A 57,671-nucleotide genomic window follows, 5' to 3' on the forward strand; every position below is an offset into this window, starting at 1 on the left:
TGCCTCGGAATACGGGATAAGCGGGCGATTGCGTAATTCGGCCACGAACTCGTTGAACAGTGCACGCGCAGGTAGCGGGGCATCATGAGACGTGTCATCGATTCGAATGTCCTGATAACCCATCCGGGCCAGCGCGACCTCGTGTACCCCCAGCGCAATCTCTTCCCGCGCAAAGGCATGGGTTTCCTCAACGGCCGGCGTCCCCCCCAATATTGCCAATACGTTGACAGGCGCTGTGTCCGCGTCGATTCCGATGTCGGCGTCGAGCAGCGATCGAATCAATTGCTGAGCGCGCGCCTCGTCACTTTCCAGCAGATTCGTGATGAGTTGGGTGGCTGCACGATAAAGTGGCGTTTTATCTAAAGCCGTCTCGCTCGTCCGATCATACTCGGCCTGCTCGCGCCATGACGGGCGAAGGTTCATGACGGGCGCCCGGAGGCTGGACGTCAGATCGATAAAGAATACAGTCGGACTGAACGCTTTAAGACAGAGATAGCGCGCGCTTGGCTCGTCGCCGACGACTACCGTCGCCACCGGGCAGTGACCCGCCAGGGCATTGGTGATCGCCTTAAGATAAAAATCTCTCGCATGCGATGTAATGGACGTGTCGTGGGGGAGTTTCTCCTGCAGCAGCGTGAGATGCGCGACCAGGATTCGATACATCCGCTCGTTCAATGCGTCACGTTCAATGGCCTGTTTGCCGGGCTTCCCGGCCTGGTCACGCAGCCAGTGATATTGCTGCTCGACCGGCATGTCCAATTTTTCGCGTAATGCGTCGGGTAGCCCCTCGACCTGAATATCCCGATAGTCTTTGCCGAAGCGACCGACACGATCGATCAGGTCCGCCAGCCCGTATTGGCCAAGTGCCTGTCGTGCATTCGATGAATCATCGCGCCGAATACCCGTCACCTTGAACAGGTGTGCTTCGGTGAGAGCCGTCACTTCGTCGGCAGGGCGCGAGGCGATGTAGGCCTCGAGTGCGGTCCTGGCCCGAGCCTGCTTCTCTTTCTCCCAGGCAGATGGAGCAGGCGCGTCGCGCTTGCTTCGAATGGCCATCCCATAGGCACCGGAAACCAGGCTGCCCGATGCAATCAGGGCAGCCAGGCCTGCAATCAGGTGATTGCCGCGTCGCCACGCGTGATACCCCATATACCCTGCGCCGAGCGCGCTTGCCAGCGGCCCCATCCACTCGCCGGCATGCGATAACGATGACCAGTCGGCCAAGGGATCCGCAGACTCGACCCAGTTGGCGATCGACGGACTGACTCGCTCAAACAGTTCCGCCACGGCCTCACCGATGCGCTGCTCACTCCAGTGCGCCACCTGGACACGCAGATGCTTCAAGGCAGGCGCCTCGCTCGCGCGCACAATCTCGACCACCCTCGCGAGCCATGCCGTCCAGCTCAATTGCGCCGCATCCGGTGGCAACGCACGGTACAGCGCAATCCCCGCCGGAGCGAGCGTCACCAGCGCTTCAGCAAGGCCCGTGCCGTGCGCCCCGACGACCCGCTTGCTCAGCTCACGCAGTTTCTGCGCCACACGCTCGGGATCGTCGGTGCCCAGCCCATGAACCACCTGGACCACCATCCACAGTTTGACGATCGTGCCGGCGAGCCCGCCCTCCTCATGGGCCGTCTGTGTCAGGGTATCGAGCCATCCGGTGCGGGCGGGCGCCGAGAGCGTCACGCGCGTCCAGGTGGCCAGAAACCGCAGCGGCTGCGCCACGTAGCCTGGAATCTGCTCGGGCAGACTGGGCATGATCAGCGACGCGTATGCCGCGCTTTTTTGCGCCAGGCTCGCGTTCTCGGGCAATAATGCCTGGGCCTGCCGATAGACATCGCGTGACACGTTGAGCGCGGAGAGCGTGGCCGCCGCATACGGCGCGCCCCAATATCCGGCCACCCAGGGCGCGGACTTCAGTGCACTGTCCCACGTCAGATAGCGTCCCAGCACATCCCGTGACACGGACAGGCTCGCCATCCCCCCCTGTCCGAATTCGCTTGCGGCCATGAGCAAGCGCAGACCATGCTGAAGCTGCTCGCGGTACGCTTTGAGCGGGCCGAACCACGCGTGCCCTTGCTCGCCAAGCGGCATCTGATCGACGATCCGGATTGCCACATCCAGCTGACGATGGATCGGCGCGTCCAACGGAAAGGCCCAGAGCTGCACACTCCATTCAAGCCAGCGTTGCGCCCATTGCACCGTTTGGCCGTGCCCTGCCCAGTCCGACACGTAACGGGCGGCAGGATCGCGCAGCAAGTCGGTCGCCAGGCGCTTGGCGTGGACGAGTCGAACCGACCAATCCGAGGCGCGCCGCATCTCGTCGACCCGACTCAGGTAGGCGCCTGCCCGCGTGACACCACCCAGCAGCGTCTGCAGATCCGTCAAACGCTCGGCAAGCGACTCCCACTGCTGCCCCTGCGCCAGCTGTTGACCGTGCTGGACGGTGCGCGATAGCCACTCGAGTACCGCGTGCGCCCTCGTCAGCGCCCCCTGCACGCCCTCGGATTCCGCCGATTCCGCCGATTCGCGCCATATCTGGGGCAGCTCGGTGGCACGCATCAGGGTATCCAGCGTGGCAAACGTTTGTGGCAGATGCGCTCGCAGCCACGCGTTCTTGTGCATCACGCCCAGCATCGCCAAAGCCGCCCCGCCACGGCCGCCGCCATCGTCTGCCTGGGTCGTCAGCACGCGCGTCATTTCGCCGAGCATCGACGCGAGCTCGGGTACCAGGGTGCCGCTGTCGTCGGCAGGCACTACACGGGTTAGCGCCTCGCCCCATGCGCGCGCATCCGTGCCGGATTCGATCAGGCCAAGCGCGCGACGCAAGGTCGCCAACACCCGCCATTCCGCGTCGCCTCCCGGCACCGCCGTGGTGAGCGACGCGGCGAGCTCCGACACCACGAGCAACATCTTCACGATCCCCGTCATCAACGAACGGGGATTCGAGCGGTCCTGCCATTCGGCGGCGGCTTGCTCGAACTCAGCCCGACGCACACTCAGTGCTGCCATACCCGGCAATTGCTGCTGCACCCATGTGTCGCGGGCAAGCTCGAACAGCATGTCCATCCATGTTCCGTCCGGATCACGCGAGTGCTGCACCAGCCGCTGGGCCAGGCGCAAGATCGCCGGCACATCCGCCAGTCCACGTACGCCCAGGGACGCCAGCCCCCCGCCTGATACACCCATGGCCTGCCAGTGCTCGATCACGCGCGCGGCAATCTCAAACGCATCATCTTGCGCTTGCAGCAGCTCCAGCGTCCCCGGCAGCGCGGCCAGCAGCTCGCGTGCCGTGGCGAGCGCCTCGTGATCGGCACCGCTCACGTGTGCCAGATAATCGACGATGGCCTGGGCGCCGACCAGGCCGGCTTGAGTACGCGCCATCGCATCCGATGACGCCCCATCCGAGGCGCCCGTCAGCGCAGGAAACACCTCCATCAGACGCGCCACGAGTTCGGCCGTCGCGCGCATCGGCTCTGGCACATCGTCCCACTGCGCCACGTCCCGCAATCGCGCTTCCCATGACTGGTCCCAAAGGTGATGCATGCGCTGCACCGTCAAGGCGAGCGGATTCAATCCCTGCTCAAGACGCTGGTACTGATCGGCTGGCAACGCATCGCGAACCGCCTCATGGCTCAACAGGGTTTGCGTGGTGTGTATCACCGCGAGCACCTGATCGAGTGTGTCACTGGCCTCGGACACGCGCCCCAGTCCGTCAACGGCGTCTGCCATCACGCGAAGCCAGTTCGCGACGGGGCCGACCACCGTCATGACCGTCGAGCGCGTCCCGGCGCTCGTCTCGTCGAGCGCCTGGCCAACCGTGCGCAATCGCGCGGCCAGCGCGACATCGCGATCCTGATAGACCTGCATGATGGCCGGCGTGAGCGGAAGCGTCTTGGTGATCGCCGACACCAGTTGTTCCGCCACGCCTCGGATCAGCCCTTCCAGACACTGTCGCAAGACTTGCTGCAAGGACAGCGGTGTCGCCTCGACAGCCTCCGACGATCCCGTTGATTGGGGCGCGGCATCCGGCCGTGCGGTCGCATGACCGGAAGACCAGTCGGTCATCGCCCCCACTCGGGCATGAAGGGTGTCCAGCCAGTCAATGAACCGATCGCGCGGGGTGGGCGCACGTTGCGTGACCGTAATGCCCTCGAACGGCGCATCGACTGCGGCGGCTATTGCGTGCATGGCCTCGCGGGGGACGCGACGCGTTGCGTCCCCGCCAGGCCGCGAACGATTTTTCGACCGCCTTTTTCGTTGCCGCCGGCGCTCGTGGCTTTCATCACTCGCACGCTCGGTCGATGGATCCAGTTCGTAGTCACTCATGGTCGCTCCCGTCCCCACATGCTTGAATATTCATTGGTCAACTGGTTGACAACGACGTGTTGCCTCGGCCCGTGGCCTCATTCGCGCGGCTGCGTCAGCATGCCTTCGCCCCGTCTAGCCTCCACAAACCATTCGCGGGAATGGTGCCGTGTGAAGACTGACCTCATCCGCTGAGTGGCGAGACGACGACTGCAAAAAATCCCCCAGAGGCCGCTTACTTGCGTGAGGGGTCATCCATCTCAGGGATCGGAACAGCCACCGTGTATGGTCGATACCGATCGCGTGACGGCGTCAAGCGACATCGCCGCACGGATAACCCTCTTTTTTTGAACGCCTTGTTCGTAGCCCCAATGGGCACAATCGCCACTTTCATCTCCCTGACTGTTCGAACCCGAGCTAATGTCAAATGTGGTGTACGACAGTCGAGCAGCATGATCAAGCGGCAAGCGGTTGAGCAGGAGCCGGTGTGCTCTCGGTCACCGGTGTTCCGTCCTTGAAGGGCACGCCGTTCAAGATCTGTTCGATTTTGTCGACACCGCGAATGCGGCGCCATGATTCCTCTGCTGCTTCGATGAGCTTGAAGGCCATGCCGAGGAAGGTCGCGCGCGACAGACAGTTTCGCGTGCGGGTCGTGCGGTGGCGGACCGTCGCGAAGGTCGACTCGATCGGATTCGTCGTGCGCACATGCTGCCAGTGCTCGGCCGGGAAGTCGTAAAACGCGAGCAGCTCGTCGCGATCCTTCGTGACCTTCTCGACAGCTTTCGGATATTTGGCCGTATAGGTCGCGACGAACTGATCGTAGGCGACGATCGCATCGGCGCGCGTCGCGGCGTTCCAGATCTCCGCGAGCGCGGCCTTGGCCTTGCCCTGCTGCGACTTCGGCAACGCGTTGAGCACGTTGCCGATCTTGTGAAACCAGCAGCGCTGGTGCCGCGTCTGCGGGAACACTTCCTCGAGTGCCGCCCACAAGCCCATCGCGCCGTCGCCGACGGCTAGCAGTGGGCCGGCTTGTAGACCGCGAGCCTTCAGATCGAGCAGTAGCTCGACCCACGAATCCTTCGACTCGCGGTAGCCGTCGGCGAGCGCGACGCGTTCCTTGCTGCCGTCTGGCTTCACGCCGATGATCACCAGCAGACATTGCCCGTCGGAATCCTCGCTGCGCGCCCCAGTATGAATGCCGTCGGCCCACCAGTAGACCCAGCGGGCCGCCGACAAGTCCCGATTGTTCCATTGCGCGAATTCGTCCGCCCAGATCGCTTTGAGACGAATGACGGTATTTGCCGACAGGCCTTTCGCCTGGTCGCCGAGCAATACGCTGAGCGCTTCGCTCATGTCGCCGGTCGAGACGCCGCGCAGATACAGCCACGGCAGCGCCGACGACACACGCGGCGACTTGCGCACGTAGGGCGGCACGATCTCCGAGTTGAACTTTACCCCCGAGCCCGAGCGATCGCGGACCTTCGGCACCTGGACCGTTACCGGTCCGATTGCCGTGACAACGTCTCGCTCAGGCAGATAGCCGTTGCGCACGATCGCCCGCCGGCCGTCCAGCGTCTTCACGTTCGAATATTGCTCGAGCAATGCCTTCAATTCCGCCTCGATCGCTTGCTGGATAATCTGCCGCGCGCCTTGCTGGATCAACTCGTCCAGGCCGACGGGCCCCTTGAATTCTGTTTCCGTTGCTTGACTGTCGTTCGCTTCCCGATTACGTTTCGCCATGGTGGTGGATTGGTTGCTGGGTTCGTTACCTTGGAAAGCAACATTCTCCTGCAATCGCCACCGCCTCCCGCCGATTCCGCTCCACACCGCCGTACACCACTTCCGACATTAGCTCTCGAACCCACGTTGCCATGGTATTGATGTTGCGCTCCCATAGACCACTACCTACTTCCGGTTACCCGGCACCGCGATTCCCCCCATCACACACACCACTGTCCAACGCTAAAGGGCGGGTCGATGGCTCGCATACGACCTCGCCCCATACTGATGGTCGTGACCTCGCGGGCGACGGATCTCCACCGTCCGTCACCCGCGCTCAATCTCACTCCACCGCGCCCGCCTTCGGTGTCAACGTGACATCCACCTGGGTGGTGCTGTTCACAACGAGCGGGACCGATTCCTGGTGATAGGTTCGTACCGTGCCGCCTTCCTCGACCTGCCAGGTCACGGAATATTGGGTGCTGGCGTGTTCATCCCACCAATACAGACCCAACGTCACGGCCGTGCCACGCGGGTACCAATAACCCGGCGCCGCATCCTGCGGCTTCGTCGGCGTCACATTCACCATCGCCGGACCATGTGGTCGCGGCGGTTGAATGGTCGTGCTCACCTCGACCAGCGGTTCGCCGGAACTGAAGCAGGCCATGACCGATCCGGATCGCTCGATGCGCACATCCACAAACGATGAATCGCCGGACTGATATTCGCGCACGATTGTGCCCGCATCGATTTGCCAGCGCTCGAAAGGCGCATCCTCATAGGCATCGGCGCGGAAAGTCAGGATTCGCCCAGCCGGCACACCGTAGTGAAAAAACGGCATGAAATCGTCCGGCATCGTCTTGTCGGGAATCAACGATACCGTACCCAGCGTGGCCGGTGAACCGGAAATATCGACCAGACAATCCCGCTTGGCCACCTTGCCTACGATATGGTGAGACTGCTCAACGCGCAAAAACAGTTTGGCCTTTTCCCCCGCATTCAGGGCGTTCCACTCGGCATGACCATCGATCTCCCATCCGGTGAACGCAACCTCGTCCGACGCCACACTCAGATCGACCTCGATGTCCGTGCCCGACAAGTAACGCGGTTGCCAGGGCGTAATCGTCAGCGTTGCCTGGTTCGGTTGGCCGTCCGCTGACTTGACCTCGGTCGTCACCGGAAACTCATTCGCGCCGACGTCGAATTCAGCCACAATCGTTGTGTTGTCCGTGATCGTCACTTCCGAATCGGCTGTCTCCAATACCTGTCCGTTGACCAATACACGCTGGAAGGTAAAACCCCCACGCGGTACGACGCGCACGCGCACCCGCGCGCCCGGCTCATGCAAGCCACCGGGTTCAACGATGACATACCCCCCCAGTTCCGGAACGACCTTGCTCTCGACGGCATAGCGTGCCGCGCCATCCCGGTGACTGCGGTAACGTGACACGGCAGCTGTCGTCACCTGCAGCAATGTCACGGCGTCGGCCTCGTCAGCGCTACCGATCGGCGCCCCCACCGCGACGCCCTTCCATTGACGCTCGGGTGTCGAAAAATACGGGATATGCGGCCCCACGCCCGCACGGTCATATCCCATCGTCGTGACAAACGACCGGTCGTGCGGAATGTACCCCCGCGCATAATCGAATTGCGCGTCCTGATCGACATCCCGCCCCTCGGTTGACGCCGCATCATGCTGCAGCCCCATCAGGTGGCCCAGTTCGTGAATCAACGCGTAATCCGGCACCGGAACCCGTTTGATCGGGTTCGTCAGTGCAACCGTACAAACCGCATACGGCAGCGTGGACCGATCGTCACGCGGGGTTCGGGCGACCATATTTGAAACGCCCAGAATCACGCCGCTCGCCCCGTCGGACTCCGCCTGTTCGGCGAGCCCAACCACCAGGTCGGCCTTGAACTGATCACGCAACGCGGACACTTGCAGGGCGGCGGCCCCCGACGGCTGATAGGGATGCCCGCTGCCCTCGGTTTTCCCGATCTCGTTGCGCAACAAACGGCGAACCTTCTGTTCCGTCAGCAGATTCGCCTCCGCCATATCGAAGCTGAGGACGGCGCGCACACCGCTATTGGCCAAGGTGGTATTACCCACTTCCACCCAATGCGCGACCTTGGCCGTCAGCGCCGCCAGGCCACCCGGGTAGCGCTCGGCCAAGGCCGTCCCATAGACGGCCAGAAGGTGAATGGCAGCCGGCGCCGTACCCTCACCGGCCGCGGCCCTCTCTGCCAGTCGAGCCGAAGGCGTGTGAGGCGCCGTCAGGGGCGCGCCCAAGGCATGAACGAGCTCGCATGCCGCGGGCTCGAGCAAGCCCATCGCAGCGATGCTGACCTCTGCACCCGTGCCCGTGCTCTCAAATACGTAAGCGCGCTCTTCGACGTGCACACTGCCCGAAATAGCCATCTCGCCTTCGCCGCCGTCCAGCCCGGTCACGGCCAGATGACCATAGATGGCCGGGTTGCCGGCAAGTTGCCCGTGCCACGCCCAGCTGCCCGATTGCGGCCCCGGGCGAATCCGGACGGTGGATAGATACACCGTCACCTCATCGTCAAGGTTCAATTGCAGTCCGCTGGAAACAGGCGTGCGATTCGCCCCCGGGAAGGCCGCACCCAATCGCTCCAGATTGATCCGTGCCCGTCGCCCAGGTACGCGGGGTGTTTCATTGGTATCCGTAAAAACGAACAGATCCTGGTTTGCATTATTCATGATGAACTCGTGACAAGCGCGGCTGATGAGAAAAGTACGATCGAGCTTTGATCGGCGTTCGCAAAGAAATCCACCGAATCTCGATCGCCACCGCTGTTAAAAAATTCGATGACCGGGTCGACCGAAAAGACGGAGTGCAGCCGGTCCAACAGGCAAGCGCCCAGTCAATTGATGTGTCCGCACCGGTCCTGCTACAGGCTCTTGAGCACCTCTGCTTCGATCGGATGCCCTCTTTCTGATTCCTCCAGTTTGCATGACGCCGCAGCACGTTTGACAGGATCACCATGGTCGCGACGCGAAAGTTGCACCTGGTGATCTTGTACTGCTTTCGGCGAACGCCTTTCGCGATGAAACCTTTGCCACCGAGTCTCACGCATGCGTCGGACGGTCGGCACGAACAGATCGATGCGCTGCGTTACCCGTCCTTCGCAGTCGCGATGCACGAACGAGCGGCACCCCACGCTGCGTCCACGGCGCCCGCGTCGCGAATCCTCCGCGCGGGCAACGTGGGTCGCTCCTTGTGGCAAGGCATTTGCGATCAACGCCCATATCCGCAAACCACACACTGCATTCATACTGTGAACGACGGTACGAACGAACCGAGGCAGATATGTCTCAGTTTGAGTGGAGTAGAAAGAATCAATCGACCTTCCGACTCCCATTCGCCCCACGACAGTGCCGCACTGCGGGCGACTGCACCCGCCGGTGACGTCACGCCGTGACAGTCATTGATCCATCGCAAGCTCCCCTCGGATTCCATTATTATTAGGAATCCGATCAATATCAACCGGTATCACACGATGATGATACCGAGCCCATGTCACCTGTCGCCGCCCGGGCGCACTCGCGCCTGCGTGCAAGTCATCCGTGCATCGAGCAAATCGCCTCCCATCGGCAGGCCGATCACCACAGCGCTGGACACCTTTGCATGCACGACACGGCGGGTTACGTTGCATGGTTCACCTCTGATGCGCTCGAAATTGGCGCAGGCCTCCGGTACCCGATCCCGCCTACGTCAGCTTTGGTTTCGCTCACTTCGCCCGATCTGCTCGACAGCGCAAAGCAGATCGGGCGCGCACGTAGTCAGGCCTGCAGAATTCGTCATCGCGGCCAGACGCGCGCAATAGCGGACCATGATTGACTTCGATGTCCAATGATCCACTTCCGGGAACACGACGCGATGTGCGTCCGAAGCCACGCCCCGCCGGTTGCAACCGCAACAGCAAAGGAGATAACCGCACAGATCTGGTTTCGGACGCAGAGAGCCCAGCGTCGCAAGAAGGGTTTGATGCCCAGCCGGGCAATCGCGCGCAGCAGCCATCGCAGGTTGAAGCCCGTCGCGCACAGCACCACGTGCAACGCATCGCCGGTCGCCCCCTGCAGCCAGCAGCGCCGCAGCCCGTGATCCTGTTTGACGTGCCCGATCACCGGCTCGACCGCTTGTCGGCGCTTGAGCCACTTGCGTTGCTGCGCGCTCAGCGTCTTGTACTTGCCACGGTGGATCAGCTGCGTCGGCACGATGGCTGCATCAACACCGCGATAGCCCAAGTCGGCGAGCACGGTCGTCGGCTTCGGTTCGCCCGGCACGTTTTCCAGCAGGATTCGCGTCTGCTCGAGCTGCTCGGCCAGCGTATGGCCGTCGTACGGGTTGCCGGGGAACGTGCGCGCGCCCACGATCAGTCCGCTCTTTTCGGTGATCGCCAGGCTGGCCTTTACGCCGAACTCGTACGGCTGCCGGGCTTTGCCCTTGGCGACGCACTCGACCTCCGGTGCATGAAGGGCGTACAGCTTGCCCTTGTCCTTCGGCCGTTGTCGGCAGACCCGCCAGGCCCGCCCAAGCCAGACCGTCAGCGTCGCTCGATACGAGTCGGCCGCCGCGGCCAGCTTGCGCTCAATGTCGCGCAGCAGTCGACCGAGCACCGTGCGTTGCCGCTTGAGGACACGGCGCAGTCGCCTGTACTGCTTCGCGTGGGCGTAGCCGCCGGCGCGGCGGCGCAGTTGCTTGCCTTCGCGTTCGTAGGTCTGCTTCAGCGTCAGTCCGGCGCGCTGAGCGAGCTTCACCAGCTTCGCGCGCGCGAGCTCGAGCAGTCGACTGTCGGTCGGGAACGCAATCGCCTTCTCCTGGACCGTCGTGTCGACGATCACGCGCTTGAACTCGTCCGAGCTCACCGCCTTCATGTCCACCACAACTGCGATCGTCGTCGCCAGCAGCTCCTCGACGCCCGATTCGCCGAGCGCCTGCCGGAACCGCACCAGATTGGTCGGATCGCACGGCAGGCGCGGCTGGAAATAGTCCTCGCCGCAGAAGTACTGCCAGTAGTTGTTCTCGGCCCAGCGCTCACATACCGACTCGTCGCTCTCGTTGAACGCGTGCTTCAGGTAGAGCAACCCCGCCATCAACCGGATCGACAGCCGGGGGCGGCCCGCCCCACTGACTCCCGCACCCGCGAGCTTCGGTGTCGGTCCGAACAGATCGATCACTTCCGTCGCGATGCCTTCCCGCTCACGTCGCGCAAACAGCGGCGTGAGCGTGGCTTCAATCTGCGCCCAGGGCAGTCGCGTCGCAAGTACCGCGAGCGGGTGACGCAAATCGATCATCGCATCCAGGCGACTACGGAAGAAATCGTCGGTCATCTCGGCGTCCTCAAACTCCCAGGTTTCGATTCAGATCGATATTCGTTCTGGGAGTTCTGCAGCTCCCAAATTCCGCTCAACCCTTTGCTACATCAGCCTCGGCAGTGTTTTGCAGGCCTGACCACGTATGCGCCGCCCCGCCAAACCGAGCAGGCGTGTCATGTTGCATCTCCTGATGCGGGCGTGTCGTTCGCAGGATCGCGTTCTTGCCAGAAAAATACATCCTGCACTTGCCGCATCAAGTTCTGGACTTGCCCGTTCTCGCCTATCTCCCCTTGAATGCCGATCACGGCAAGATAACGCACGCGACCCGAAGTCGAACGCTTGGGGCGGTGCATGACGACCGGTTGAGTTTTATGTTCATGCACCTTGAGCTGTTGCCCGAGCTCCTGCAATGACAGATTTTCTAAATAGCTCGCACGACAGGTATGCAATTCAAACGTCTTGTACCGTAGCCCCGATCGCGCCACATCGTTCAGGATATCGGAGGTGAGCGGATACCCCTGCGACACCAGGGTCCAATGACGTTGCAACACCTGCCATGCCTGCTCCCGATCCAGGCCCTGTACGACCGGCGGCCCGAGAACGGGACGATCGAATTTCGGTACCACGAGATCCGTGGGGGGACGATCGGCATGGCTGAACCTGGCCCTTACGCGATTCTCGTCAAGCAAGTCGTCGAGCAGATCGTCCGTGTCCTTTTCGTACTTTGTGTGGCGATAGTCGGCCACCTTTCCCGGTTCATGAGACCCGGTGTGGATGTAATCGCCAAATGCCGCCCTCATGGCGTCGTAGTTCTCGAGCGCCCGGCCTTTCAGGCTTCTGGCCAGATTGACGTGCTCCTTTTCCAGCGCATCCAGTTCCGCCTGTGTGGTAGGCGTGGGACGGAAGTCGAGCAGCCATCCTGCGCCCCAAGTGTCTCCTATATCCTCGCCTTGCAACGGAAGGTGCGGTCTGCCTGTGATGCGCACGCCCTGCGTGCTCGCCTCGATGAAGGGCTTGTATTTGTTCCGGAAAATTTCCCTCGTTCCTTCGGCCAGAATCGCCTCATGGGCAGCTGGAAAGGCATGAATCATCCCTTGCGTGACGTCCATGGTTTCGAGTTCGGTGTAGAACCCGTGCGCGCTCAGCAGCAACGTCGAGGCGCCTCCCCCCTTGGACGAGGTCCACAAATACGAGTGCCCCAGGTCGATACGAATCGATTGGAACAATTTCGTATAGGTGTTGAATGCCTGTTGGGAGTCGGATACGCGCACGGCTTTCTTATGCGTCGCCGCGGGCGGGGGTACCTTGCGCGAATTATCCGCACGATTAAGAAGCGAATCAGCGGCCGGCTCTCCGGCTCGGGGCTGACTCAGGTCCTTGAGCAGCTTCGACTGCCCCGGCAATGGGATCTCGCCCGCGCGCTCGACATCCACCATATATAGCTGGATCGGCGTACTTGCGCTGAGATTGCGTTTTTGGCTACGCAATATTTTCCGCTTCGGCTGCATGATGCGCGCCCATGCCGTCTCAAATGCCTCGGCTGACGTGAAGACCGCGAGACCCACTGCCGGATCGTAGAGATAGTACGTGCGCGTACCGAGCACCGTCGCGGTGGACGGCGTGGGCTGCACACCCACCAGGACCGTGGAATCCTGATGGCGGGCGAGGAAAAATGCCGGAACCCGCCATTGCGTGAGATGGCGCGTCGCCGTATGCAACGACATCGGAACCCTTGGAATCTGCGGAATCAGATGCCGACGAATCTCCAACGGTATCTTCTGGAAGGCAACAAAGGTGAACCCCAAAGTCTTCAACTGGTCGGTCAGCTCATTCGTACTCCCCGCCGACGGCAGGCGATTGATCAGATTGAGCCCATGTCCCGCTTGCAATGCGACGGCCATCGCCAACGCCGCGGGCTCGGTGTAGATCTGACCGCTGGCATCGAGCGGGACCGCAGACGGATGCCAGCCCGCACTGCCTTTGGACAGGACCTCACGAGCCGATGCCAATTGACGCTCGCGTTGCTCGACGAGCTTCGTGTAGAGCGCCCCTAACTGATCCGCTGGCACCAACGAACCCGCTTGGCTCTTCAACACATACAAATTCATGATTTCCAGTTCCGACATCTTGGGCTGCCAGCCGGGCACCGGCACCGTCGCGCTGGTCATGCCACGCTGATAGTCGGCCTGCTGGGCACGGCTCGCGTGAATCGTGCTGACCTGGAACACCAGTTTTTCGAAAAGACGCCGCGAATCCGGATAGCGCATGATTTCCTGCACGCTCCAGAAGGTGGTGGGATTGGCTTGCGATGACCCCCGAAAACTCGACGCATCCGGCGGCGCCTCGCGTTGCGCCAGACGGACTTCGACCTCGATTTTCCACTTGACCAGCCCGTCGATATACGATCGCGGGCAAATCCATGCCTGCCCGGCCGCCTGTAGCGCCCGCTCAATGGACTCCGACAGATCGGCAAGATAGCCGCGCTGCATGGCCGGCGTCAGTTGCGAGGCACGCGCGAGGTTGGCCTCGGACAGTTTCTCGAGGATCGGCTCCACGCGCCAGGCCCACACGCCCAGATCGCGCCGCACCTCGGCGGGCTTGCGCAGCCCGAGCGCACCCCGTTGTGCTTCGGGCACGGGTGACTCGAACAGGCTCTGCAGCGGGGTCGGCCCCGGTCCCGGCGTATCCGTATGCACGCGCGAAAACGCGGCCTGCAGCCGCGCATTGCGACTGATCTCCGGAATCCGGGCGAGTGCATCCCATGCCTGCTGCGCCCATTGCCAAGGCGTGAGGCTCGATACCCGTTCGGTGTCCGGCAGCGGCCGGTTCGCCGCGCCCGGATCCGCGTCGACACGTGTAATGGGCACCTGGGTCAATCCCAGTTTTCGGGCCACTTCGTAGCGACGGCGCCCGGCGATCAGTTTGAGCTTGCCGTCGCGGCCATACCGCACCTTGAGCGGATCCATAAAGTCGCCGCCCTTGATCCCCAGCTCGATCGGCGTCAGCTGCTCGTCTGGCGAGTGGCCTGCGCCGTCGACGTCGATGTCATCGATGTCGACAAACTCGTCGCCGTCAGGCTTGGATTTCCAATGCCCGAGCGCCGCATAGTCATACTCATGCTGGTAGCCATAGAGGAGGGCATTGCCTTGATCCACCCGATAGGCTTGCCCCCCTTCCTTGTAATACACGACGCGCTCGACCTCGCCACGCGCGTTCGCGATCGTGGCGACATACAGGTCCCCGATCGACGCCAGTACCTCATCGTCCCAAGCGTTTTCCTGAGCCAGTTGACGCACCTCGTCGCGCGCAAGACGCTTGGGCTTACACAGGCTGGTTCCGCCCGGTTCGCGCTTGCGTCGCGCCTGCGCGCAGGTCGCAAGCAGACGTTGCAGCACCGTGCCATCCTGTTTCAGCGGCGAGAGCGGCTTGAACGGTTTGCGCACGGGCGATGTGTCTGACGCCGCCACAGGCTGGGCCTGATTGGCGTCAGGCGTGAGCCATTGCCGGATCGCGTCATCGTTTGCCGGGCGCTGCTGGGTGAGCAACTCCCGGGCCTTGAGCGCAAAACGCGAATGCATTGACGCACGCGCATACGCCCCCAGACCCATCGCCGAGGCGCGCCCCATCAGATACGCGGCCAGGACATTCTCGTCTTCTTCCGAACGCTCGGCACTGACATGCTGCACGCCGATCATCGAGAGTTCGGCCAGATCCAGCAACCAGTCGATGGCTCTCACCAGCTTCGAGCCGGAATACGACGCCGCCTGACCGACACGGTCAATGGCGTCCAGACCCATGTCCAGCAATTGTTCCTGACGTGAATAGCTGGCTGCGTCCAGATCCGACATGCGATGACCGTGCAGGTCCTGCATCAGCGTGGGCACGATGTCGGACTGCGCAACGAACTTGAACACGTCGGCCTCATAGTGCAGATGCCGTGTGGCCTCGGTCGGCAACGCCTGGCCGGCGTCATAGGCGTTCAGCGCATCGAGTCCATGCTGGTGGTCAAGCGCGGCCTGGCCCGCTTTTCCTGACCAATTCGACGGCTCGGCTTCAAGCGCCGAGCGATCGGACGACGTGAGCGCCGAGCGCACGAGTTCATCCAGTTGCCGGGTATCGGCAATGTTGGCCAACGCACCGCTCCAGTCCAGCGGGAAGCGCAGCACACGCGAGTCGAACAGCGAAAAAATCAATCGATGCGCGCCGGATCGAACCGCGAACACGCCGGCCAGGGTTTTGCCGCGATACTGGACTTGCTCGGCCGACACGGTCGCCCCGCTGGGCGAAAGCCCCTGCTGGGCAAGCCGGCCCCGCACCACGCTGTTCAAAGCACCATTGATTTTCGTGCCCAGACGCGTCCAGTCGGCCGAGAGCTTCTCGCTCACATCCGTCATCATGCGCCCCGAGGTCAGCGCCTCGATCAGGCCTGCACTGAATTCGGACGGCCATTCCCGCTCGATCGACAACGTGGCCAACGCGCCGTCATCACGCTTGGTATCGCGCTTGTCGAGCCCCTGCGCAACCTCCTTGATGCTGTAGGCTTTCCGGGTCCAAAGCAACTCCGGCTTGAACTTGCGCACCAGGTAATTCACCGCCGCCTTGAGGTTGCCGAGCGTTGCGAACAAACGGGTCGCCCCCGCCGTCACATTGACCGGCCGGTCCTGATAATCGGCGTAGCGCAAGCCGAAGCGCTCGAACGCGGCATGCAACCACGTGTTGAAGCTCTCGTCGGGAGACTGCCGCAGCTGCACTTGCTGCGCCAGATTGGGCAACGCCACGGGGGTCGGCTCACTGCGTGCCTGCTGGACCTTCTGCACGACGCGATAGAGGCGATAGTTATCAAATGGCCCCTGGTCGTCGTCTCGCGTGAAAAACGAACTGTCCCACAGTCGGTCGATCCAGGTGGCAAGGGACTCGCCGGTCGCGATATTTCGACCGCCCAGACGTTGCCAGGCGAGGAAATAATGGCCGGCTGCCAGCGTTTGCATGGTTTGTGTGTTGGCCTGGACTTCGGGCTGCGTGACGGGCTGCGTGTGGGGCTGCGTGGTCGCCGTCGCGTGAGCGGCCTCGACCAGCACATCCAGTTGTTCGTTTGACAAGCGATCAACGGCCAGCCCCATCGCGCGCAGCATCTGCCGCACCGCACGGCGTTGCGCACGCGGAACATCGATCGTCGTCAGCGCGGTAGGATTGAGCGTGTGCTGCTCTTGCGCGACACTGAGCACCATCGCATGTAACTCGCGGCTCTCCTCCCATCGCTGCTGCGTGGCGGCCAACTCCAACGTCAACCACGGCAAGTCAGGCGCGCTGGTGGGTGCGGAGGCCCCTGCCTGCTGCTTCAGCGCCCTGATCCTGACAAGCAGATCCTCGCATCGCGCACGATAGGCACTATTCAGATGCGCGGGCGAGCGATGCCCCCTTCTGAACGTATTCTTTTCCCAGGTTCTGACACGCTCAAAGATCATGCTGTCAGTGGTGGGTTCAGGCCTGTTCGAATCCGTCGCGCGCTTGCCAAACGCGTCGGCATAGCCGATGAGAAAATCCGGTGACGTCCGCAATGCGTGAATCTGCGCCCCGAGGTCCTTGTCGTCCAGCGTAAAATCCGCCCCCGCGGGCACGTAGGGTTGTGCCGCGAACTGCGACCATGCGGTCCTGGCGATCTGCGCCTGCCAGTGCTGCTGCGCGCTGGCCGAGCCCCATGCATTAACCAGCAGACTGCGGGCGAACAGCTGCATTTTGTCCAGATGAGCGGCTTGATCGGGTGTCAGATTCGCGGTTTGGGCAGTCGGCATGGTGGCCCGTTCGGCGGATTCAAACGACAGCCGATGGTACGTGCCATGCATCAGATCGACCTCGTAAAACGCCGGCTCGCTCGTCTCGACGATCAGCCGATCATCGAGCCAACCGGATTGCGCGCTGACCAGCCGTGGGAAAGCCGATCCACGGAGGATCTGATCAATCGCCTGCGCAAAATCGGTTTCGTCGGGCTTGAGCTGTTCGCGTACGTGCGCGAGCAACCGATACGTGAGCATCGCCGTGAGCCCCGTCAGCGACTCCAGCGACACCAGCGACTCGGAGGACATGGAGCCGGTGTGTGCCAGCGCATGCCGCAGTTCGCTCAAGAGCAGGGTCGAATTCATGGCGCTCGTGCCGCTCGAGGGCGCCTGCGCGTGGTATCCCGCCCGCTCGAGTTCGACTTGCGGCCAACCCAGCTGGATGTCTTCTCGCGCAAAACTCAACGCGTCGTTGCGGCCGTCGCCCGAGGACACCGTCATCTGCACCGCGTCCTCGTCGCGCGCGACCGACTCGGGTGCGCTGAGCCAATGCCGAATCAAGCGTTGCGCCTCGATGGCATCGCTTGCCAGCAGATGGGTCGCCAGTTGCCTTGCGACGGCCCCCAGATAAGACGAGGCTGCCCCACTGTTGGATACGGGCGTGAACTGCCAACCATGACGCGCTTCGCCCGCGGCCGCCTCTTCACAATCGCCACTGGCCAGATCAATGATCAGCCAATGCGTTGACGACAGCACGCTGCGCACGCGCGGCGCCTGGACAGCCACCTTCTGTATCAGGCGGTGTCCATCCCGGGTCACGGTCGCAATCGGTTCCTGACCGGCCAGCGTGCGATCGAGCAGCGTCTTGTAGCGCGGCTTGCTCGGGTCGCTGATCACACTGGCGAAGGTGTAGCTCCCCCCCCATCGCAACGGACCGCGGTCCATCGCACGCCGCACCGTGTACAAGCGGCCCACCAGCATGGGCGTCAAACGGGCACACAGCTCGTCGCCGAGCGTGGCCTTGTCGAGGCCGGGATCTCCGGCGAGATGATGCAACCACGCATACTGGGTTGAACCCGGCACCGCGAAGTGTTCGAGCATCGTGGAAGAAAATTCGCGGACCTGGATGTCATCGTACCGGTCGCCGTAACCCAGATGGCGTCCAATCGCCAACTCTTCCAGCGACAACCGTGCGATGTCCTGGCGTGTGCCCCCTGTCTGCCCCCGTGGGATGCCGGTTACCGTAAAACCCGCGTCCTGATACGCCGCCAGGGTTGCCGGCAAATTGGTGTTTGACTGCGTCGCTGTCTGATTGGCAATGGCCTCGCTCACCCAGTCATTCAAGCGCTGATGCCAGACAGACAAGGGGTCCCTCGGTGCCGATTGCGATTCGTCGGAGTCCGATTGTGATGTGCCTTGATCGGAACGCGCCACATGGCTCGGCCCTTTGCCAAGTCGAGCAATCGGCGTCTCCTCTGGATTGACCTGCAAATTGCTGACAAAGTCGACGCCTCGTGCCCCATGGACGGGTGCGCCGCTGACCCCCCATGTGGGCGCCGGCATGCCACTGGACTGCGCGCTCGTTTGATTTTCGGGGAGGGATACCAGGCCGTAAAGCGTGCGATCAATGGCCGACGTTGCGTCGTCGAGATGCGCTGTCATGGCCGAATACCATTCGGCAGCCAGACGCGCAACGTCCGCTCCGGCGGCTGGGGCGGCATGCCCCAATGCGGTCCATGCGTGCTCGGCCAACCTGAGCATCCGCTCCATCGGCACGGGCCGACTGGCCCATTGTTCTGTATTCCAACGGCGCGCTCTCACGATACCAGGCCCGCCTACTCGATCACTGTAGGCCTCTTCCAACAGGGTCCCCGGCATCTGGAAGTCGAACCAACCCGGTGGAAATGGCGCAAGGCATCGCGGCACACCCCCCCGCGGTTGACCAAGCGCCACCGCCGTTCCGGGCACCTGCGCCTCGTCTTCCGGACACGCCACATGCCACGACGGATTCTGCACGCTCGGAAACACACGTGGCACGTGGACGAACTCGTTCAACAGTCTGTCGATCGCCGTCACCCAAACCGACGGGCGTGGCTTGAATTGAAACGGCAAAACCAACTGGCCGATCGCATGAATCAGCCCATAGCACGCTTCGTTGATATCGGCCCCATGATGCACCGCCTCCATCAGGCGGATTAACGCGTTGTAGGGGGCATCCGGCAACTCCCATGCGCCATCGTCGTCGCCCAGGTCTGGCTGTGCCGGTTCGGCGTCATCCACGATCGCGTCTTCTTTGGCTCGCTCACGCTCCAACCACGCCTGGACTTGTTGCATCTCGGCCGTCAAGCGTCGGCGCTCATCTTTGAGCTGTTGCCATTGGAGCCTGAGTGCATTGAGATCCAGATTGCCCGGCGTCGATTGCCGAGAAACTGCCATCATGCGTGCCGTCAGTTCCGACAGGCGCTGCTCGACCGGGCTCAAAGCATCCAGATAGTCGTCAATCAGCGCTTCGGCTTGACTCAGGCTCCGTGCGTGCGGCCATAAATCGACATTGATTGCTTCGATCAGCTCATCCAGCCTCATCATGATTTGCGGTGAGGGCGTCAGCGCCTCCTGGACGGGTCCAGGGTCGAATTGGGCACCGATGGTATGGATCAGTGCATCCAGTTTGTCCTGGACCGCCTCCGGCAAACTGATCGGTTCGCTATGCTTTCGGGATCCCAGGAAACTGACGGCATATCGCATCCCTCCCCACATCGAGTTGGACACCGCACCCAGCCCGCTACGCCCTATTCGATACCACCGCCGAATGAATGCCAGTGCATCGCCGCGAATATGACTTCCCGGGGCAGCCTGATCACCCTGTCCGATCCGTTGCGCATGCCAAATCGTCCTCACCGGATGTCGTAAAAAGATATACACCAGCTCCGACGCAAGAAATGCTTTTACTGCCTCCCAATGCTCGGCGAGCGTGCGCTCGTCCATATCCTGGATGCCGTCTTGCAGCCACGACCGTGCATACTCGCGCACCATCGCCCGCCCCGCCCTCGCGCGCGCGGGGGTGGTCTGCATCGCCACCTGCCACTGATCAACTGCAGCCGGATCGGCGATCGACAACTGATGCTCGGCCGCGGCCAGGATCGGATCCAACCGTTGGCCCGCATCGTCCTCACTTGCCGCCTGATCCACCCGCATCGTCCTGGCCGGATGTCGCAAAAAGAAATACACCAGCTCCGACGCAATAAACGCTTTGACCGCCTCCCAGTGTTCGTCGACCGTACGCTCGCCCATATCCTGGATAGCCTCTCGCAGCCACGACCGTGCATACTCGCGCACCACCGCACGCCCCGCCTCCACGCGCTCGGGCGCACGCTGCACGGCTTCCAGCCAGTCATCGGCGGCAGCCGGATCGTCGCGCGACAGTTGTTGCTCGGCCGCAGCCAGGATGGCGTTCAATCGTCGCCCACGACGCCGGCTGTCCCGACGCGCCCGGGCGCGTCGTCGACCTGCTTCATGGGCCCGTGCCCCGCCCGCCAGATGACCACGGCGATGGATCGCATTGAGTGCCGCCCGCGGCAATGAACGCTCATCCGGCGGTGGGCCCGCCTCATCCGCCTCGCCCGAATTGCGCCCCGATGCACGCGTACCGGCCCGCTCCCGTTCATGCTCTTGTTGAGCACTGTCTAGTTCGGTGACTCTAGCCATAGCCTTCTTGTTCAATTGATTGTTGTCGGGACGGTGGTCGCCCCAGTGCGCTTCTTCTAGGACGTGGTTGTCCGCCTGCACAGCCGCCAAGCGATCCATGTCATGGGCGAGAACCTCAGCAGTCACAAGACCGATCGGGTGCAAGAATTTCCGAGCGAGCATCGTCGCGTTCATCTCCATGACACCCCAACGTATTCGCCATGGCTCAACCCGGTCGATAACGGGTTCGCCCGCACCCGGCACGACGTGATCAGCCGTGGCGCATTCGCGTCGATCAAAGACCTCGACACCCAGCATGCGCCCTATTCGTGAGCACAATAAGGATCCCAAATCATTGAAACGAATCCATACGATCCGGCACGATGATCACCCCCGATGCTTCTGATTCAATGGACCCGCAGGTCCGCTCCCGCTCATCGCCGCGGCCACCTCTATCGCCGACGACGACCACACTCATCGATTCATTAACCCATTATATGGAACGATAGTGGGCCCATTCACCGGGAATTATCTGAAAGACGCAACCTCAAAAGTTGATCATCACGTGGCTTCAGTTCGACGATGCGCTCACCCACCTGCGAGGCCATGATCACCTGCGAGTTCGCGCGCGTGGTCCGGCTCGCTCCCCGAATTTTCGCGTCGTTCAGTCGGCAGGCCCCGCAAAGGTGAGGTCTCACCTCGCAGGTGGTACGCCTGCAGGGCGTCCGGCTTCGCATCGTTTGAGATCCCAGCCCATATCGTCGGATTTCATGCCCAGGCGGGTCGACCGGAATTCTTCCAAGGCTTGCTCATCGTCAAATTTAATTTATCGACACATCATCATATAGGATTCCTAATAAGGCTTACTGCACCCGATATTCAGTTTCTAGATTGCGTCAAACAACTCGGCCGGATCCCCCTCCCGGATCCTTCCTGCTCGCCCACCCACACATCGACCACCCGGGACTCGTGCTTACTGTGTGCTCTGATCGCCTTTTCCCCCTGTCACGAAGTATCGTTCTCAAAACGATTGAAGACGTGTTTTTTCCACAGAACGCCTGCCTGACTGAAATGAAGTTTCTTTGCCGCACATCAACTGTGTGGCGGTGAAACAGACGTGCACCGAAGGTGCCAGTACACGTCCGGGGTTTTCATCCAGGCGCCATCAGGTTTGCCGGACCGCGTCAATCGCCGCCATGACCCGCCTGAGCTGGACCTCGTTCAGAACGCAGTCACGGGCACTGAACGTTACCCCCTTTCTGGCATTCTCGTACATTGCACTTCTATCGCCATGTTTCAGAATCCAGTTGAGCGCGGTTTGGTTATCGATCTTGATTTGATGATGCGTCATATACGCAAAAGTACTGTCTGAGAGTGTCCCTTTCTTACCCGTGACGTCCACCGCATCGGTCAGCAAATCAATTCCCTTAAGGAGTTCAGGCTCCTGATGATGAACCGCCGGTGACGAAGCATCACTCGTGGCATCAGCCGTCGCTGACGAAGCATCACTCGTGGCATCAGCCGTCGCTGACGCACCTCCCGTCGCAATGTCTAATGCACTGCCCGTTGAAACGGCTGACGGGCTAACATTGTTGTTTTTTAACTTGCCCCCCCATTTATCAACCGCGTACCCGTTGGTTGCACTTGTGGGACCCTGGGTGACATAGTCAGCAGCGCCTTCGGCAATGACTTGAGCGCCTACCTTCTGGGCCGCTTTACTGACCGCTGTTCCAACAAGCTTGCCCGCCACATAGCCCGTTCCTTCACCAAACATGCTGAATGGAACATCCACCCAGGCATTTTCGGCATCTACGGTTCTGTCCGCGCTCAGCGCGCGAATCACCGATGGCACGGTGCTGGTTCCGACGGTGAGCGCCACACTCGTTCCGGCGTGGCCCAGAAATGCCCCGGCTTTTGCCAGTGCGCTGCCGGTCGCGGCAGCCGCACCGACGGGACCGCCGACGGGCAGGACACACACGCTGATCAGGGCGCCGTAGGCGCTGAGTTCATAAATGACCGTATCCTTCAATATTTCGCCCGATGATTTGAACAGATAGTCGGCATCCTCGCGCAGCTGGCTTCCGCGGTGTCTCCAGAGGTCCCCAGCATAATCGTCTGTGGTGTGTGACTTCAGATCTCCCCAGTCTTTGCTCCGGCCGCCGGTCCCGCCGGTCAGTTGCTGAGCGAGCGTGTGTTTAAAGAGGTTTTTCGTGTGCACCGCGCGACCATTGCTGACAGGCACTTCGACCTGGGCGGCGGCGTCCAGCGGGAGACCCGCGCGAATATGGGCAGCAAAACTCTGGGCCTCCGCTGCACTGCGAAAGTGGATCGTGGGCTGATTCTTGGTCAGCGTCCCTTCAAACACCCGGCCGTCACTGTAGGAGATATACAGCACTTTACTCTGCGCCCCTTTGAGAAGCGGGCCCCGGACAAGCACCATATTGCTCACCTTGTGCCCACCATACGTGAGCGTTTCAACCCGGCCTTGCTCGATCAGATGCCGATAATCGGCCCGGTCCGTGGCCCGGTCATCGCCCTGCAGATTGGGATGATTGTCGACAATCTGCGTCAGTCGCCACGACAGCAGGCCGGAGAACGCCGCTTTTGCCGACGACTGCTCGTACAGCGCATCCAGTTCCGACAGGTAGCTGTTCTGTAAATCCAGGGCTTCGATACCGTCCAGCAGCTCTTTGTATTCCTGACCATCGATGGTGAAGCGCATCATATAGGGCCGCAACGCCCCGGTGTCCTTTCGCCCGAACTCCCCGAAGGCAAACTCTTCCAGGCTGAGCTCACCCTCCTCCATGATCGCCGGCGTGAAATTTCCGACTAACAGGTGACGCAGGTTTAACGGATTTCTGTAGTAGTCGAGCTGACCGCGCGCACTGTTACGATCCTCATGTTCAAACGACACCCGGCTTTCCAGGGTGATATCCCGGTATTTTTCCGGATTCTGAGCCTTTAACTTGTCCAGCAGTGCGTTGACCTTCCGGCGCGTCCAGGCGTGTATGTTCAGCACATCCGTGTTGTTGATTGCCGCCAGGTTACGTCGCACCGCCTCCGGCAATACACTATCCCCGGCGTCCGTCGCAGCGCGTCGTGAACGCCCGGTGCGCTGCTCCTCGACATCGGACGATACCGGACGGGATGGCTTGGTGGTGGATGTCGCCGGCGTCGTGATGTCCGCGGTAGTCGGATGAGGCGTCCCTTCTGGCACCCTGTCTCGCAGGGCCTCGTGCAAAGCGGTACCTCCCCGGAAACCGGGCTCCACCCCGGCGAACGCCAGCGTCGTCGGCACCGCCCCCGTCACGGCTTTTGCGAACTGCTCCGGATGGGTCGCCGCACGGTACGCAGCCACAGGGGCTGCCAGGGGGAGCAGCAAAGACGACGGAACCAGTGAAGCCGCCGACAGCCCGACTTTCCCGGCGGTGCGGTTAATCAGCTGATGCTGCTGATATACCGGCTCGCGCTGCCCGGGACGCGTGGCTTTCCTGATGTCGTCGAGCCCCTTGTACCCGGCATAAATCGATAAGCCCTGCAGCGCATGCGCCGGGTGCATCAGGCGTCGGGCCGGCGCCATCGCCAGCCCTCCCACATTGGGCATCACGCCACCGGTGGCCGCCGACACACCAAGACTGGTTACCCCCGAGACGGTTTTCTGGACCACCTTACGGTGGAACGCCTCGCCCAGCGTTTCACTACGCGCCACAATGTCCGCCGGCGTCGGTGAAGGCAGTCGGGCGTCAAATTGCTGACTGCGGTACGCCTGCTCCATCCCCGCAATCAGTATCCGGTTATTCGGATCATGTGGCTGCCGTAACGTGGTCCGATCCGGGTCACTGAGCCGCTCACGCAGCTGCTGCAGAATACGCCGCTCGGCCTGCGGCGACCCGGCACCGAGTCGTGTCACCAGCTCACTCAGATCCTGAGCCATGTTTTTTTCCCGCCAGCGATAGCTGTAGGGTTTGCCCAGCAGCCGAACGGTTTCCGAGTACAGCGCCGCCAGCACTTTCTCAGCCTGATACGCCAGACTCCCTGCGGCTTTGCCCAGTTTCCCGACGGCCTGTTCTCCGTAGCTGCCCGTCGCCTCATTCCAGCGGGTGCTGTTCACCACCGTCACAAACTCACTCAGCCGCTCTTCGATCTTCAGGGACTGCCGATTCATCCGGTCCAGGTAACGCCTGGCCGCCGGGAACGACGACAGTGTTGCAGACAGGTGAGAACAACGCTCCCGAAAATCGTCTCCCACCAGGCTGTACAGATAGTGGGCCAGGTCCATGACGCCGTTTGTCTGTTCGACGAACGATTTCTCTGTCTCCTGTAACTTATGTTCCGAGCGCATCAGTCCCGTATCCTGATGCTGCATGTTCTCCAGCACCAGGGCCAGCCCCTCGCGAAGCCGCTGCTCGTCGGAAATCTGAGGCTGGCGGGCAATCGCCCGCCAGCGCAGCAGAGGCTCCACATCCGTTTCAGCCTCCTGCTCCCGACGCATCACGCGCTGCAATTTTTCCGCGGTTTCCGGCAGAGGACCCGCCAGAAACTGCAGCTGAGTGGCGGCCTCCTCCAGCGGCAACACCAGTGCGCCGAGCTGGGCACGATGATCCGCGTCCAGCCCGTTGGATACCGAAAAGAGCCGGTCCAGCTTGACATTCAGCGACATGTCCGCCTTCCTGACCCGGCTGCCCGCCATGCGGGCCAGCGAGGTCCCGCCGCGCCGCAGTTCCGACCACTTTTTGCTGGCGTAGCTTGTCACCGAGGCGTCCCGCCAGGATGCCGAAACCAGACGGCCGGCCGTTTTCAGATTGGTCATCACACCGGGGCGGATAGTCTGAATCACGGCTGCGGCCTGCCTGAGCGCCCACTCCCCCTCTTTCAGCGCCTCCAACAGAGGCCGGAAATTCGTCTTGAGCGCCGCGTCCGACCAGGAGCGCATGAGCGTACGCAGGTGGGCAGATTGATCGGCTGCCCGCTGCATGGTCTCCATCGTGGCGACCAGCGCCGTGGCCCGTTCCCGGCGGGCGGCCTTGGTCGTCCGACTCATCAGGGCCGCCAGCGCCGCTGTGATGGCGGGATCCTGACTGGCCACCTGTTTTAACTGTGCCGCCGTTTCCTGCACGCGAGGTTCCGTCACCGCGTCCGCGGACTCCGAAAGCTGCAGGACCTGACGCGCCAGCCCGGTCAGCACGTCCTGCTCCTGCGCAGGACTGGCATCACCGGACTCATGATGTTGCAAACGGATCGCCTGGGGCAATGCGTGCTCCGCCTCTGCCAGCGCCTGTTCGAGCTGGTTCAGGGTAGCGGGAATCTTGCCCCCAAGATAATCCCCCACCTGCGCTTCACCACGCTCAGCCCAGACTTGCGATCGTGCCAGCCGCAGTCTCTCACGGGCCACCTGCAGACCCAGCAGCGGCGCATGATAGCCTTCGTCGCGGGGCGCGGGCGCGGCCTGTACCGGTGTCGACGCGTCGCGGTCGTACAGCGTCGGGTTATAGCCCTTCGCCGCGTACTCGTCGAGCACGGCGAGCCGGTCCTCAATCTGCCGGGCAATATCCTCATCTTCTTCCCGGTGCACAGGGGCAGCCGACAGCGGCTCCGAGCGGTGGCGCAGATAATGGGTCAGCGAATTGACTCCGCCGCCCGACGGCGCATCAGGCGCCGCGTCCTGATAAGGGTTCACGTTGCGATGCATGCCGGTCGATGCCAGCTGTTTTTCTGTGTCATGCGCTTTCATCTCTGTTTCTCCTGCCTGTGCGATTCAGACCGTGACTGTCACACTCCTTTTTCACCCGCATTCCTGTTCTTTCGCCCCTGTAATCCAGTTTCTCCGGACCCTCTTTATCAGAAAGTTGTCGCCGGCTTAGTCCCTGCCTTTGTCCGGCGTGGCGCAAGCCTGACACTCCGTCAGCACCGCCTCCAGCTCCGACTCGTACAGCTGGCGCGACAGCCTGTCGGCCAGCAGCTCGTTCACCACCTGATAATCGGCCCCCTGCTTGAGCTGTGCATCCGTCACGAACATCCATCCGCTAATCGCCCTCAGGCTCACGCGGTACGTTCGAGCAGCATAAACTTGCGTCATCCCGTCACGCACCGCCTGAACCACCATCTTTCTCAGGTGCGCCTGCGTCGACTGGTCCAGTTTTCGAACATCGGTTTTCGCTTTCATACCCATCTAACACATCACGCCATATTTGGTGCACCCGTCAGTATCCGATTATTACATTCTCCATATACTTAGCATGCCAATCTTATAGACCAACAACCTGCCTTATCAATTAAACGCAGCATTATGCGGAACAACAGTGCGCCAATTCTGCGGATAATTATCTGAAAGACGCAATGACAGGAGCTGATCATCATGTGGCGTCAGCTCGATAATCCGCCCCCCCACCTGACAACCGATGATCACCTCCGAAGGCGCAACACGTTCTTTGGTCGCATCGTAGGCTTGCATCGTGATAAGCCGCAGTACGACTTCCGAGCTCGCGCGCTTGGTTCGACTTGCCCCCGAGTTGTCGCGTCGTCCAGTCGGCAGGCCCCGGAAGGCAGGGTTGTCGCCTAACGGGTTGTATGCCTGAAGGTCGTCTAGCTTTCCATATCTTGCTACCAGGTCAATATCGTCAGCCTTCATGCCCAAGTGTGTGGACAAGAATTCCTTCAAGCCCTGTTCATTATCAAATTTAACTTGTCGGCACGCCATCATGTAGACTTCCGAATAAGGTGTACTGCGCCCGACATTCAGTTTCTTGATTGCGTCAAACAACTCAGCCTGATCAACCTCCTGAGTCACACCCGGTCGAACGACCAGCACATCGACCGCTTGAGCATCATGTTTTCGGTTTGCCTTGATCGCTTTTGCCACTTGCCATGTCGTATCGTCCGCGAAGCGATTGAAGACTTGCTTGCGCACTGATACACCTGCCTGATCGGATCGATTCGCTGTCTGTCCCAGGGCGTCGAATGGCGAGTCTTGCATCGTGTGCGGCACGCTTCGCACGGACGACAATTTTTTCCAGGCTTCGAAGCGATAGCCGCCCTTCTGAGTCGAGCTCACCACCGAATGTGGATTGAATTCAGAAATGCGACTGGCAATCTTCTTGATGGGTTGCGCGGCGTAAATCATCCCGAACGGAACCGGATAATTGACCGTCATTCCGGTCGGAATACGATGTACATCGCCGCCACCCGCCTTATAATGCCCATGGGCCGAAACAATCAAACGTTGCACGGCGTTGTTGGCCGGCGACTGACTGGACTCAAACCCCGATACCAGTCTCAAATTCCCGATGTCGACGTGCCCAAGCGATAAGTCGATGGTCGATGCTCCAGCCGTCTCCGGCGTCACGCGCGTCTGCCGGAACACTTTCATATTGCCGATCGACTCCCCGTAAGGCACTTCCTTCAGCGTTCGAATCTTTTCACCCGCACGTCGCCATGCTTTCAACGCTGCCTCATGGCTACGCATGGCCTGCTCATACGCTTCGCCCGTATCAAACTGTGATGCGCTCGGCGCGACGGGCCTGGCACCTTGCACATCATCGGCCCGGTAAATAAAATCCTCGTTGACGTTACTCACGCGAAGCGCTTTCAGTGCAATCGGATTGCCTGACTTTCTATCCAATCGACGCATTTGCTTGGCATAGTTATGCCACTCCTTAATCAAACCTTTGTCAATCGCCTGAGCAACAGAAAATTGCTGATCGTAATCATCGGAAAAGTATGATTTTATTATTTTATCAATATCAAACCCACTATCATCCAGATATTTCATAAAATTCCCGATCCATATCCGATTTGCATTGGAACCCAAGTCTCTGGCAGAATATCCACTCACGTACTCAAATCCCATTTTTCTGGATATACTGTACGCAATGTAATCCGTAACAATTTCATCGAGATTTAGATTAATTCCCGGAAATATATCTTTATTCTTACTCACCAGATCCTGGAATCCACGTGAATTCTTCGAATAGGCATGAACCGCCTCATGAATCAGGGTGGAACGGCGCGCAACAACGTCCGCCTCACCGGACTTGAGCGAAAAATCAGGATGGTCCCACGCCATCAACACCTTCCCTTCACCAGTGGTATAGCCTGCAACCCACGTCGCGGGATCGTCCAGATCGGCGGGCGGAAGCGCTTCGGGTCGATCTCGCTTGAAGGCGTCGATCAACTCCGCCTCCTTCATCAGTTCAATCTTCAGTGACCGTGTCGGACGCGACAGTCCATGCTCCTGCATGAAGTCGCCGATCGCATCAGCCAACTTGGTCGTTTCCAGGAGTGCATCGGCTGTCCAGGGTGTGGACGTTCTTTCGGTGTGGGCTTCACGCCAAGGCAAGTCAATCGACTCAAAATCCCGGCTCCTCACGTCCACCGCTCGATAGGCAAGAGGTTCCCCATGCGCTACCTCGACGGGGTTGGCCTTGTAAGCACTATTGGCCTGGCGCATCTTTAATTCGTCAATGCGCACCTCCACGTCAATCTTCAACTCAAGCATAGGATCAGTGAGTTTTCCCATCGACACGTTCTGTGCGATACGCTTCAATTCAACATCGACTTGCTCACTGATCGCGTGCAAACCATCGATTTGACTCTCAATATTCTGCTCAGAGAGCTGCTTGATCCGCTTCGACTCGATCAGGCTCTTCAAACGAGAACCATTGTCCCCTTTGCGTATTCTATTAACCGTATTCTTGGAAAGACCCATTGCATTTACTTTATTGCCAACACTCTTTTCCTTGATCAAGCGTGCCAGACGCTTCTTGAACGCGGGATGAGCCAGTCGCTGCTTGAGCCGCTCGGATGTCTTGAACCAGCGGCGCACAGTCAAATCGGATTTGGCATTCAAGACCAGTTGCGCTGGTGTGCCAGCGAGCTTGTACCACGAAGCCTCCACCACCATATTTCCCGGTGTCGCATGGGCATGCGAGATCGCTTTATCGTTCAGTATGGTCGTCGACTTTGACGCTTGAAGCTTGATTGTGCTGGTCGAATGGGCCTGCTTCATTTTTTCAATCCAAGCCGCCTCGTCGCCAACGTATATCTCTCGAGGCGAAATACCGGGTATTCTGTCAAATTGACAAATCGTTGAGTCGGCAATATACGACACTCCCTGCCGACGGAATCGAACCGCAAAGTGGTTGATTGGCATGGCGTCGGCCGCAGTGCGCCAAAATAGCAACCGAACGACCTCGACATCCTGAAAATCAGGTCGAACCAGATCGAATATCTGGCGGGTCGCCAGCGCACACTTCTCCCTGGGCGTATCCAGGATGGTGCCGATGCCTGGCATGGATTCTATCTTTGACCTTAGATTTTGAATCGCATCACCCGACACCGAATCGACGCTCCGCATGCCTGTGCCCGTTTGCGCAATTCGGGTCAACTCCGCATCTGGAATATCATCTTTACCTTTTACCGCCTTTCCGATGCCCTCCGACCAATCTTCCAGATCCTTCATTCTGATCACCGGTGCGGATTTCCCTGGGTCGACACTCGGCATGAGCTGTGTCACTTTGCGCGTCATCATCTTTTTGAGTCGGGTGACGACAATCGGAGCAATCGTCTCCCCAGCCAGATCGAGAACCAAACCCAGTAGCAATGTCTTCATGGCCTCGCGCTTTTCTGCAAGGGTATTGGCATTCTCCATCCGAATGGCGTCCGGAATGGCGGACAGCAAGGCAAGTGCGACACCCATCACCGGACCGGTCGCCAGCGCCACCGGCATGCTGGTCAACATAAGCGTCAAACTCAATACATCGGCCACGGTGTCCCACGCATGTTCGGCCTTGCTCGTAATCGCCCAGTCCATGTCGTCATAGAAGGTGCGCATGGACTCGCCTAGCATGCTTTGGCCAAACGTGCCTGCCGAAAATGACTGGCGAGACAGATAGGGGTGTGCTTCAATCCTCGGCCGATACTGACTCAAGGGGATAAAAGTCGATTCGAAGGGCCGATTTTGCAGACTATCGAGTTCCTTGGCCGACATCCCTGCCTCGACCATCTTCAGCAAGGAAAAATCATCGGTTGTGACTTTGTCTTTGAAATTTACGCACTCTCCGTTATATAATGAATACACATATCCATTCAACTCAAACACGCCCGCAACCGTTATTTCTTTCGAACCCCGTCCATATACCACCCGCTTCAAACCAGACTCAAATTGCGTACCCTGATAGCTACCGGCATATTTCCCATGCCGACCGACCAGCCCCTTCGCCAGAATCAGCGTGATTCGACTTAGATCCTTGGCCCGATCAGATTTTATAAACTCCTCGTTGAATTTCTTGAAATCGCTCCAAATATCGCCATCAACCATCGACTTCCGAAATTCTTCCGGATAATCGTCCGGCCAATGAAATTCGAGATGAATCCAACCTTCGCTTTTTTGCTGCTTCAGATAGGAACGCGCGACAATCTTGGTCAACGGCCAACGCTCTTCTTTCGGTGGGTTGAATTGAAATCGATCGCCCACACCCGATGCTCCACGGCTCGCAGGAGCGGGAATGGTATAGGTCACCCGAATCTGCTCGCCGTGATATTCGCGGCTCATCCCCGTTTGTCGCATTTTCAGCGAAATCCATTGCTCGACGAAATCCTCTGGCGTATGCGCAATCGGGTCGAACCAGGATTGCAAGGCCGCTTCGGAATTGATGATCGGCAACGGTGTAGGTGAACCGCCCCACTCCTGACCCACCGTCTCTTTTGACGGGAATTTTTCAAGAAGCGTCGTCAGCTTTTTTGCTTCCAATGTTGCTGGATCGATGCTTGCAGCACGCGCCCTCAGCAACTCAATATAGCCAGAATCGACGTCTTCCGTTGAATTATTTTTATAATACTCAATCTCTTCATCCAGCAAATCGATATAATCCGCATACCCCTCTGTCGATGATAGCGTTTCGCGATTTAACCGTTCAACGAGCGTAGCAATATTGCCCTCTCTCGTTTGACGTTCGGACGGGAGCACGTTGATAGCCGACAGGTACCCATGAGCAAGCACGTCACTGGACTCGACAACGATTGCTGCGCGAACCCGCGCGCGCAATTCCTCCATGACCGCTATCGACGCGTCGGCCGAAGTCGCTGTATGGTCCGCCTGCCATTGACTCAGGATGCCATCGAGCAGGATCGTCAGATGTAAGGCGCTCCAGCGACGATCGGCGGCCGCTTCCTCATCCAGCAGGGTTCGCAGCGTCGCAGCCAGCCAAGTTTTCGCCGGCGCCCGGTTCGCCTCCGTCAGATCCTGGGCAAAATGTTCGACGAATGCCGCGCTTGTCATCGTTGCGACTTTCTTCGACACATCTGCTACGCCTCGCGGGGAGGCATTGTCCTTAGCGGAACGGCGCGCTCGATGATTCTCGAAGAAGGATAGCTTCGCGATGACCTCCTTCACCTCACCAGGCGACATTTCCTCAATCGCAGCAGAATCGGTCAAATGCAAAAGCCCCCACAAGCCGCCAGGTATTGCGACACCAAAGGTCAGTGCCGCCCAAGTCAGGCCATCAGGCGACCAGGGAGGGGACACGGGATCGCCAAGCGACTGAGCGGTGCTTTGGTAGGGGGAGGCCCGTTCGTCAAGCAACAAATGCTCCTGTGCGCTTTCGCCGGTCTGCCCTCCCCCTTTTGGGGGCGGCGCCCTGTATGCACGCCACACCGACGCCATGATCGCCAACAGACCAATCGACACCGACACGCCTGCCCCGATCTTCGCCGCCCGACGCCAGCCCGATTGACCTTCTGGCCCCCCCTCTTCCGGCGAACGAACCACCACAGCATCAGCGTCCCACGCCGCTTGTGCATCCGATTCCATTTCGCCTTCGTCATCCGACAGCGTTGGCTCGTCGACAGCCTTCAACTGTCGCATCGTGGCCAGAGAACGGTGTGGTTCATCAACGTGGGTTGCCTCGGACATGCCCTGAACCGATGGCCCCGAACTCGCCCCAACCGACGTCTGCGCGATCGTTGCCCAAGGCGCCCTGTACTGATCCGGTGCGGGGGCAGCACTGGCCCCCATCTGCATCGCAACGGCGCTCCCAAACTGGCTCAACCCCGAGTGCATCGCTTGCGCCGCCCAATCGGTGACCTGCTGCATCAATGCCTCGCGCAAGGCGCTCAGGGTCTGGCTAGAGCGCGCGCCGTCCTCCAGCGCCTCAATCAGCCCACTTCCCCACTCCAGCCACGATTGACCCGGGCCGCGCTCCACGGCCTGTCGATTCAACGCGACGCGAGCACCATGAAGCGCCGGAATAAGCGGAATCAGATCAATCACCTTGTCCAGATCGTGCTGATCCGAGCCCAGCCCGACATCTTTCAGCACGCGGGCAACCAGACGCAGCTTGCCCTCCATTTCGCGCATGTTGCCCGATTGAGCCGCCAGATAGATCTCCCGGGTCAAATGGCTATGCAAGATCACCATGCAACCCATGCGGGTCACAGGATCGCTGGCCTTGACCTGCGCGGCCAAATATCGCACCGACTCCCCAAAGCTCTGATGCTGACCAATTGCCATCGCCATGCGTAGCGAGCGCCCGTCGTTGTCGCGCGAGCCGAGCAACGTCAGTAGCTGGTCGCGCACTTCGCCCGCCGCGTTATTCAGGAGAATGTCGGGAATATCCTTGAGCTTCGTCTCGCGCGTGACACCCCGCAAGGTTTTCGCGATGAACGCCGCAATGGGCTTGGGGATCCCAAAGACCGCGCTGAAGTGGAGACTCAATTCGAATGTCACCGACCTCATACAATTCACTATGAAATCCGTAGATACCGCCCCTACCGTGTGAGCAAATACGGCTTTCGCGGCCTGCGCCCACGACGTTTGAGGCTGCGTCACCTTCATCAGCAACGCGAACAACTCGCGCGAAGTCCCGTCGTCTCCCAATATCTGACGCAGACTCTGCACCAACCACTCGGCGGGCGCGCCGCTCATCCCCGGCACCCGACTCAGCATCTGGAACAACCACGCCATCTGACGGACAAGCCCACCATCACGCGGAAACCTCACCGCATCAGATCCCACACCCACCAGGGTTCTGAGATAGTCCACCGTCTGCGCGCCCAGGATTCCCTCGGCCTGATCGAGCACCTGCGAGTCAGACAACGCCTCCATGATCCAGGCCAATTGTTCCGTCGGCGTACCGTCGCTCGGGTAAGCGCGCACGCGATAGAACTGACTCAATTCGTGACCCAGATTCAACCACAGTCGCAGTTGCGCCGGCCCCCACTGCTGTTGAGCCACGACCACGGCCAGGTAATCATGCCACTGCGCGCCTTCCGGCATGGACCACACGGCATGCACTTGTTCCAGCAGCATCCTGACCGGACGCACGGCCTGCCATATTTGATCGGGCATGGCCCCGCCGAACATCCGGCTGGTGACAGGGTTGGCCAGCAACGCTTCTACCCCTCGCACACTCTCTACAAGCTGGCCCAACCACGTCTGCTCCTCACCAATATGTTGGATCCGTTGCTCAAGGTCATCCCATGCTCCAACCGTCGCGTGCAGCGTCTCGCTCACCAACACCAAGTACGACTGCAACGGATGATCGTTACCCAGGCGCTGCTCGTCCAATACCTTGGCCAACCGGTCAATCTTCCACCGGTACGAGCCATTGCTCTCGTAAATCCCTTGCATCTCGCCATAAAGCTGCGCGGCCAGCGTGCCGTACCCAGCCGCCGGGCCATACCGCGAGCGAAGCACGCCGTCCAGAAGCTCCCGGACGACATCCCACACCAACTGCCAGGCAAGACGCTGCAGCAACGCCCGCACCGTACTTGGCCCGGTGTGCGTCGCACCTGCCGTATGGACAGCCACCGCTTCAGTCTGGTCCACGCGCGCGGCCCTGGCAGGGTCGAATATGGGCGCCTGTCGATCGATGCGCAGGCCATTCATCCGGATCAGTGGCGCGACGGGTGGGATAGACCGCGCCGTCAGCGGGAACAACGACGAAGCGGGAGGACGTGGAAAGGCACCCGTGCGCAGCGCCCCGCCCGGGACGGGAAAAGCGCCGGCTCTGTACCCAAGCGGATCGTCACCGTCGCCACCTGCCGCCCGCTCCGCCTCAGCGGCCTGCAATGACTTGCGCGGTGCCTGATCGGCCTGATCGTCATAACTGTTGCTTTTTCCCATTTTTGCCTCACCTGACAAACCACTGCCCCCTCGCTGCCCCCGAATTACACCAACGCATCGCCCAATCAGAATCGGGCGCCGCCACCTTCGTGTCGCGCGACCAGGCGATCAGTTGGCGTGCCCCTGAGGTGACACCCCCACCGTCTGTACGCATCCTGCCAACTCAGCCTCCAATTGCGACTCATAGATCTCCCGCGCCAGCCGATCGGCCAGCAGGTCATTGAAAATCTGGTAGTTCGAGCCGGCCTTCAACTGTGCATCCGTCTTGAATGCCGGCTTGGCCGGCAACGACGTCACGCATGGCACCGCTACCGGCACCCTGACCTCGACCGGTCGGTCGATCGTCACCGGCTTGGGACACCCCACACACCCCGCCAGCACAACCACACTAACGGCCAGCACGCCATTCGCGAAGCGCATCGTCACACGTCCTCCCTTTCGCCGCCGCAGCGGTCCGATTTTTTGCATTCAAATGCGCGATTTGCGCACGCAACGTTTCACTGCCCTGCTGGGCCCGTGCCAACGCCGCGGCCGCCGCACGCTCACGTAGCGTCGCCGCGGCCGCCAGGCGCTGCACCGCTGCGTTTTGCTGATCGATCGCCTGCTTTAGCTGCGTCACACTGGTCTGCAGCTGATCAATCTGCTCGCGCTGAGTCGCGATCGTGTGCGCCTGGCTCGCCACCTGTCGGCGCGCAGCGTCACGCTCGACGACCAGCGTGCCGATCACCAGCGCCGCGATGCTCAACAGCACTAGCGCCACGACCGCCTTCCAGTGGCGCACCGCCAATCCCGCCGCACCGCCCAATCCGCCCAACAGCGCCTGGATGACCATCATCATGATGTTGTCTCACTTGTTCGTTTCCGGGACCGGCCATCGCGGACGGCCGCTGGTACGGTTTCGTTCTGCCTAGCCGGCGCCCGGTGTGCTCCACGCTGTGGCTCAGCCTGCCCCACATTCCCCGGCCCGTACCCGCGCGTGGCCGCCTCGCGGCTCAGGTATGTTGCCCGCGCAACTGCTCCCTGGTTCATCTTCTTTCTCCTTTCCCCATCATGATTCATGACATGCGCACATCGAACCCAAATCCACCTCATATTTCAGTAGTCCAATTTATTTATTTAATTCAAAAATCACGAAAACAATCAAGATACGTTCCACCTCACTCCTTTCCATAAATCCACAAAAACATATTCATCCAAAAATCAATCACTGCCCCCATCCAGTTTCCAGGTTAGTGACTCCACCACATTTTGCTTTCTCTTGTTCGACATGATCACCATATCCTCGGACAAGCCCCGCACATGTACGCCTTTCACGTCGCGATAGACCAGTGCATAGCTGTAGCCCAATCGACCCACCGTCGGCGTGGGCGTCTGGTTGTAATCAAATACCTGGACATTGTCCGGCAGGATCACCGGATTGAATCGCGTGCCCTCTTTACCGAAATAGGTAATCACGGTCCGATCAAACGACTTGAACAGTTTCCCGAGATCATCGGTTGCCTGGATATCCGAACCCGGTACCGGGATGGATGGATCGGCAATGCGTCTGACCGCCTCCGCCAGGTTGCGCACGCCCTCGACCCCGGTATGCCACGCCGTGTCTCCCACATCCTGTCCCGTGTGAAACACGTACAGATCCGAGCCGTGTCGCGCATAAACCATGGTGCAGCCGCTTAGCGCCCCCGACGTCATGACCAGCGGCTCACCCTGACGCAGTTGGGCCAGCGGGATCTTGAGCGCAACGGTCCCCGAATGCCCGTTATTAACTTCCAGGAAGTTGACGCGACTTTCCAGTTTATGATCGCCCCCCCAGTAATATCCCAACAGGACATTGGCTTCCATCGAGCTCACTTGCGACCCGTCAAAACTCGTGAGCAACCCTTCGTATGCCCCACCCGACGTGAGCATCAAGGATTCAAACGGCTTGGCCTGGAGTTCGTTGGCCACCTTGTCGTGACGCAGAAGAGTGAACTGCAGTGACGTGGGCGTCAGCGTCGGTGACGCCGTGCTCACCAGTCCTCTACCCGCCAGCACCGACACGTCGCCTCGACTCAGCCGCTCCGACTCACTCCACTGCGCCAGCTGCTGGCGCTTCACCTGCAACTCGATCGCACGCTTGAGCAAGCCCGACAGCCGCTTTTTGCGAGCCTCGTTATCCACCTTCGCCGTTTCGATCAGGCCTTTATTCTTCATGATGACCCCATCGAGTTCTGCAACCTGATCCGCGGGCGCCTTCATGACGAGACCATTGCAAAACCCGTCGAAGTCTTCGACCAGATCGTCCTGCTCGCTCCACAACGACCCGATATCGCTCTTGACCTCCTCGTGCGAGCGCAGTCCCATTGCATTCCGATGGAACTTGAGCGGATTGACCAGATCCTTCAACGCCTCGTCATCGATGGCACGCAGCACTGCGTCATGCTGGCGCCAGAGCGCCGTCGGCGTCGCGTCCAGCTGGTCTCGAAACATCGCACGCTCGAGTTGGGCGAGCCCGTACGGGCTTTGGCTGCTTGCATACCAGGATGTTTCGCGCAACACCTGTCGATCGGCACCGATATGCGCGGGATACGAATCGCGCGTCGCCACCGGTGCACGGTACCGGCCAGCCGGCACGGTGTGCAGCGTCGCCAGCCCGACCGGCTTGGCCTGCAATAGCATCGCGATCCAGTCCGATCGTGGTCCGATATAAACCTGCTGCCGATAGTGACCCAGCCCCGGGATCTGCCCGAGCGTCGCATCGATGACATACAGCTTGCCTCCCAATTCAATTTGCGTCGCCACATGCTTGTCGGGTCGGGCGTCCTGGGCTTTCTTCCAGACATCGAGCGTGACGATACCGGGCTTGTATTGAGTGGGCAGCACCGTAGCAATACGCTGGGACGCAGCCGGGCCCTGTAGCGAGGGCTGCGCCAGATACTGCTTGATCGCGCCATGCTGCTCCAGCTCACGCGCAAGCAGATACCCCATCATCTTGCGCTCCAGAATCCCCACGTTGACCGCCTGCTGGGCAGGATCAAATTCCATGCCCCGCACGCTCACCAGCTTGTTCATATCCAGAAGCGTCTGGCCGTTCGACTCCCGCACCAGCGTTCGAGTGTTCTGGTTCAGATCCAGCACGTGCCCAAATAGCCAGTCCTGAGTGGCAACCGGCAAATCCTTCATCCCGGACGACAACAGGCGCTTCAGCGTTTGAAGGGTCAGCATGGTATGCGCACGCGGTCGCATCCAGTCCGAATGCTGCAGGGCAGACTTGGACTGCATGATCGACGCCAGATACCCAGCGACTGTGGGGCCTATCACCACCAGATACTGGTGCCCCAACCGCGCATCATCGACCAGCAAGGCGTAGTGCTTTTTGATATCCAGGCTATCCAGGAGCGCGCCCACTTTATCGTCGCCGCTCACCGCCGGCAGATGCGTGGGATCCACCGCCCCATGTTCCTCGACCGTCAACTTGAACAAATCCCGGGCGCCGATACCGCTGACCGGCTCGGTCACGGATGCGGATGCGCCACCGGGCGCCTCCACCCCGTAGGCCTGCATCATCTCGCTCTGCTCGGCGGGCGACAAACCCCATCCCTGGATCCGCTCCCGCACCGCCTCCTGTGCCGCCCTGGCCTGCTGGATGATCTCTCCCGGATCACGATCCACGATGCGATACTGCCAGTCAGCGTACCAAAGCATGGCATTGTCGGCCGGCTGCTGATCCTGCGCCAGCACGCGTTGCTTCATGAGCTGCCGGTCGGATTCAACGTTCGTCGCAGACGCACATGATTGCGGCACCGTGAGTCGGCAGGGCGCCGGTGCCCCCTTACGAGCCAGGTGTTGCATCCCCTCATCGCTGAGGGCATAAAATTTTCCGGGATTCGCCTGCAAGCGTGCCAACGTAAGGGCCACTAACGCGGCCCGCTCATCGTCCGAGATGCCGAGAATCAATTCATACAGAATCTCCGCCCGATGATCCGCACCCAGTGAACGCATCCGCGCCTGCGTTTGATGCATCAACGCTCGCTGCATCGGAATCTCGAGCGGCAGCGCAGTCGACGGCATCCCGAAGAATCCCCAGAAATCGTGCAGGAAACCGTCCAGCGATGTCGCCTCGCTCAAATCGGCTTGCAGATACTTGGTCAACAGGTGTTCGAGCTGCTGCGCTTCCGTGTGCGTGTAGGAGTCGATCCACATACCGGTATAGGACGTGGGATCGATTTGCTGCGTCAGCCAGTCCGATGCCTCGGAAAACGGTTCACCCGGTTTCGAGACGTAATAGTGCGCGGGCAACGGCGTCGCGATGCGATCCTGGATCAGATCGACCACTTCACCATAGGCGCGTGCCTGTGCCTCGATGCCGCGTTTGTTACCCACCACCGCGCCGGTCAGATCGTCATACCCGTGTTCGTCAATCAGCGCGTCGATCCAGTGAGTCGACGCCTCACCGCGCGCACGCGCGCCCAACACCGGTTGTGCAAACGGCACCAGTTCGTGACGCAGCACCTTCGTTCTGACCACCGGACTCGCGGCAGACCACCGCATGTTCTTGAACGCAGCCGCAAACGATGCGTGCTTTTGCTTGAACAAGCCGTATATCTCAATCGCCTGGTGCAGATTATCCAAGGTATATATCCGCTTGATCGCGTGGTCAGCCGCCAGCGCCCCGGCCTCGATTACCGGTGGTACCAACACCACGATCAGGCTCGCGACGCTCGACCGGATTGCCTGGCGAATCTGTTCATCGTGCGTCTTTTGCTCCGCCACGGTGGCCGCGCCTGCCCGCTGAATATACGCCGCCCCCACTTCCATGCCGGAATCCACCCCCCAAAACACCAGGTTGGTCAGCCACGAGGCGCCCGGCCCATAGATGGTTCCGGCGACGCGATACAACGTTGAGAGGTGGCTCAGCAAATGCCCGACCTGCGCCAGATGGAGTTCGTCCTTGGTATAAAGTAACGTGTCAATGTCGGATTCCAGGCGGGTGAGCAGATCCTCACGCAGCTTCGCTGGCAACTGCTCCAGCGTCTTGGACTCGCCAAACACGATCGGATAGTCCGCCTTGAGTTTCTTTGCGCTGGTGAGCTGACCCGTTATTGCACTCGACACCTTCGGCTGTATCGCAGTTGCCACATCGTAGTCGACGGACTTTTCCAGCATCTCCGGCTTCGCGGCACTCAATGCGATGTGCGCGGCCAACCACTGCCGGACCTTCGACTCGTCCGTGAACGGCAATATCGCGTCGGACATCTCCAATGACGTGCCTAACTCCTCTTCGCGCAATACGCGCCGACCTTGATGGACGATGATCGGTTCATCCTGGTGGGCACTGAACAAGATTCCCGCTACCCCTTCCGAGCCCACCGGCAGGTAATACACCCCCAATAAGCGCTGGCCGCGATATGTCAGCCCGTGCTGGGCCGTCACCCGCTGCTTCAGGAAATCGCTTACCGCCGTGCGCACCGCCTCGTTCACCCCGGGCTGGTCGAGCAGGGTCAACGCCTGGGTCTGAATCCGCTTGGTCAGCTCACCCTGCGCGGCCTGCTTCGCCGGTTCGTTCTGCCGATACTGCTTCAGGGCCTGTTGCATCTCGGCCTCCAGCGCGCCCACCTGGCCGACCACCGCCTCCACCAGCGCCGGCATGCGCGCATCGCCGCCGTACGACACAATCTCGTGCTGCACCAGCAGCGGCTGGTGCCATCCGGTAGCCAATTCGCGCCACTGGAACCGCTTGGTGAGCGTGGGCTCCACCCGGTGATGCAGGGGCTGCACATTCGCAGCGATACGCAGGCGATAGCCCACCTCGATCCATTGATCCGGGGCAATCGGCTCGGACATGCCCAGGCGCGCCTGTTCGGCCGCCGTCGTGCGACGCACCCATTGGTCAATCCACGACAACGGGTTCAGGATCGGCGCATTCGCGCGCGAAGACTGCGCGCGCGCATCGCGCGCGGCATGTTCAATCAATATCGCCCATTGCGTATCCGCATCCGCCAGACGCAGCTGCTCCAGTTGAGTCGTCACCGCCTCCGTAGTACCCGATGGATACGTGAGCGTCCCATTGGGGTACGCCATCGCCTCGAGCAGTGGCATGTCCTTCACGATTTCACCATACCGGTACGTCACCGAATCCTGCGCCCCTAACGTCGCCGAGGCGTTCCCAAAAATGGTCTTGAGCTGCGCCTCAAGCAAGGCCTGCCGCAATGGCGTCCCCATCTCGCCCCCCTTATCCAGCAAGGCGGGCCAGGTCTGAATATATCCGTCAGACGTTCCGTGCTTCGCCACGTATTCCGTCAGCGTCAAGCCCTTGTTCAAGTATCGCCATTTCGTCTCTTCGTCCGTGACTGAAGCCGCTGCCTCGGATGTCGGTAATGCAGATAACACCGGATGAACCACAAATGTCCCGCTCGCCCCCGGCATGCCCCAGGCACCGCTCCCGAGTTGCGCAACCGCGCGTGACTGTCCCGTCATCTGCTGATGGTGAAGCTGATTCATATATCCGCGCGCCAGCGGCACCACCGGCTTGAGCAGGCCAAAGACCGAGGTCCCCGCGTTGACCGGCACCGATTGATCCTGTGTACCCTCCGCTGCCCTGCCTTGACCCGTCAACATATCCACTCCCCATCGCTGTAACGTCTGAGTCCATTGCGCCACCCACGCCGGTTGCTCGCGCACACCCCGAAGTTGCCCCCACTTGCTGCGCAGCTCCCGATCCGCGTGCGCCTCCGGTACGCTCATCCAGAGCGGGCGGCGATCGGACTGCGGCAGACTCGCCTCGTCTCGCCCCCAGCTCGGCGGATCGGCCTGCGCATAGCGTCCCGGATGCAAACTCTCGCGACCGGGCCGCTCACCCACCACCCCCCACTGATTCGCCAGCTCGAACAACACTTTGACCACGCTCGGGCGCATCTGAAACGGCGTGAGCCCCACCGGCTCCTCATCCTCTGCTTCTGCCTCCCACGGCGCCTTTGCCTCCGGCCGCCGGTCCTGCGACGCGCTCCCCCGCAGCGTCGTCCAGATATCCTGGAACGCCCCCACCACATCCCGCCACGACGGGATCAGCGAGACCGCCTGATATGCGTCGCCGCGCGCCTTCTGCAAAAACTGCCCCCACTTCTCCACCGCCTGCGGATCGCGCTCGCCCACCGCTCGATCAATCTGCGCCAGCCACATCGTCCTCACCGGATGGCGTAAGAACACCTCCACCAGCTCCGACACAATCCACGCCTCCACCTCCCGCCTATACACAATGAACAGGCCGCCCAAATCCGCGAGGGCCTCTTGCAGCCACGCCCGCGCAAACTCGCGCATCAAGGACCGCGCCCCCTTCACCCGCGCGGGGCTCACACGTCGAGCCTCCTTCCACTGATCGGCCGCACCCGGATCCGCGCTCAACAACGCTTGCTCGGCCGCGGCCACCAGCGCGTTCAACAGTCGACGACGATACCTGCGGTCCCGGCGCGCCCGGGCTCGTCTGCGACCGCTCTCATTGGGCCGCGCCCCGTCTTGTGTCGACCCGTCCTGCGTCGACTCACTCTGCGTCGACTCGTCCCCTGCCGGCGCCTCCTCCTGGCTCGCCCGGCGATGAATCGCGTTCAGCGCCGCCCGCGGCAATGAACGCTGATCCGGGTGCGAGCCCGACTCATCCGCCTCCCCCGGCAGCGGCGCCCATCTCACATGGCGCCCCGCGCGCGACGTCCCCGATGCCTCCTCATGTGTTGGTATGCGGATGGGACTCATCGCTCCATCCTTCCTGCCATGACCCGCGGTGCCGAAATCACGAACGCCTGCATCACCGCACTGACTGGCCCATACCAGCACGTGGCCCAATCGTTCATCAGCTGCACGGCCAGTACGAATGTCTCCTCAATCCATTTCTGTTCGAATGTCTCGCCAATCCATTGCTTTTCCCTCGTTATGGCATGACACACCTGGACTTCACGTCGATGTATTTTCAATTATATTTTCCACTCATTTAGTATAACTACTCACTACATCATGCCACTTCCTCTATCTTCCCTACTACACTTATTGCGTTGGTTTCGATCCGGCGATACCCCCGTCCATCACCGGATCAACGGCTGCGATTACCCCCATGCCGATGACCGATGTGCCTTGCTCACATCCCGTCCGCCCACACCAGTCGCCCCTCCAACACCTCACTGCTGACTTTTCATCTCCCAGGTCATCGATCCCAACACCGTCTGCTCCCGCTTGTTCAACGCAATCGCGACATCTTCGGTCACACCGCGAACGTGTACCCCACCAGCGTCGCGATAGACCAATGCATAACTGTAGGCCAGTCGCCCCACCGTCAGCGTGGCAACTTTGTTGTAGTCAAATGCCCGAACATTTTCCGGGAGACGTTTTTGATTGAGTCGCGTCCCCGCTTTACCAAAGTAGGTAATCACGGTTCGATCAAACGATTTAAACAGTTTCCCGAGGTCATCGTTTGCCTGGATATCCGCACTCGGCACCGAAATGGAAGGATCGGCAATGCGCTTGACCGCATCCGCCATGTTGCGCACCCCCTCGAACCCGGTGCGCCACGCCGTGTCACCCGCATCCTGTCCCGTGTGAAACACGTACAGATCCGAGCCCTGTTGCGCATAAACCATGGTGCAGCCGCTCAGCGCCCCCGACGTTATGACCAGCGGCTCGCCCTGGCGCAGTTGGGCGAGCGGAATCTTGAGCGCAACGGTCCCCGAACGACCATTATTGACTTCAAGGAATTTGACGCGACCTTCCAGTTTATGATCGCCCCCCCAGTAGTATCCCAACAGGACATTGGCTTCCATCGAGCTCACTTGCGATCCGTCAAACGTCGACAGCAACCCCTCATATGCCCCGCCCGACTCCAGCATGCCCGCATCAAACGACTTCGCCTGGAGTTCATTGGCCACCTTGTCGTGACGCAGAAGAGTGAACTGCAGAGATGTAGGCGTCATCGTCGGTGACGCCGTGTTCACCAGCCCCCTACCCGCCAGCACCGACACGTCGCCTCGACTCAGCCGCTCCGACTCACTCCATTGCGCCAGTTGCTGGCGCTTCACCTGCAGCTCGATCGCACGCTTGAGCAAGCCCGACAGCCGCTTCTTGCGATTCTCGTTATCCCCCTTGGCCGCTTCGATCAGGTTTTTATTCTTCATGATGAGCCCATCGAGTTCCGTAACCTGATCCACGGGCGTCTTCATGACGAGGTCATTGCAAAACCCGTCGAAGTCTTCAACCAGATCGTCCTGCTCGCTCCACAATGCGCCGATATCTTTTTTGACCTCCTTGTGCGAACGCAGTCCCATCGCATTCCGATGGAACTTGAACGGATTGACCAGATCCTTCAACGCCTCGTCATCAATGGCACGCAGCGCCTCGCCATGCTGGGGCCAGCGCCCCATCGGGGTCGCGGCAAACTGATCCCGAAACATCGCGCGCTCGAGATGGGCGAGCCCGTACGGGCTTTGGCTGCTTGCATACCAGGACGTTTCGCGCAACACCTGTCGATCGGCACCGATATGCGCGGGATACAACTCGGGCGTCACCACCGACGCACGGTACTGGTCGGCCGGCACGGTTTGCAACGTCACCAGACCCACCGGCTTGGCCTGCAACAGCATCGCGACCCAATCCGAGCGCGGTCCGATATAAACCTGCTGCCGATAGTGACCCAGCCCCGGGATCTGCCCGAGCGTCGCATCGATGATGTAGGACTCGTCACCCAGTTCAATCTGGGTCGCGACACGATTGTACGGATTGGCATCCTGGGGTTGCTTCCAGACATTGAGCGTGACGATACCGGGCTTGTATTGAGTGGGCAGCACCGCAGCAATGCGTTGGGACGCAGCCTGGTGCTGCAGCGCCGGCTGCGCCAGATGCCGCTTGACCGCACCATGCTGCTCCAGTTCGCGCGCAAGCAAATGCGCCGCCATCTTGCGCTCCAGAATCCCCACGTTGATGGCCTGCTGGGCAGGATCAAATTCCATGCCCCGCACGCTCACCAGCTTGCTCATGTCCACAATCGTTTTGCCGTCCGACTCCCGCACCAGCGTTCGGGTGTTCTGGTTCAGGTCCAGCACATGCGCAAACAGTGCATCCTGATCGGCAACCGGCAAATCCTTCATCCCGGACGACAGCATGCGCTTCAGCGTTTGAAGGCTCACCGTGTCGCGGGCGCGCGATTGCATCCAGTCTGAATACTGCAGGGCGGGCAGCGTCTCCCCCAGACGGGACTGCATCACCGAGGCGACGTACCCATCGACTGTGCGCCCTACCACCACCAGATACTGGAGCCCCAACCGGGCATCGTCGACCAGCAAGGCATAGTGCTTTTTAATATCCAGGTTATCCAGAAGCGCGCCCACTTTATCGTCGCCGCTCACCGCCGGCAGATGCGTGGGATCCACCGCCCCGTGTTCCTCGACCGTCAGCTTGAACAGATTCCGGGCACTGATACCGATTACCGGCTCGGTCACGGAGGCGGATGCGCCACCGGGCGCCTCCACCCCGTAGGCCTGCATCATCTCGCTCTGCTCGGCGGGCGACAAACCCCATCCCTTGATCCGCTCCCGCACCGCCTCCTGTGCCGCCCTGGCCTGCTGGATGATCTCTCCCGGATCGTGATCCACGATGCGATGCCGCCAGTCAGCGTGCCACGGCATCGCATTGCCGGCCGGCTGCTGATCCTGCGCCAGCACGCGTTGCTCAACAGCCTGCTGACTGGAATCGACCGAGGCCGAGGGCACACACGCTTGCGGCGCAGCACCCTTGCACCGCGCGTGCTTTCCCACGCGGGTCAGGTGTTGCATGCCTTCATGATTGAGCGCATGGAATTTGCCGGGATTCGCCTGCAAGCGTGCCAGCGTGAGGGCCACTAACGCGGCCCGCTCATCGTCCGAGATGCCGAGAATCAATTCATACAGAATTTCTGCCCGATGATCCGCACCCAGTGAGCGTATCTGCGCCTGCGTCTGATGCATCAACGCGCGCTGCATCGGAAGCTTCAGCGGCATCTGCGTTGGCGGCGCCCCAAAATATCCCCAGAAATCGTGCAGGAAACCGTCCAGCGATGTCGCCTCGCTCAAATCGGCATGCAGATGCTTGATCAACAAGCGTTCGAGCTGCTGCGCCTCGGTGAGCGTGTAGGAGTCGACCCACATACTGATAAATGACGTCGCCTCAATCTGCTGCGTCAACCATTGGGCTGCCTGATGAAAAGGCTCACCAACCTTCGCCACATAGTATTGCTTCGGTAAAGGCGTTGCGATGCGATCCTGGATCAGATCGACGACCTCACCATAGGCACGTGCCTGTGCCTCGACGCCGCGTTTGTTACCCGCCACGGCGCCGACCAGATCGTCATACCCGTGTTCGTCAATGAGCGCGTCGATCCAGTGGGTCGACGCCTCACCGCGGGCGTGTTGCCCCCACATCGGTTGCGCAAACGGCACCAGTTCGTTGCGCAGCACCTTCGTTCTGACCACCGGACTCGCTGCAGACCACCGCATGTTCCTGAACGTGGCCGCAAACGACGTATGCTTTTGCTTGAACAGGTTGTACAGGTCAATCGCCTGGTGCAGATTATCCAGGGTATAAATGCGCCTGATTGCATGGTTGGCCGCCTGCTTTCCCACCGCGACCACCGGCGGTACCAAAATCATGATCAGGCTCGCAACGCTGGAGGCGATTGCGTGGCGAATCTGTTCATCGTGCGTCTTTTGCTCCGCCACGGTGGCCGCGCCTGCCCGCTGTAGATACAACGCCCCCACTTCTACACCGGAATCCACCCCCCAAAACAACAGATTGGCCAGCCACCATGTGCTCGGCCCGTAGAGGATCCCGGTCACCCGATATAACGTCGAGAGGTGACTCAGCAAATGCCCGATCTGCGCCAGATGGAGTTCGTCCTTGGTATAAAGTAACGTGTCAATATCGGATTCCAGGCGGGTGAGCAGATCCTCACGCAGCTTCGCCGGCAACTGCTCCAGCGTCTTGGACTCGCCGAACGCGATCGGATAGTCCGCCTTGAGCTGTCCTCTGGGGCGCACCCCCCCAGTCAAACTCGACGCCTGAAGTGGCACAACGGTTGTCACATCGTAGTCGACGGGCTTTTCCATCATCTCCGGCTTCGCCGCACTCAATGCGATGTGCGCGGCCAGCCATTGCCGGATCTTCGATTCGTCCTTGAACGGCAATATCGCGTCGGACATCGCCGATGACGTGCCCCACACGTTGTCATAAAGCGTGCGCGCACCTTGACGGATGATGATCGGGTCGTCCTGGTGGACACTGAACAGGATCCCCGCTACCCCTTGCGCGCCCACCGGCAGGTAATACACGCCCAACAAACGCTGACCGCGATACGTCAGTCCGTGCTGGGCCGTCACCCGCTGCTTCAGGAAATCACTCACGGCGGTACGGATAGCCTCGTTCACCCCGGGCTGGTCGAGCAGGGTCAACGCCTGAGTCTGAATCCGCCTGGTCAGTTCGCCCTGCGCGGCCTGCTTCGCCGGCTCGTTCTGCCGATACTGCTTCAGGGCCTGTTGCATCTCGGCCTCCAGTCCGCCCACCTGGCCGACCACCGCCTCCACCAGCGCCGGCATGCGCGCATCGCTGCCGTACGACACGATCTCGTGCTGCACCAGCAGCGGCTGATGCCAGCCGGTGGCCAATTCGCGCCACTGAAATCGCTTCGTCAGCGTAGGTTCCACCCGACGGTGCAGGGGCTGCACATTCGCGGCAATACGCAGGCGATAGCTCACCTCGACCCATTGATCCGGGGCAATCGGCTCAGACATGCCCAGGCGCGCCTGTTCGGCTGCCGTGGTACGACGCACCCATTGGTCAATCCACGACAGCGGATTCAGGATCGGCGCATTCGCGCGCGAAGACTGCGCGCGCGCATCACGCGCGGCATGCTCGAGCAACATCGCCCATTGCGTATCCGCATCCGCCAGACGCAGTTGCTCCAGTTGGGTGGTCGCGGCTTCTGCGATACCCGATGGATAGGTGAGCGTCCCATTGGGGTACCGCATCGCCTCGAGCAGGGGCATCTCCTTGACGACATCACCATGCTTGTACGTCACCGAATCCTGAGTCCCCAACGTCGACTGGTCTGCGCCAAAAATTGTCTTCAGCTGTGCCTCAAGCAAGACCTGCCGCAACGGCGCCCCCATCTCGTCCCCCTGGTCCAGCAAGGTGGGCCAGGTCCGGATATACCCCGCGGCAGTCCCATGCTTCACCAGATATTCCGCCAGCGTCAGCCCCTTGTTCAAGTACCGCCATTTCGTCTCTTCGTCTCCCGCCGGCGCAGTTGGCTCTGCCGCAGGTAATGCCGGAATTACCGGCAACAACCGATTCCGGAGATTGCCCAACGTCGGTGCGCCACTCGCCCCCGGCATGCCCCAGACTGCGCTCTCAGGGTGCGCAACCGCGCGTGACTGTCCCGTCATCTGGCTATGCAGTAGCTGATTCATATATCCGCGCGCCAGCGGCACCACGGGTTTCAGTTGACCAAAGACCGAGGTCCCCGCGTTGACCGGCACCGATTGATCCTGTGTACGCTCCGCTGCCCTGCCTTGACCCGTCAACACATCTGCCCCCCATCGCTGTAACGTCTGAGTCCATTGCACCACCCACGCCGGTTGCTCACGCACGCCCCGAAGTTGCCCCCACTTGCTGCGCAGCTCCCGATCCGCGTGCGCCTCCGGTACGCTCATCCAGAGCGGGCGGCGATCGGACTGCGGCAGACTCGCCTCGTCTCGCCCCCAGCTCGGCGGATCGGCCTGCGCATAGCGTCCCGGATGCAAACTCTCGCGACCGGGCCGCTCACCCACCACCCCCCACTGATTCGCCAGCTCGAACAACACTTTGACCACGCTCGGGCGCATCTGAAACGGCGTGAGCCCCACCGGCTCCTCATCCTCTGCTTCTGCCTCCCACGGCGCCTTTGCCTCCGGCCGCCGGTCCTGCGACGCGCTCCCCCGCAGCGTCGTCCAGATATCCTGGAACGCCCCCACCACATCCCGCCACGACGGGATCAGCGAGACCTTCTGATATACGTCGCCGCGCGCCTTCTGCAAAAACTGCCCCCACTTCTCCACCGCCTGCGGATCGCGCTCGCCCACCGCTCGATCAATCTGCGCCAGCCACATCGTCCTCACCGGATGGCGTAAGAACACCTCCACCAGCTCCAACACAATCCACGCCTCCACCCCCTTCCAGTGCACGATGAGCATGACGCCCAAATCCGCGAAGGCCTCTTGCAGCCACGCCCGCGCAAACTCGCGCATCAAGGACCGCCCCGCTTTCACCCGCGTGGGGCTCACACGTCGAGCCTCCTTCCACTGATCGGCCGCACCCGGATCCGCGCTCAACAACGCTTGCTCGGCCGCGGCCACCAGCGCGTTCAACAGTCGACGACGATACCTGCGGTCCCGGCGCGCCCGGGCTCGTCTGCGACCGCCCTCATTGGGCCGCGCCCCGTCTTGCGTCGACTCGTCTTGCGTCGACTCGTCTTGCGACGACTCGCCCTGCGACGACTCGCCCCCTGCCGGCGCCCCCTCCTGGCTCGCCCGGCGATGAATCGCATCCAGCGCCGCACGCGGCACCGAACGCTGATCCGGGTGCGAGCCCGACTCATCCGCCTCCCCTGGCAGCGGCGCCCATCTAACATGACGCCCCGCGCGCGGCGTCCCCGATGTCTCCTCGTGTGTTGGTATGCGGATGGGACTCAAATGCCTGCCTTCCTAGCGTTACCCGAGTGGACGAACCTCGACACGCACGCCATGCGAGCCGACCATGCGGTGCGCGTACCGATCACCAACGCCATGATGTTCAACCATGCCTGCACGGCAGTAGCCGTCCAGTCGCGCACCGCACATCGCGCCCCACCACCCAACAGCGTCTGAACAGGCATCATCATGGCGTTGTCTCATTTGTTTGTTCCGGAGCCAGCCGTCGCGTGCGACCGCTGGCACGGTTTCGTTCTGCCTTGCCGTCTTTCATACCTGCAGTACCTGCCTGGCTTGTGCCCAGCGCGCCTCACGCTGTGGCTCAGCCTCCATCGCCGCCCCATTGATCACGCGCGTGGTCCCCGCAAAATCTCCTCGGTCCGCATACGCGTTCAAGCCATGCGCCTGCCAGAACCACCCCGCCGAGCGCGCGGCATACGCATCCTGTTCCAGCCACTCAGGGTGCAGCAGCAAGTCCACCCCCAATGCCTGGCCACACGCGCGGTAGTTGTCCGCAAACGTGATCTGCTTCAACCCTCGGCCGCGGTAGCGCCAACCGTCGCCGGTTGACGCAGCGCCATTCCCGAACCGCCCACCGTAGACCTGATTGGCAATCAGCTGCTGGCGCGCAAGCGGCACCGCGTCCTCGCCCGGTTGCCGGCCAAACTGCGCACGGTCATGCTGCGACAAGCGCGCACCGAACACCGCCAGGCCGTCCACCGAGTAATCAAACGATTCCACCAGGCGCGTCAATCCCGCTGACTCGTAGCCGATCTGCGCCACAAACATCGCCTGACGCGCGGGCGTCGAAATATCGAACTGCTGCATCGCTACACTCACCGGCCCGTACCAGCGCGTGGCCAACTCCGCACTCAGGTGTGCGGCTTGTGCAAATGTTGCCTGGTCCATACTTTCCTCCCCTCATTCGGACGTCAAACTTAGACTCGGCACGCGCATGCTCGATCACGATGCGCGATCCAGATTATTAGTACTACTATTTGCTCAACATTCTTAAAACTCGCCAACAATATCGATACGCAAACCATTTTTACCTTTTACAGCCACCCAACAAAACGCTACTCACCCGTCAATCATTTTCACCGTCCAGTTTCCAGATTAGCGATTCCACCACATTTTGTTTTTTCTTATCCGTCGTAATCACCATATCCTCGGACAAGCCACGCACATGCATGCCTTTCACGTCGCGATAGACCAGTGCATAGCTGTAGCCCAATCGACCCACCGTCGGCGTAGGCGTCTGGTTGTAATCAAATACCTGGACATTGTCTGGCAGGATCACCGGATTGAATCGTGTGCCCTCTTTACCGAAATAGGTAATCACGGTTCGATCAAAGGACTTGAACAGTTTCCCGAGATCATCGGTTGCCTGGATATTCGAACTCGGCACCGAAATGGATGGATCGGCAATGCGCTTGACCGCGTCCGCCATGTTGCGCACCCCTTCGAAACCGGTGCGCCACGTCGTGTCGCCCACACCCTGTCCCGTGTGAAACACGTACAGATCCGAGCCGTGTCGCGCATAAACCATGGTGCAGCCGCTCAACGCACCCGATGTTATGACCAGTGGCTCGCCCTGACGCATTTGGGCCAGTGGAATCTTGAGCGCGACGGTCCCCGAGCGTCCGTTGCTCACCCGCAAGAATTTGACACGACTGTCCAGCTTATGATCGCCGCCCCAGTAGTATCCCAACGGGACATTGGCCCTCATCGAGCTTACTTGCGACCCGTCAAAACTCGTGAGCAACCCCTCGTATGCCCCACCCGATTCAAGCGTTGCAGAATCAAATGGCTTGGCCTGGAGTTCATTGGCCACCTTGTCGTGACGCAGCAGACTGAACTGCAGTGACGTGGGTGTCATCGTCGGTGACGCCGTGTTCACCAGCCCCCTACCCGCCAGCACCGACACGTCGCCTCGACTCAGCCGCTCCGACTCACTCCACTGCGCCAGCTGCTGGCGCTTCACCTGCAGCTCGATCGCACGCTTGAGCAAGCCCGATAGCCGCTTTTTGCGTGCCTCGTTATCCACCTTGGCCGTTTCGATCAGGTTTTGATTCTTCATAATGAGCCCATCGAGTTCTGCAACCTGATCCGCGGGCGCCTTCATGACGAGACCATTGCAAAACCCGTCGAAGTCTTCGACCAGATCGTCCTGCTCGCTCCACAACGACCCGATATCGCTCTTGACCTCCTCGTGCGAGCGCAGTCCCATTGCATTCCGATGGAACTTGAGCGGATTGACCAGATCCTTCAACGCCTCGTCATCGATGGCACGCAGCACTGCGTCATGCTGGCGCCAGAGCGCCGTCGGCGTCGCGTCCAGCTGGTCTCGAAACATCGCACGCTCGAGTTGGGCGAGCCCGTACGGGCTTTGGCTGCTTGCATACCAGGATGTTTCGCGCAACACCTGTCGATCGGCACCGATATGCGCGGGATACGAATCGCGCGTCGCCACCGGTGCACGGTACTGGCCGGCCGGCACGGTGTGCAGCGTCGCCAGCCCGACCGGCTTGGCCTGCAATAGCATCGCGATCCAGTCCGATCGTGGTCCGATATAAACCTGCTGCCGATAGTGACCCAGCCCCGGGATCTGCCCGAGCGTCGCATCGATGACATACAGCTTGCCTCCCAATTCAATTTGCGTCGCCACATGCTTGTCGGGTCGGGCGTCCCGGGCTTTCTTCCAGACATCGAGCGTGACGATACCGGGCTTGTATTGAGTGGGCAGCACCGTAGCAATACGCTGGGACGCAGCCGGGCCCTGTAGCGAGGGCTGCGCCAGATACTGCTTGATCGCGCCATGCTGCTCCAGCTCACGCGCAAGCAGATACCCCATCATCTTGCGCTCCAGAATCCCCACGTTGACCGCCTGCTGGGCAGGATCAAATTCCATGCCCCGCACGCTCACCAGCTTGCTCATGTCCACAATCGTTTTGCCGTCCGACTCCCGCACCAGCGTTCGGGTGTTCTGGTTCAGGTCCAGCACATGCGCAAACAGTGCATCCTGATCGGCAACCGACAAATCCTTCATCCCGGACGACAACAGGCGCTTCAACGTTTGAAGGCTCACCGTGTCGCGTGCGCGCGATTGCATCCAGTCCGAATACTTCAGTGCGGACAGCGTCTCCCCCAGACGGGACTGCATCACCGAGGCGACGTACCCTTCGGTTGACGGTCCCGTCACCACCAGATACTGGTGCCCCAACCGGGCATCGTCGACCATCAAGGCATAGTGCTTTTGAGTGTCCAGGTTATCCAGGAGCGCGCCCACTTTGTCGTCGCCGCTTACCGCCGGCAGATGCCTGGGATCCACCGCCCATTGTTCCTCGACCGTCAGCTTGAACAAATACCGGGTACTGATACCGCTGACCGGCTCGGTCGCGGACGCGCCACTGGGCGCCTCCACTCCATAGGCCCGCATCATCTCGCTCTGCTCCGCGGGCGCCAATCCAAAGCCCTTGATCCGCTCGCGCACCTCCGATTGGGTCGCGCGGGCTTGCCGGATGATCTCTCCCGGATCGCGATCCACGATGCGATACTGCCAGTCAGCGTACCAAAGCATGGCATTGTCGGCCGGCTGCTGATCCCGCGCCAGCATGCGTTGCTTCATGAGCTGCCGGTCGGATTCAACGTTCGTCGCAGACGCACATGATTGCGGCACCGTGAGTCGGCAGGGCGCCGGTGCCCCCTTACGAGCCAGGTGTTGTATCCCCTCATCGCTGAGCGCGTAAAATTTTCCGGGATTCGCCTGCAAGCGTGCCAACGTAAGGGCCACTAACGCGGCCCGCTCATCGTCCGAGATGCCGAGAATCAATTCATACAGAATCTCCGCCCGATGATCCGCACCCAGTGAACGCATCCGCGCCTGCGTTTGATGCATCAACGCTCGCTGCATCGGAATCTCGAGCGGCAGCGCAGTCGACGGCATCCCGAAGAATCCCCAGAAATCGTGCAGGAAACCGTCCAGCGATGTCGCCTCGCTCAAATCGGCTTGCAGATACTTGGTCAGCAGATGTTCGAGCTGCTGGGCTTCCGTGTGCGTGTAGGAGTCGATCCACATACCGGTATAGGACGTGGGATCGATTTGCTGCGTCAGCCAGTCCGATGCCTCGGAAAACGGTTCACCCGGTTTCGAGACGTAATAGTGCGCGGGCAACGGCGTCGCGATGCGATCCTGGATCAGATCGACCACTTCACCATAGGCGCGTGCCTGTGCCTCGATGCCGCGTTTGTTACCCACCACCGCGCCGGTCAGATCGTCATACCCGTGTTCGTCAATGAGCGCGTCGATCCAGTGGGTCGACGCCTCACCGCGGGCGTGTTGCCCCCACATCGGTTGCGCGAACGGCACCAGTTCATTGCGCAGCACCTTCGTTCTGACCACCGGACTCGCGGCGGACCACCGCATGTTCCTGAACGCGGCCGCAAACGATGCGTGCTTTTGCTTGAACAGGTTATACAGGTCAATCGACTGGTGCAGATTGTCCGCGGTATAAATCCGCCTGATTGCCTGATTGGCCGCCAGCTTCCCCACTTCGACCGCCGGCGGCACCAGAATCATGATCAGGCTCGCAACGCTGGAGGCGATTGCGTGGCGAATCTGTTCATCGCGCGTCTTTTGCTCCATCACGGTGGCCGCGCCTGCCCGCTGAAGATACGCCGCCCCCACCTCCACACCGGATTCCACCCCCCAGAACACCATATTGGTCAGCCACGATGAGCTTGGCCCGTAGAGGATCTCGGCCACCCGATATAACGTCGAGAGGTGGCTGAGCAAATGCCCCACCTGCGCCAGATGGAGTTCGCCTTTTGTATAAAGTAACGCATCAATATCGGATTCCAGGCGGGTGAACAGATCCTGCAACAGCGTCTGCGGCAACTGCTCCATCGTCACAGGTTCGCCAAACGCGATCGGATAGTCCGCCTTGAGTTTCCCTCTGGCGCGCCCTCCCCCAGTCAAACTCGACACCTGAAACGGCACAACAGTTGCCACATCGTAGTCGACGGGCTTTTCCATCATCTCCGGCTTCGCCGCACTCAATGCGATGTGCGCGGCCAGCCATTTCCGGACCTTCGATTCGTCCTCGAACCGCAATATCGCATCGGACATCGTCAATGACGTACGCCACCCATCGTCATGGAGCGTGCGCGCACCTTGACGGACGATGATCGGTTCATCCTGGTAGGCACTGAACAGGATCCCCGCTACCCCTTCCGAGCCCACCGGCAGGTAATACACCCCCAATAAACGCTGGCCGCGATACGTCAGTCCGTGCTGGGCCGTCACCCGCTGCTTCAGGAAATCGCTTACCGTCGTGCGAATCGCCTCGTTCACTCCGGGTTGATCAAGCAGCGTCAACGCCAGTGCTTGGATCTGATTGGTCAGCGCGCTCTGCGCGGCCTGCTTCGCCGGTTCGTTCTGTCGATACTGCTCCAAGGCCTCTTGCATCTCGGCCTCCAGTCCGCTTACCTGGTCAACCACCGCCTCCACCAGCGCAGGCATGCGCGCATCACCGCCATATGACACAATCTCGTGCTGCACCAGCAGCGGCTGGTGCCATCCGGTAGCCAATTCGCGCCACTGGAACCGCTTGATGAGCGTGGGCTCCACCCGGTGATGCAAGGCCTGCACATTCGCGGCGATACGCAGGCGATAGCCCACCTCGATCCATTGATCCGGGGCAATCGGCTCGGACATACCCAGGCGCGACTGTTCAGCTGCCGTCGTGTGACGCACCCATTGGTCAATCCACGACAACGGATTCAGGATCGGCGCAATCGCGCGCGAGAACTTCCGATGCGCGTCTTTCGTGATATGTTCGAGCAACATCGCCCATTGCGTATCCGCGTCCGCCAGACGCAATTGCTCCAGTTGAGTCGTCACCGCCTCCGTGGTACCGGATGGATACGTGAGCGTCCCATTGCGATACGCCATCGCCTCGAGCAGCGACATATCCTTCACGATGTCACCATACCGGTACGTCACCGAATCCTGTGCCCCTAACGTTGCCGGGGCGTTCCCAAAAATTGTCCTGAGTCGCGCCTCAAGCAAAGCCTGACGCAACGGCGCCCCCATCTCGCCCCCCTTGTCCAGCAAGGCGGGCCAGGTCCGGATATACCCCGCGGCAGTCCCATGCTTCACCAGATATTCCGCCAGCGTCAGCCCCTTGTTCAAGTACCGCCATTTCGTCTCTTCGTCTCCCGCCGGCGCAGTTGGCTCTGCCGCAGGTAATGCCGGAATTACCGGCAACAACCGATTCCGGAGATTGCCCAACGTCGGTGCGCCACTCGCCCCCGGCATGCCCCAGACTGCGCTCTCAGGGTGCGCAACCGCGCGTGACTGTCCCGTCATCTGGCTATGCAGTAGCTGATTCATATATCCGCGCGCCAGCGGCACCACGGGTTTCAGTTGACCAAAGACCGAGGTCCCCGCGTTGACCGGCACCGATTGATCCTGTGTACGCTCCGCTGCCCTGCCTTGACCCGTCAACACATCTGCCCCCCATCGCTGTAACGTCTGAGTCCATTGCACCACCCACGCCGGTTGCTCACGCACGCCCCGAAGTTGCCCCCACTTGCTGCGCAGCTCCCGATCCGCGTGCGCCTCCGGTACGCTCATCCAGAGCGGGCGGCGATCGGACTGCGGCAGACTCGCCTCACCGCACCCCCAGCTCGGCGGATCGACCCGCGCATAGCGTCCCGGATGCAAACTCTCGCGACCGGGCCGCTCGCCCACCACCCCCAACTGATTCGCCAGCTCGAACAGCAGTTTGACCACGCTCGGACGCAGCTGAAACGGCGTGAGCCCCACCGGCTCCTCATCCTCTACTTCTGCCTCCCACGGCGCCTTTGCCGCTGGCCGCCTGTCTTGCGACGCGCTACCGCGCAACGTCACCCAGATATCCTGGAACGCCCCCACCACATCCCGCCACGACGGGATCAGCGAGACCTTCTGATACGCGTCGACGCGCGCCGTCTTCAAAAACTGACTCCACTTCTCCACCGCCTGCGGATCGCGCTCGCCCACCGCTCGATCAATCTGCGCCAGCCACATCGTCCTCACCGGATGGCGTAAGAACACCTCTATCAGCTCCGACACAATCCACGCCTCCACCCCCTTCCAGTGCACGATGAGCATGACGCCCAAATCCGCGAAAGCCTCTTGCAGCCACGCCCGCGCAAACTCGCGCATCAAGGACCGCGCCCCCTTCACCCGCGCGGGGCTCACACGTCGAGCCTCCTTCCACTGATCGGCCGCCCCCGGATCCGCGCTCAACAACGCTTGCTCGGCCGCAGTCACGATCGCGTTCAACAGTCGACGACGATACCTGCGGTCCTTGCGTGCCCGGGCTCGTCTGCGACCGCCCTCATTGGGCCGCGCCCCGTCTTGCGTCGACTCGTCCTGCTTCGGCTCATCCTGCTTCGACTCGTCTCCTGCCGGCACCTCCTCCTGGCTCGCCCAGCGATAAATCGCATTCAGCGCCGCCCACGGCACCGAACGTTCGTCCGACTCGGCGTGCGCCTCTGGCCCAGCATACGAAATCGGCCCCCATGTCACCCGTCGCCGCTCACGCGGCGTCTGCGATGCCTCCTCGCGCGTTTGTCTCAGGATGGACTTCATCGTCCCACCCTGCCTGCCGTGACCCGCAGCGCCGAAATCACGAACGCCTGCATCACCGCACTGACTGGCCCATACCCGCACGTGGCCCAATCGTTTATCAGGCGCACAGCCGGTGCGAATGTCTTCTCAATCCATTTCCGTTCAAATGTCTCCCCAATCCATTTCTTTTCCCCCGTTATGGCCTCACACACCTGGACTTCACGTCGATGTATTTTCAATTATATTTTCCACTCCATTAGTACACCTACTCACTACATCATGCCGCTTCCTCTATCTTCCCTACTACATCTATTGCGTTGGTTTCGATCCGGCGATGGATCCTGTCCATCACCGGATCAACGGTTGCGATTACCCCTACACCGATGCCGATGCCGAC

At 60.9% G+C, this 57,671-nt stretch carries 13 protein-coding genes and 1 pseudogene (1 of these 14 only partly in view); all 14 read right to left on the minus strand.

From position 1 onward, the window contains the following. Positions 1–4,191, minus strand: the 5' portion of a protein-coding gene (locus FPJ27_RS14885; protein WP_204421622.1) for a cycle-inhibiting factor. The gene continues 8,013 nt to the left of window position 1, outside the view; the window shows 4,191 of its 12,204 coding nt (coding positions 1–4,191); its start codon is at positions 4,189–4,191; its stop codon lies off the left edge, out of view. Positions 4,192–4,764: 573 nt separating this feature from the next. Beyond that, positions 4,765–6,048 (minus strand): IS256 family transposase, encoded by a 1,284-nt coding sequence (locus FPJ27_RS14890; RefSeq protein ID WP_204420906.1) that lies wholly within the window; start codon positions 6,046–6,048, stop codon positions 4,765–4,767. A 322-nt stretch (positions 6,049–6,370) separates the two neighbouring features. Beyond that, positions 6,371–8,749, minus strand: a complete 2,379-nt coding sequence (locus FPJ27_RS14895; protein WP_204421623.1) for a hypothetical protein — start codon at positions 8,747–8,749, stop codon at positions 6,371–6,373. A gap of 1,299 nt (positions 8,750–10,048) precedes the next feature. Then, a pseudogene (locus FPJ27_RS14900) lies at positions 10,049–11,383 on the minus strand (IS5 family transposase); the annotation flags it as partial. A gap of 158 nt (positions 11,384–11,541) precedes the next feature. Continuing rightward, the gene (locus FPJ27_RS14905) at positions 11,542–21,144 is read right to left on the minus strand and encodes a hypothetical protein (protein WP_239483204.1); all 9,603 of its coding nucleotides are present in this window, start codon (positions 21,142–21,144) and stop codon (positions 11,542–11,544) included. 847 nt (positions 21,145–21,991) lie between these two features. Beyond that, positions 21,992–26,557 (minus strand): hypothetical protein, encoded by a 4,566-nt coding sequence (locus FPJ27_RS14915; RefSeq protein ID WP_204421626.1) that lies wholly within the window; start codon positions 26,555–26,557, stop codon positions 21,992–21,994. Between the two features lie 126 nt (positions 26,558–26,683). Then, positions 26,684–26,989: a hypothetical protein gene (locus FPJ27_RS14920; RefSeq protein ID WP_204421627.1), complete on the minus strand. Its 306-nt coding sequence runs from the start codon at positions 26,987–26,989 to the stop codon at positions 26,684–26,686. Between the two features lie 105 nt (positions 26,990–27,094). Then, a complete protein-coding gene (locus FPJ27_RS14925; RefSeq protein WP_204421628.1) occupies positions 27,095–34,945 on the minus strand; it encodes a hypothetical protein in 7,851 nt (2,616 codons plus the stop codon). Between the two features lie 108 nt (positions 34,946–35,053). Continuing rightward, positions 35,054–35,365: a hypothetical protein gene (locus FPJ27_RS14930; protein ID WP_204421629.1), complete on the minus strand. Its 312-nt coding sequence runs from the start codon at positions 35,363–35,365 to the stop codon at positions 35,054–35,056. Next, positions 35,334–35,783 carry a hypothetical protein gene (locus tag FPJ27_RS14935; RefSeq protein WP_204421630.1) on the minus strand — a complete coding sequence of 150 codons (450 nt, stop codon included), beginning with the start codon at positions 35,781–35,783 and terminating at the stop codon, positions 35,334–35,336. Before FPJ27_RS14935 ends, FPJ27_RS14930 begins: the two co-directional genes overlap by 32 nt. Positions 35,784–36,145: 362 nt before the next feature. Beyond that, positions 36,146–42,670 (minus strand): cycle-inhibiting factor, encoded by a 6,525-nt coding sequence (locus tag FPJ27_RS14940; RefSeq protein ID WP_204421631.1) that lies wholly within the window; start codon positions 42,668–42,670, stop codon positions 36,146–36,148. A 419-nt stretch (positions 42,671–43,089) separates the two neighbouring features. Next, positions 43,090–49,335 (minus strand): cycle-inhibiting factor, encoded by a 6,246-nt coding sequence (locus FPJ27_RS14945; RefSeq protein WP_204421632.1) that lies wholly within the window; start codon positions 49,333–49,335, stop codon positions 43,090–43,092. Between the two features lie 591 nt (positions 49,336–49,926). After that, entirely contained in the window at positions 49,927–50,565 is a 639-nt protein-coding gene (locus FPJ27_RS14950) for a glycoside hydrolase family 19 protein (RefSeq protein WP_204421633.1), read from the minus strand. A gap of 178 nt (positions 50,566–50,743) precedes the next feature. Continuing rightward, the gene (locus FPJ27_RS14955; protein ID WP_204421634.1) at positions 50,744–57,295 is read right to left on the minus strand and encodes a cycle-inhibiting factor; all 6,552 of its coding nucleotides are present in this window, start codon (positions 57,293–57,295) and stop codon (positions 50,744–50,746) included. Positions 57,296–57,671 lie beyond the last annotated feature (376 nt).

The sequence above is a fragment of the Burkholderia sp. MS455 genome, from assembly GCF_016899445.1.
Classification (GTDB): domain Bacteria; phylum Pseudomonadota; class Gammaproteobacteria; order Burkholderiales; family Burkholderiaceae; genus Burkholderia; species Burkholderia pyrrocinia_C.

What these genes read in the sequence shown, in the direction of transcription:
- FPJ27_RS14890 (WP_204420906.1), bottom strand. Translation starts at nt 6,048, where the DNA reads ATGGCGAAACGTAATCGGGAAGCGAACGACAGTCAAGCAACGGAAACA.
- FPJ27_RS14895 (WP_204421623.1), bottom strand. Translation starts at nt 8,749, where the DNA reads ATGAATAATGCAAACCAGGATCTGTTCGTTTTTACGGATACCAATGAA.
- FPJ27_RS14905 (WP_239483204.1), bottom strand. Translation starts at nt 21,144, where the DNA reads ATGCTGGGTGTCGAGGTCTTTGATCGACGCGAATGCGCCACGGCTGAT.
- FPJ27_RS14915 (WP_204421626.1), bottom strand. Translation starts at nt 26,557, where the DNA reads ATGAAAGCGCATGACACAGAAAAACAGCTGGCATCGACCGGCATGCAT.
- FPJ27_RS14920 (WP_204421627.1), bottom strand. Translation starts at nt 26,989, where the DNA reads ATGAAAGCGAAAACCGATGTTCGAAAACTGGACCAGTCGACGCAGGCG.
- FPJ27_RS14925 (WP_204421628.1), bottom strand. Translation starts at nt 34,945, where the DNA reads ATGGGAAAAAGCAACAGTTATGACGATCAGGCCGATCAGGCACCGCGC.
- FPJ27_RS14930 (WP_204421629.1), bottom strand. Translation starts at nt 35,365, where the DNA reads ATGCGCTTCGCGAATGGCGTGCTGGCCGTTAGTGTGGTTGTGCTGGCG.
- FPJ27_RS14935 (WP_204421630.1), bottom strand. Translation starts at nt 35,783, where the DNA reads ATGATGATGGTCATCCAGGCGCTGTTGGGCGGATTGGGCGGTGCGGCG.
- FPJ27_RS14940 (WP_204421631.1), bottom strand. Translation starts at nt 42,670, where the DNA reads ATGAGTCCCATCCGCATACCAACACATGAGGAGGCATCGGGGACGTCG.
- FPJ27_RS14950 (WP_204421633.1), bottom strand. Translation starts at nt 50,565, where the DNA reads ATGGACCAGGCAACATTTGCACAAGCCGCACACCTGAGTGCGGAGTTG.
- FPJ27_RS14955 (WP_204421634.1), bottom strand. Translation starts at nt 57,295, where the DNA reads ATGAAGTCCATCCTGAGACAAACGCGCGAGGAGGCATCGCAGACGCCG.